Origin of the sequence: Fibrobacter sp. UWS1 (assembly GCF_002300445.1) — a bacterium.
Lineage (GTDB): Bacteria > Fibrobacterota > Fibrobacteria > Fibrobacterales > Fibrobacteraceae > Hallerella > Hallerella intestinalis.
This window is the reverse complement of the sequence record NZ_NSGW01000001.1, coordinates 749731-807401: the sequence shown is the minus strand read 5'-3', so window position 1 is coordinate 807401 and position 57671 is coordinate 749731. Positions and strand designations below refer to the sequence as shown.

Annotated in this window: 51 protein-coding genes, 2 tRNA genes and 1 pseudogene (2 of these 54 only partly in view); 31 read left to right on the top strand and 23 right to left on the bottom strand. The window is 50.6% G+C overall.

From position 1 onward, the window contains the following. A protein-coding gene (locus BGX14_RS03405) for a TonB family protein (RefSeq protein WP_095879058.1) crosses the window boundary here: on the top strand, positions 1 to 96 show its 3' portion. It extends 1521 nt beyond the left edge of the window; only the last 96 of its 1617 coding nucleotides appear in the window; its start codon lies off the left edge, out of view; its stop codon occupies positions 94 to 96. A gap of 161 nt (positions 97 to 257) precedes the next feature. Next, positions 258 to 1298 (top strand): IS30 family transposase, encoded by a 1041-nt coding sequence (locus BGX14_RS03400; RefSeq protein WP_095879057.1) that lies wholly within the window; start codon positions 258 to 260, stop codon positions 1296 to 1298. Here the strand turns inward: BGX14_RS03400 and BGX14_RS15965 are convergent. The 5 genes and pseudogenes from BGX14_RS15965 to xseA all read right to left on the bottom strand — a co-directional run bounded on the left by BGX14_RS15965 (position 1266) and on the right by xseA (position 5306). Further along, positions 1266 to 1868, bottom strand: a complete 603-nt coding sequence (locus BGX14_RS15965) for a hypothetical protein (protein WP_233126392.1) — start codon at positions 1866 to 1868, stop codon at positions 1266 to 1268. The two genes, BGX14_RS03400 and BGX14_RS15965, sit on opposite strands and share 33 nt — an antisense overlap. A gap of 151 nt (positions 1869 to 2019) precedes the next feature. Further along, positions 2020 to 2706: pseudogene (locus tag BGX14_RS16420) on the bottom strand (hypothetical protein); the annotation flags it as partial. A gap of 272 nt (positions 2707 to 2978) precedes the next feature. Beyond that, positions 2979 to 3470: a DNA-binding protein gene (locus BGX14_RS03390; protein ID WP_073303665.1), complete on the bottom strand. Its 492-nt coding sequence runs from the start codon at positions 3468 to 3470 to the stop codon at positions 2979 to 2981. A 2-nt stretch (positions 3471 to 3472) separates the two neighbouring features. Continuing rightward, positions 3473 to 3745 (bottom strand): UPF0175 family protein, encoded by a 273-nt coding sequence (locus BGX14_RS03385; protein WP_073303663.1) that lies wholly within the window; start codon positions 3743 to 3745, stop codon positions 3473 to 3475. Between the two features lie 268 nt (positions 3746 to 4013). Beyond that, complete coding sequence (xseA, locus tag BGX14_RS03375) at positions 4014 to 5306, bottom strand: exodeoxyribonuclease VII large subunit (protein ID WP_095879056.1); 1293 nt, start codon at positions 5304 to 5306, stop codon at positions 4014 to 4016. Positions 5307 to 5481: 175 nt separating this feature from the next. Here xseA and BGX14_RS03370 point away from each other — a divergent pair, with 175 nt between their 5' ends. The 11 genes from BGX14_RS03370 to BGX14_RS03320 all read left to right on the top strand — a co-directional run bounded on the left by BGX14_RS03370 (position 5482) and on the right by BGX14_RS03320 (position 16133). Further along, positions 5482 to 6108 carry a fibrobacter succinogenes major paralogous domain-containing protein gene (locus BGX14_RS03370; protein WP_073303658.1) on the top strand — a complete coding sequence of 209 codons (627 nt, stop codon included), beginning with the start codon at positions 5482 to 5484 and terminating at the stop codon, positions 6106 to 6108. A 13-nt stretch (positions 6109 to 6121) separates the two neighbouring features. Further along, positions 6122 to 7204, top strand: a complete 1083-nt coding sequence (locus BGX14_RS03365) for a fibrobacter succinogenes major paralogous domain-containing protein (protein WP_233126388.1) — start codon at positions 6122 to 6124, stop codon at positions 7202 to 7204. Between the two features lie 1045 nt (positions 7205 to 8249). Continuing rightward, a complete protein-coding gene (locus BGX14_RS03360) occupies positions 8250 to 9323 on the top strand; it encodes a PD-(D/E)XK nuclease family transposase (protein ID WP_095879053.1) in 1074 nt (357 codons plus the stop codon). Positions 9324 to 9376: 53 nt separating this feature from the next. Beyond that, positions 9377 to 9781, top strand: a complete 405-nt coding sequence (locus BGX14_RS03355; protein ID WP_095879052.1) for a hypothetical protein — start codon at positions 9377 to 9379, stop codon at positions 9779 to 9781. Between the two features lie 53 nt (positions 9782 to 9834). Next, the gene (locus BGX14_RS03350) at positions 9835 to 10263 is read left to right on the top strand and encodes a hypothetical protein (RefSeq protein WP_095879051.1); all 429 of its coding nucleotides are present in this window, start codon (positions 9835 to 9837) and stop codon (positions 10261 to 10263) included. A gap of 282 nt (positions 10264 to 10545) precedes the next feature. Further along, the gene (locus BGX14_RS15200) at positions 10546 to 10935 is read left to right on the top strand and encodes a hypothetical protein (RefSeq protein ID WP_143394109.1); all 390 of its coding nucleotides are present in this window, start codon (positions 10546 to 10548) and stop codon (positions 10933 to 10935) included. Beyond that, positions 10932 to 11924: an OmpA family protein gene (locus BGX14_RS03340; protein ID WP_233126387.1), complete on the top strand. Its 993-nt coding sequence runs from the start codon at positions 10932 to 10934 to the stop codon at positions 11922 to 11924. The genes BGX14_RS15200 and BGX14_RS03340 overlap by 4 nt, the downstream gene beginning before the upstream one ends. Then, positions 11921 to 12121, top strand: coding sequence for a type II toxin-antitoxin system Phd/YefM family antitoxin (locus BGX14_RS03335; RefSeq protein WP_233126386.1), 201 nt, complete (start codon positions 11921 to 11923; stop codon positions 12119 to 12121). Before BGX14_RS03340 ends, BGX14_RS03335 begins: the two co-directional genes overlap by 4 nt. Positions 12122 to 12205: 84 nt before the next feature. Further along, complete coding sequence (locus BGX14_RS03330) at positions 12206 to 14833, top strand: Ig-like domain-containing protein (protein ID WP_095879049.1); 2628 nt, start codon at positions 12206 to 12208, stop codon at positions 14831 to 14833. Between the two features lie 83 nt (positions 14834 to 14916). After that, positions 14917 to 15153: a hypothetical protein gene (locus tag BGX14_RS15465; protein WP_158223215.1), complete on the top strand. Its 237-nt coding sequence runs from the start codon at positions 14917 to 14919 to the stop codon at positions 15151 to 15153. Between the two features lie 167 nt (positions 15154 to 15320). Next, positions 15321 to 16133 carry a hypothetical protein gene (locus BGX14_RS03320; protein WP_143394108.1) on the top strand — a complete coding sequence of 271 codons (813 nt, stop codon included), beginning with the start codon at positions 15321 to 15323 and terminating at the stop codon, positions 16131 to 16133. 109 nt (positions 16134 to 16242) lie between these two features. Here BGX14_RS03320 and BGX14_RS03315 read toward each other — a convergent pair whose 3' ends face one another. Then, entirely contained in the window at positions 16243 to 17904 is a 1662-nt protein-coding gene (locus BGX14_RS03315) for a diphosphate--fructose-6-phosphate 1-phosphotransferase (protein ID WP_078776162.1), read from the bottom strand. Positions 17905 to 18165: 261 nt separating this feature from the next. Here BGX14_RS03315 and BGX14_RS15195 point away from each other — a divergent pair, with 261 nt between their 5' ends. From BGX14_RS15195 to BGX14_RS03295, 5 genes are all read left to right on the top strand, one after another. After that, the gene (locus BGX14_RS15195; RefSeq protein ID WP_143394107.1) at positions 18166 to 18447 is read left to right on the top strand and encodes a hypothetical protein; all 282 of its coding nucleotides are present in this window, start codon (positions 18166 to 18168) and stop codon (positions 18445 to 18447) included. Continuing rightward, positions 18444 to 18872 (top strand): FISUMP domain-containing protein, encoded by a 429-nt coding sequence (locus BGX14_RS03310; protein ID WP_073303640.1) that lies wholly within the window; start codon positions 18444 to 18446, stop codon positions 18870 to 18872. The genes BGX14_RS15195 and BGX14_RS03310 overlap by 4 nt, the downstream gene beginning before the upstream one ends. A gap of 38 nt (positions 18873 to 18910) precedes the next feature. Continuing rightward, the gene (locus tag BGX14_RS03305; RefSeq protein ID WP_073303638.1) at positions 18911 to 19513 is read left to right on the top strand and encodes a hypothetical protein; all 603 of its coding nucleotides are present in this window, start codon (positions 18911 to 18913) and stop codon (positions 19511 to 19513) included. A gap of 470 nt (positions 19514 to 19983) precedes the next feature. Beyond that, a complete protein-coding gene (locus BGX14_RS03300) occupies positions 19984 to 20694 on the top strand; it encodes a DUF1573 domain-containing protein (protein ID WP_095879046.1) in 711 nt (236 codons plus the stop codon). Between the two features lie 77 nt (positions 20695 to 20771). Continuing rightward, positions 20772 to 20845: transfer RNA gene (locus BGX14_RS03295), tRNA-Pro, on the top strand. 217 nt (positions 20846 to 21062) lie between these two features. On the opposite strand, the gene BGX14_RS03290 is transcribed toward BGX14_RS03295, so the two are convergent. The 6 genes from BGX14_RS03290 to BGX14_RS03265 all read right to left on the bottom strand — a co-directional run bounded on the left by BGX14_RS03290 (position 21063) and on the right by BGX14_RS03265 (position 28513). Beyond that, a complete protein-coding gene (locus BGX14_RS03290) occupies positions 21063 to 21464 on the bottom strand; it encodes a (deoxy)nucleoside triphosphate pyrophosphohydrolase (RefSeq protein WP_095879045.1) in 402 nt (133 codons plus the stop codon). 413 nt (positions 21465 to 21877) lie between these two features. After that, the gene (gene argC / locus BGX14_RS03285) at positions 21878 to 22843 is read right to left on the bottom strand and encodes an N-acetyl-gamma-glutamyl-phosphate reductase (protein WP_095879044.1); all 966 of its coding nucleotides are present in this window, start codon (positions 22841 to 22843) and stop codon (positions 21878 to 21880) included. Between the two features lies 1 nt (position 22844). Further along, positions 22845 to 23345 carry a YchJ family protein gene (locus BGX14_RS03280; RefSeq protein ID WP_073303734.1) on the bottom strand — a complete coding sequence of 167 codons (501 nt, stop codon included), beginning with the start codon at positions 23343 to 23345 and terminating at the stop codon, positions 22845 to 22847. A 70-nt stretch (positions 23346 to 23415) separates the two neighbouring features. Then, positions 23416 to 24039, bottom strand: coding sequence for a methyltransferase (locus BGX14_RS03275; RefSeq protein WP_078776180.1), 624 nt, complete (start codon positions 24037 to 24039; stop codon positions 23416 to 23418). Further along, entirely contained in the window at positions 24017 to 25114 is a 1098-nt protein-coding gene (gene rlmN, locus BGX14_RS03270; RefSeq protein ID WP_073303629.1) for a 23S rRNA (adenine(2503)-C(2))-methyltransferase RlmN, read from the bottom strand. The genes BGX14_RS03275 and rlmN overlap by 23 nt, the downstream gene beginning before the upstream one ends. Positions 25115 to 26203: 1089 nt before the next feature. Beyond that, on the bottom strand, positions 26204 to 28513 hold the full coding sequence (locus tag BGX14_RS03265; RefSeq protein WP_073303627.1) for a penicillin-binding protein 1A: 2310 nt from the start codon (positions 28511 to 28513) through the stop codon (positions 26204 to 26206). A gap of 88 nt (positions 28514 to 28601) precedes the next feature. Between BGX14_RS03265 and BGX14_RS03260 the strand changes: the two genes are divergently transcribed. From BGX14_RS03260 to BGX14_RS03240, 5 genes are all read left to right on the top strand, one after another. Then, complete coding sequence (locus BGX14_RS03260) at positions 28602 to 29504, top strand: hypothetical protein (RefSeq protein ID WP_073303625.1); 903 nt, start codon at positions 28602 to 28604, stop codon at positions 29502 to 29504. 68 nt (positions 29505 to 29572) lie between these two features. After that, positions 29573 to 29646 (top strand) — tRNA-Arg (locus BGX14_RS03255). A 145-nt stretch (positions 29647 to 29791) separates the two neighbouring features. Next, positions 29792 to 31093, top strand: a complete 1302-nt coding sequence (locus BGX14_RS03250) for a PD40 domain-containing protein (protein WP_095879043.1) — start codon at positions 29792 to 29794, stop codon at positions 31091 to 31093. 4 nt (positions 31094 to 31097) lie between these two features. Beyond that, positions 31098 to 31685 carry an OmpA family protein gene (locus BGX14_RS03245; RefSeq protein ID WP_073303621.1) on the top strand — a complete coding sequence of 196 codons (588 nt, stop codon included), beginning with the start codon at positions 31098 to 31100 and terminating at the stop codon, positions 31683 to 31685. A 33-nt stretch (positions 31686 to 31718) separates the two neighbouring features. Beyond that, positions 31719 to 32669: a tol-pal system YbgF family protein gene (locus tag BGX14_RS03240; protein ID WP_143394106.1), complete on the top strand. Its 951-nt coding sequence runs from the start codon at positions 31719 to 31721 to the stop codon at positions 32667 to 32669. Positions 32670 to 32971: 302 nt separating this feature from the next. On the opposite strand, the gene argF is transcribed toward BGX14_RS03240, so the two are convergent. The 5 genes from argF to BGX14_RS03215 all read right to left on the bottom strand — a co-directional run bounded on the left by argF (position 32972) and on the right by BGX14_RS03215 (position 38036). Then, positions 32972 to 33928 carry an ornithine carbamoyltransferase gene (gene argF / locus BGX14_RS03235; RefSeq protein ID WP_095879041.1) on the bottom strand — a complete coding sequence of 319 codons (957 nt, stop codon included), beginning with the start codon at positions 33926 to 33928 and terminating at the stop codon, positions 32972 to 32974. Positions 33929 to 34291: 363 nt separating this feature from the next. Next, complete coding sequence (locus BGX14_RS03230) at positions 34292 to 35095, bottom strand: HAD-IIA family hydrolase (protein ID WP_158223214.1); 804 nt, start codon at positions 35093 to 35095, stop codon at positions 34292 to 34294. 172 nt (positions 35096 to 35267) lie between these two features. Next, positions 35268 to 36542: a hypothetical protein gene (locus BGX14_RS03225; RefSeq protein WP_073303613.1), complete on the bottom strand. Its 1275-nt coding sequence runs from the start codon at positions 36540 to 36542 to the stop codon at positions 35268 to 35270. After that, positions 36523 to 37143: a hypothetical protein gene (locus BGX14_RS03220; RefSeq protein WP_095879767.1), complete on the bottom strand. Its 621-nt coding sequence runs from the start codon at positions 37141 to 37143 to the stop codon at positions 36523 to 36525. The genes BGX14_RS03225 and BGX14_RS03220 overlap by 20 nt, the downstream gene beginning before the upstream one ends. Next, complete coding sequence (locus tag BGX14_RS03215; protein WP_078776187.1) at positions 37143 to 38036, bottom strand: aspartoacylase; 894 nt, start codon at positions 38034 to 38036, stop codon at positions 37143 to 37145. Before BGX14_RS03215 ends, BGX14_RS03220 begins: the two co-directional genes overlap by 1 nt. Before the next feature lie 74 nt (positions 38037 to 38110). Between BGX14_RS03215 and dusA the strand changes: the two genes are divergently transcribed. Next, the gene (gene dusA / locus BGX14_RS03210; RefSeq protein WP_233126385.1) at positions 38111 to 39196 is read left to right on the top strand and encodes a tRNA dihydrouridine(20/20a) synthase DusA; all 1086 of its coding nucleotides are present in this window, start codon (positions 38111 to 38113) and stop codon (positions 39194 to 39196) included. A gap of 687 nt (positions 39197 to 39883) precedes the next feature. Here dusA and BGX14_RS03205 read toward each other — a convergent pair. The 3 genes from BGX14_RS03205 to BGX14_RS03195 are packed head-to-tail and all read right to left on the bottom strand — an operon-like array spanning position 39884 to position 41370. After that, positions 39884 to 40501 (bottom strand): Spy/CpxP family protein refolding chaperone, encoded by a 618-nt coding sequence (locus tag BGX14_RS03205; RefSeq protein ID WP_095879039.1) that lies wholly within the window; start codon positions 40499 to 40501, stop codon positions 39884 to 39886. Between the two features lie 4 nt (positions 40502 to 40505). Continuing rightward, positions 40506 to 40832, bottom strand: coding sequence for a hypothetical protein (locus BGX14_RS03200; protein ID WP_073303606.1), 327 nt, complete (start codon positions 40830 to 40832; stop codon positions 40506 to 40508). After that, on the bottom strand, positions 40825 to 41370 hold the full coding sequence (locus tag BGX14_RS03195) for an RNA polymerase sigma factor (RefSeq protein ID WP_073303731.1): 546 nt from the start codon (positions 41368 to 41370) through the stop codon (positions 40825 to 40827). The genes BGX14_RS03200 and BGX14_RS03195 overlap by 8 nt, the downstream gene beginning before the upstream one ends. A gap of 202 nt (positions 41371 to 41572) precedes the next feature. Here BGX14_RS03195 and metH point away from each other — a divergent pair, with 202 nt between their 5' ends. Then, the gene (metH, locus tag BGX14_RS03190; RefSeq protein ID WP_158223213.1) at positions 41573 to 44356 is read left to right on the top strand and encodes a methionine synthase; all 2784 of its coding nucleotides are present in this window, start codon (positions 41573 to 41575) and stop codon (positions 44354 to 44356) included. Between the two features lie 23 nt (positions 44357 to 44379). Next, a complete protein-coding gene (tgt, locus tag BGX14_RS03185) occupies positions 44380 to 45522 on the top strand; it encodes a tRNA guanosine(34) transglycosylase Tgt (protein WP_095879037.1) in 1143 nt (380 codons plus the stop codon). 268 nt (positions 45523 to 45790) lie between these two features. Here the strand turns inward: tgt and rsmG are convergent, their stop codons facing one another. Beyond that, positions 45791 to 46495 (bottom strand): 16S rRNA (guanine(527)-N(7))-methyltransferase RsmG, encoded by a 705-nt coding sequence (gene rsmG / locus BGX14_RS03180; RefSeq protein ID WP_083545736.1) that lies wholly within the window; start codon positions 46493 to 46495, stop codon positions 45791 to 45793. Between the two features lie 92 nt (positions 46496 to 46587). Between rsmG and BGX14_RS03175 the strand changes: the two genes are divergently transcribed. The 3 genes from BGX14_RS03175 (at position 46588) to BGX14_RS16260 (ending at position 51031) form a co-directional block, all read left to right on the top strand. After that, entirely contained in the window at positions 46588 to 47946 is a 1359-nt protein-coding gene (locus tag BGX14_RS03175; RefSeq protein WP_143394105.1) for a hypothetical protein, read from the top strand. Positions 47947 to 48164: 218 nt separating this feature from the next. After that, on the top strand, positions 48165 to 50744 hold the full coding sequence (locus BGX14_RS03170; RefSeq protein ID WP_158223212.1) for an Rpn family recombination-promoting nuclease/putative transposase: 2580 nt from the start codon (positions 48165 to 48167) through the stop codon (positions 50742 to 50744). Positions 50745 to 50908: 164 nt separating this feature from the next. Beyond that, positions 50909 to 51031: a hypothetical protein gene (locus BGX14_RS16260; RefSeq protein WP_255404473.1), complete on the top strand. Its 123-nt coding sequence runs from the start codon at positions 50909 to 50911 to the stop codon at positions 51029 to 51031. Positions 51032 to 51445: 414 nt separating this feature from the next. Here BGX14_RS16260 and BGX14_RS03160 read toward each other — a convergent pair whose 3' ends face one another. Then, positions 51446 to 53383, bottom strand: a complete 1938-nt coding sequence (locus BGX14_RS03160; protein WP_095879033.1) for a glycosyl hydrolase — start codon at positions 53381 to 53383, stop codon at positions 51446 to 51448. Between the two features lie 1487 nt (positions 53384 to 54870). Then, positions 54871 to 56544, bottom strand: coding sequence for a glutamine--tRNA ligase/YqeY domain fusion protein (locus tag BGX14_RS03150; protein ID WP_095879031.1), 1674 nt, complete (start codon positions 56542 to 56544; stop codon positions 54871 to 54873). A gap of 69 nt (positions 56545 to 56613) precedes the next feature. Between BGX14_RS03150 and nrdR the strand changes: the two genes are divergently transcribed. Continuing rightward, positions 56614 to 57063: a transcriptional regulator NrdR gene (nrdR, locus tag BGX14_RS03145; protein WP_073306330.1), complete on the top strand. Its 450-nt coding sequence runs from the start codon at positions 56614 to 56616 to the stop codon at positions 57061 to 57063. A gap of 10 nt (positions 57064 to 57073) precedes the next feature. Continuing rightward, positions 57074 to 57671 carry the 5' portion of a class I SAM-dependent rRNA methyltransferase gene (locus BGX14_RS03140; RefSeq protein WP_233126384.1) on the top strand. 377 nt of this gene lie beyond the right edge of the window, so only the first 598 of its 975 coding nucleotides appear in the window; it begins with the start codon at positions 57074 to 57076; its stop codon lies beyond the right edge, outside the window.

Genomic DNA, 57671 nt, shown 5'->3' with positions numbered 1-57671 from the left:
AAAGTTGTAAGCCGTTGGACGTTTAAGAAGGTTGATTCGGGTAGCACGACTGTGACAATACCGTTTACTTTCTCTGAGAATTCCTCGGTTGAATGAATGCAAAAGGACGCTTATAAAAGCGTCCTTTTATAACGCGAATTTTCACCGTCAATGCGACTGATATAGGTTGAATCGGGAAGAAAAAAAGTTCCCTAGGGCTAGCCCCTGGGGAACCTGGCCGAAACTTTTCTACCTTGCCGATTCTACCAAAAAAGGACATGGCGGTGAGTCTCAACCAAGCACAAAGATACGAAATACGAGCGCTCAATGCGGCAAAGATCCCCCCGAAAAACATAGCCTTGCAGCTGAAGGTCCACAAATCCACAATCTACAGGGAACTAAACAGGGGCGGCGGCCGCCAGCATTACGACCCGGTCAAGTCGCAGGAACGGGCAGACCTCCTTGCCGCGACAAGTCACCTGCATTACGACTACGACGAGGACGACTGGAAAATCGTGGACGGGAAAATCAAGGAAGACTACTCTCCCGAACAGGTGAACGGACGCGCGAAACTCGATGGGATGGGTGTCCCTAGCGTCGCCACGATATACAGGCATGTGAACAAGGACGAGGACCTGAAGAAGCACTTGCGGCACGGCAAGAAACCATACCGTAAGCGCGGGGAGAAGAAGGACAAGAGAGGCCAGATTGTAGGCCGCGTGCCCATCGAGGAACGTCCGGCAATCGTGGACGAGAAATCACGCGTAGGCGACATCGAGATAGACCTGATAAACAGCGCGGACCATGACGCGAACCTGCTCACGATCAACGACAGGATGACGAATTACAGCCTGATAAGGTATCTTCCGACGAAGAACGCGAAAGACCTGAAGAGAACGCTTGTGAGGGCGCTGAAGGACTTTGAGAAAACGTTCGAAGTCAAGATTCTCACAATCACTTCGGACAACGGGAAGGAGTTCGCCTGTCACGCAGAAATAGCGAAAGCTATGAAGGCGGATTACTACTTTGCGAACCCGTACCACTCCTGGGAGCGCGGTGCCAACGAGAACATGAACGGTCTAATACGCCAATATCTTCCCAAGAAGGAGTCGTTCAAGGGAATCTCTCCCCGGAAAGTTCGCTGGATACAGGATAAACTGAACAACAGGCCTCGAAAAAGGCTTGACTTTATGACCCCTTTAGAGTATATTTATACGCAAGTTATAACTACAAACCTAAGTCGCGTTAGCGACGAAAATCCGCCTAATAATAAGGCTAGAGATTGCTTACTTCTTCACGTGTCTATGGTACTCCTGTAAACTACAAACCTCGAATCTTCCGAAGTCGTGCTTGTCCCTTGTGAGCGAAGGCAAGGAAGCCTTGGCTGAATTGCCGTGCGAGAGGCTGGCCTTTGGGGTCTTGTAACATCCTGAATTAAAGGCCAGCCGGTCTTCCAAGCCTTCCACGGTAGAGGTGAGGGCGGCGATGGTCGTGGTGATAGGAATGCCGGACACCACAGCCTTCGAGCGCATCTGGATTTCATCGACCATGGCTTCGGCGCCGTTTTCGGTGGTGTTCACGATCCACTGGACTTCCTTGTCGTGGATGAGGTCCAGCAGGTTCGGGCGGCCACGGGAGATGCGGAACACGGCGCGGGTCTTGATGCCTTCGTTGTAGAGCATGGTGGAGGTGCCGCGGGTGGCGTACAGTTCGTATCCGAGATTCACGAGCTGGCGGATGAGCGGGACGGCCTTCTGCTTGTCTTCGTCCTTGAGCGAGACGAAGATGTTGCCCAGGCTCGGGACCTTGTTGCCCGATGCCAGCTGGCTCTTGAGGTAGGCAAGGCCGCGGTCGCGATCGATACTCATGACTTCGCCGGTGGATTTCATTTCCGGAGAAAGCGTGATGACCACACCCGGGAACTTGACGAATGGGAATACGGCTTCCTTGACGCTCAGGGATAATGACCGTTCGGCTTATGCCTCACTCTCGCCAACACGACTCGTTAATACGAGTCGCTTATGGCTCACAGGGAACGTGGACTTCTTCGGTAAAGCCGATTTGTTCGAGAGTTTCGCCGAGCATGCAGCGGCTGGCGTAACTGGCGAGCGGAACACCGATAGACTTTGGACACAAACGGCACGGTGCGGGAGGCACGCGGGTTCACTTCGATCATGTAGAGTGGTACGCTGCGCGTACAATCTCCTCGCTCGTCAAATGAAAATGCAAGCATTTTCGCTTGACTCGCTTCCTCGTTTTCGCCATCCTTGACAGCGAGCTGCATGTTCATGAGACCCACGACATGGAGTTCCTTAGCGAATTCCTTGGCGAATTCACGGACCTTGTCCTGAATTTGACGCCTTTGGCGTCCGCGGCTGCACTCGGTCATAGAAAAATGCGAGCATTTTTCTGCGACACTCGTTTTGCACGCTTTTCCTTGGAAGGGTCATCGGCGGGATGACGCTCGCGGAGTCGCCGGAGTGGATGCCTGCGGGTTCCACGTGTTCCATGATGGCGCCGATAACGGTGTGCTTGCCATCGCTGATGCAATCCACGTCGAGTTCGGTGGCGTCTTCGAGGAAGCGGTCGATAAGGATCGGCTTGCCTTCGCCAATGGCGGCGGCTTCTTCCACAAACTTGCGGAGGTACTTTTCCTTATAGACGTTTCCCCATGCCGCGGCCGCCGAGAACGAAGCTCGGGCGCACGAGAACGGGGTAGCCGATCTTTTCGACGATGGCGAGGGCTTCGTCCACGTTATGGGCGAAGCTTCTTCTTTTGGGCGTTCCCGCACATATATGTGCGGTCGGGCTATATTCTGGGGGCAATCGGCTGCGCTTACGCTTGCCGCTCACCTCCCAGAACCAAGCCTCGCTACGCGAGTCTTGTCCCTTATATGACCGTTCCGCTATCGCTCCACTTTCGCCAACACGACTCGTCAATACGAGTCGCTTTTGGCTCACAGGGTCACTATCCCTAACGTGGATGCTGGGGGAAAATGCTACTTCAGGTTTTCAATGAAAGAATTCAGAAGAGTTTCGCTGATATGCCTTTTGGAGATCCGAAGAATTTCGGCGCAAGCTAAGGCTTCCTCTTTATTCAGCAAACCGTTCTCGTTAGCGGCAATCAAAATGCCAATCGTGCCGGTAATACGCAGTTTCATCGTCGTGGCTACGTGCCTTGCACGAACTTCGTCAACAATCAAAAGATCACTCTTGTTTTCGTCGGAATAGACGATGGCTTCGCTTTCGCCAAGATCCAAGCCCGTTATACGCATCAGCATGCCGACGGCGTTGTTGTTGCTGACCGAAACCTTTTTGAAAAATTCACAGGATTTCACCTGTTCGGCTTCATCCTGAAAATCCTGGTTTGAAGTCAATTCTTCGTAAACGGCCTCAGGAAGCAGGACCTCGCCAAACAGTTTTCCAAGAATGTCAAGACGGTTGATTTTAAGGAAAGAGATTATCGGAGTTGCATCAGATACGACAATCATTCTTACCTCTTGGAAAGGAGTTCCATGACGTTGGCGGCGTCCTGCTCGGCTTCATCCCAGCTCTGGTCGATATAGGGAATGCCCTCGCTTCCGTAAAGTTCGATGAGTTCCCATTTGGAAATACCCAGAATTTCCGCGGCACGCCCATGGGAAATGGTTTCGTTCTTGATAAACGGATACAACAGCAACGCATTGCGGCGGAGTTCGTCGCTCTTGTTATCGCACACCATAAGGTCTGCAATATCTTCAGGAATGTCCATTGTTACTGTCGGCATAGGAAACCTCCTATTCCCAATATACATTTTTTAGGGCTAAATCGCAAGTTTCCATCTCGTCCTGTCTTGAAATGGGCCTTTTTGAATGGAGCCAAAGGGGGATCTATGGGCGTTCCCGCTTTGTGGTTGGAAGTTTTGGTTTTGTGGGATAGAGCGAGGAGTGTTGTATTGAGAGGGGGCTTTTTCACAAGGCGAACTTGGTGAGCAGTTCTCAGCTCCAACTCCCAACTCATAACTTCCAACTGATTACTAATCACGAACTAAAATTTCATTTGGCGACAACAGAAACGTTTCCGTCGGCAAAGTGCATCAGAATCTCGTCGCCCGATTGGACTTCGGATTTGCTTTTCACAAGGCCCTTTCCGGCAGCCGTCGCATAGGCAAAACCGCGGGCGAGAATCCGTTTCGGGTCGTGGGATTTCACTTTGGTTTCGACGATTTCGAATTTGGCTTTTTGCAGGGCGATGATTTTTTGCGCACCGATTTGCAGGCCTTCCAAATTCCGCTGGATTTTTTCCCGTTCGCGAAAGAAAATCCGTTCGGGTGCTCGCACAAGGGTTTGCGCCAAGGAAAACTGTTTTTGTTTTTCTCCGGCGATCCGCCTTTCAAATAAAACGGAAATGCTCGTTTCCATCTTGGAGAGCCGATTGGTGGAGCGGGAAAGTTTTTGTTGCGCGGCACTGGCGATTTGCAAAATTTTTTCGCGAAGCCGGCGAGAGGCGTCTTCTGCCCTGGCCACTAGGAATTTGGCGCAGTCCGTCGGGGTGATGCAACTGCGATAGGCGACTTTATCGACAAGGCTTTCGTCAATCTGGTGCCCGATTCCCGTGAAAACGGGGACAGGAAAAATGGCGATGGCGCGACAGAGCGCTTCGCTGTCGAAGTAGTTCAGGTCCGTTTTGGAACCGCCGCCGCGGACAATGCAGACCGCATCGAGTTCGGGCATCTGCCGCAATTTGCCGAGGGCTTCGAGAACGGTTGTTTCGGTTTCGTTTCCCTGCATTTTGGCGTAAACCGGAATGATGTCAAAGGCGTAGCCGGAAGAGGCGAGAGTGGTCGTGAAGTCTTTGAACGCTGCCGTTTTTTCGCCGGTAATCAATCCGATTTTATAAGGCAACGCCGCCAGCGGCAGGGATTTGTTTTTGTCCAGCAGGTTTTCTTTTTGCAGACGCTGTAAAATGGCCTGGCGGGTCAGGGTGAGTTCGCCGACGGTAAAGTTCGGGTCGATGTTGGTGACGTGGCATTGGAATTTTCCGGAACCGATGTAAAAGTCCGCTTCGACAAGGAGACTGACTTTCAGTCCTTCCGAAAACTTAAAGGGGATGGGCAGAGCCGAAGTCCGCGCCCGCATCTGGGCAAATTCCCCTGCATACATGTAGAGATCCACTTTGGCAATGGGCTTTACGTCGCCTTCGACAAATTCGGCAAGGCTCAAATAGACCATCCGGCCGCGTTCCGTGACTTGGGTGAGGACGCCGTTTACCCAGACGGGAGGGATTTGGGTCGTCACCAGTTTTTTGACGGCGGAGAGGTATTTGCTGACGGCGAAAGATTTTTCCATGGATTTGTGAAAATAGAAATCTTTCGTTTGGGGGCGGAATGGGCGGAAATGAATCGGTGGCTTTGGCGAAACAGGCGAATGGGGAAGCGGAGAGTGGATGCGGCATTATGGTGAGACAGAGTTTACTATCTTTTGAGCGAAAATGGATAGGAATCGTGGCAAATCAGGAGGCCTGATGAAATGGTATTCTTTTCTTGTTGTCTTCTTGGCGACGGCTCTTGCGTTCGCTGGTTCGGTCAAAAAAGGTTCGTTCACCGACCCTCGCGACGGGAAAACGTACAAGACGGTGAAAATCGGGAAGCAGGTTTGGATGGCGGAGAATTTGAACTACGCCTACTTGCAACCGACAAGTACAGAAGATTCTTCCAGTTTCTGCTACCATAACGAACTGGATTCCTGCGACAAATACGGGCGGCTCTACCTATGGAGCGCTGTGATAGATAGTGCCGGAGTTTTTAGCGATGGCGGCAAGGGCTGCGGTTATGGCGAGACTTGTGTGGAATTGGGAACAGTCCAGGGAGTCTGTCCTATAGGCTGGCATTTGCCTAGCCGTGACGAGTGGAATACGTTGGAGAAGGCTGTTATAGACAAAAAGTTTGCCGGAACAAAGCTCACGCTTGCCAGTGCCCAAAAGAAAGTCGGGAAAATGCTCAAGTCCAAGAGCGGCTGGTACAAGGATGGCAACGGCACGGACGAATTCGGCTTTTCCGTGTTGCCAGCGGGCAGCCGCGGTGGCGATGGCGGTTACAACTACGCCGGCAAGGCCGCCCCCGAATTTCGCCAACCATTTTCAACTTATTAAAGGATATAAAACCATGAAAAAATTAACCATCATTTTTGCGATTGCTGCCGTCGCATTTTTCCTCGCCGCCTGTGGCGACGACAGCAGCTCTTCTGCCAGCGGGAACGATGCCCCTGGAGAAGATTACTTCTTTGCTGTGAAAACTCTCGACGACCTTCCCGCCTGCATGGACAGTCACGAGGGTGACTCGGTTCTGGTCTCCTCGCTGAATGCGATCTATCTCTGCAATGACGGCAAGTGGGAAAATTTAGACATTGACAACTCGCAGGAATCCAGCAGCTCCGCAGCATTATCGTCCTCTTCGGACTCGTTGGAACAGCAGCCGTCTTCTAGCACTGCGGCAAAGGTCTCCTCATCGTCCAGCGTGAAGTTGCCTTCCAGCTCATCGGCAATCGTTTCTTCGTCCAGCGAAAAAGTTTCCAGCTCGTCTGTAACGGAAGTCCAGGAAAAGCCGAACTGGAAATATCTGAATCCAGACATCTCCTACGGGATATTTCAGGACGCTCGCGACGGTCAGTTCTACAAAACTGTGACGATTGGACCCCAAATATGGATGGCGGAAAATTTGAATTATGATTACAATGAAGGAACTGCTAAAAGTTTCTGCTACAACAACGAGCCGGATTCCTGCGCCAAATACGGCAGAATCTACCTGTGGAGCGCGGCGATGGATTCCGCGGGGGTGTTCTCTACAGCCGGCGAGGGCTGCGGTTACGACGTAACGTGCTCTGCAAAGGAACCGGTTCGCGGAATTTGCCCCGAAGGCTGGCATTTGCCCAGCGATGCGGAATGGGAAACTCTGTTCACGGCTGTCGGCGGTGTGGATCTTGCCGGAACAAAGCTCAAGTCCAAGAGCGGCTGGTACAGTGGTAACGGCACTGACGATTACGGCTTTTCCGTTTTGCCAGCGGGCTACCGCGATGGCGATGGCGATTACGGCTACGCCGGCAAGTACGCGAGCTTCTGGAGTTCTACGGAGGACAGCAGCCGCACTGCGTACTACTGGCGCTTCGACTACGGCTACGAGTGCGTGCTCTCGGATTACAGCCTCAAGAACGTCGGGTGTTCCGTACGTTGCCTCAGGGACTCGGACTAGGGGCGGGGTAGGGACCCCGCTCCTAGCTGCGGCCTAGCCGTAGGCAAGGCCGCCCCCGAAAATTAGGGGATATAATCTTTTTCTTAAAGTGAACTTCTTTTTTCAAGGTGAATTTTTCTCGCGGGTCGCGAAATGTTTCTTCTGCGTCCTATCCAGCCCCTGCGGCCTCGCTTTGTTCGGCGATGCGGGCGATAAAATATCATTTGATATCGACCGGAAAACGGCTGGGCGACAAGTTAGCGATTATAAAAAAACTTTTTTTCGCATTTTGGGGCTTCGACTAAATGAAAAAAGCCTGTTTCGATGCAATGTCTGCCTTCGTCAAATGGAGCGCAAGTCATCGTCAGCGGTCCGTCATTGCGAGCAAGGCCCCATGAGCCTTGGAAGCTCTGCTTCCTTTAGGCGAATTGTCCCTTTCAGGGATACTTCAACTATGGAATCGGAGATTCCAAGTTTCAGGGATGCAAAGCCCCATGAGTCTTGGGAACTTGTTCCCTTAGACGAATTGTCCCTTCCAGGGATACTTCAACTACGGAATCGGAGATTCCTAGTTTCAGGGATGCGCAGCCGAAGCAATCTGTGCTGGCACCTCGTCATTGCGAGGAACGTAGCGACGTGGCAATCTTGTCAGCGGGAAAGGATTGCTTCTACACTTCGAGTATAACTCCACTAAGGTAACAAAGTTACCAAGTGTCGTATATCCACATAGAGGATAACTCCACTAAGTCAATAAATTGACAAGTGTCGTATAACCCCTTCGGGGTTCGCAATGACGACTGTAGCCGTTTTCACGTGAAAATGAGCCAAAACCGGTTTGCTTCGGCAAGCTCGGTAACCGTTTGTCGAACTAATCGAAGGGCGGCCCCTGAGCCTGTCGAAGGGCACTCGCGCTAATCACTAATCGCTAACCGCTGCTTTTACAAATTGTTTACAAATTCACCCTTGACAAAGTCGAGGGCTTTCCTATAATCCCTCTCGCGCGCACGAAAGCTCCGCAAGTGGCATCCAAAAATCTGGATGTCTTTTCTTTTTCAAAAGGAGCATTATGTCTGCGCAAAATCCGCAATTCTCGCAATTCCTGCAAAATCCGTCCCTCGACAAAGGCCCCGAAGCCGGGGAAAGCCGCATCCCGCCCATCCTCCGGGGAAAAACCTACCTGGACCCGCTCTATGACCCCGCCTTCCGGGCCTTCTTCTCCGACGAGGCCGCCCTGAAGGACTTTCTCGACGCCCTGCTCCGTCTGCCGCCGGGACGCCGCATCGAACGCCTCACCTTCACCTTCGCCGACCCCGTGGAGTTCCGTATCCCCGGGCCGAAGACGGTGGTCTTCGACATCCACGCCTTCACCGAGGACGGCCGCTTCCTGGACATCGAGATGCAGCGGGCGAAGCACTCCTTCCTCGTGGACCGGATGCTGCTCTACAGCGCGTTCCTCGCCATCAAGGGCAAGCAGGCGATGGAGTCCTCGCCGGAAAGCCTCTCCCTGGAAAGGAGCGAGCGGGATTTCCGCCGCTACGAGATGCCCGAGGCGATTTCCGTCTGGCTCTGCAACTTCCACCCCGTGGAGGGCTTCGAGGGCTACCGGGACGAATGGAGCCTCTACAGCGGGAACGCTCTGGAGCGCGCCTTCTCGGCGGCCATCTCCCCGGACGGGAAAAAGCCCGTTCCCCGGCCCGTAAGCGAAAAATTAAGGTATATTGTAGTGGACCTGCCGAACTTCGTGAAGGAGCGCGGCGAGCTGTCCGGTCCCGAATCCCGGGAGGACCTTTGGCTCTACCTCCTCACCCACGCCGGCGAAAGGGACTGCGTCTGGGATTTTGGCGACCCCCTGGCCAGCGGCGCATTGGAACGTATCCGCGTGGGTTCGGCGCAGGACGAACTGTTGAAGGAGCAGGCGAAGGAAATGGTGACTCAGGACGAAATCGATGTGCGCATCGCCGACGGCGTTCTGCGGGGGCGCGAGGAAGGACGCGCTGAAGGCGTGGCTGAAGGCTCCCTGTCTGCAAAACGGGAAATCGCCACGGCGATGTTGCGGGAAAACTTGCTGACCGAAGCCGAGATTGCCAGACATTTCGGCCTATCCCTTGCGGAAATCGAAGCACTCAAGAGAACGCTCTAGTTTCGGATGGCGGGCTCTGAAGACTGCCAAGCGAAAAATTAAGGTATATTGTAGTGGACCTGCCGAACTTCGTGAAGGAGCGCGGCGAGCTGTCCGGTCCCGAATCCCGAGAGGACCTGTGGCTCTACCTCCTCACCCACGCCGGCGAAAGGGACTGCGTCTGGGATTTTGGCGACCCCCTGGCCAGCGGCGCATTGGAACGTATCCGCGTGGGTTCGGCGCAGGACGAACTGTTGAAGGAGCAGGCGAAGGAAATGGTGACTCAGGACGAAATCGATGTGCGCATCGCCGACGGCGTTCTGCGGGGACGCGAGGAAGGACGCGCTGAAGGCTCTCTGTCTGCAAAACGGGAAATCGCCACGGCGATGCTGCGGGAAAACTTGCTGACCGAAGCCGAGATTGCCAGACATTTCGGCCTATCCCTTGCGGAAATCGAAAGTCTTAAGAGAACGCTCTAGCTTCGGATGGCGGGCTCTGAAGACTGCCAAGCGAAAAATTAAGGTATATTGTAGTGGACCTGCCGAACTTCGTGAAGGAGCGCGGCGAGCTGTCCGGTCCCGAATCCCGGGAGGACCTTTGGCTCTACCTCCTCACCCACGCCGGCGAAAGGGGAAACGTCCGGGACTTCGGCGACCCCCTGGCCAGCGGCGCATTGGAACGTATCCGCGTGGGTTCGGCGCAGGACGAACTGTTGAAGGAGCAGGCGAAGGAAATGGTGACTCAGGACGAAATCGATGTGCGCATCGCCGACGGCGTTCTGCGGGGACGCGAGGAAGGACTTGCTACGGGGTTAGCGACTGGTCGCGCAGAAGGCTCCCTGTCTGCAAAACGGGAAATCGCCACGGCGATGCTGCGAGAAAACTTGCTGACCGAAGCCGAGATTGCCAGACATTTCGGCCTATCCCTTGCGGAAATCGAAAGTCTTAAGAGAACGCTCTAGCTTCGGACCGCGGGCTTTGAACTTGCGGACTTTGAAGAATTCCGGACGAAATTTTTGGGGCTTATGTACAAAATTCCTCTCGAGTTGCTCATAATCGCTCCTCGCAAGTTAGTGGTTAGTTGGAAAATTTGGAGAAATGGCATTCTTGCCGTTTTTTGCTTTTTCTTCCAAGCTACAGGGACGCCGCATCTCCTGCACCTTGCACTGAAGGAACTTGGAACGGAAACTTTTTCTGCGAGCTTTGGGGAATTTGTATTTTTCTATCCACAAAAGGAGTATGCTATGCGGAAAAAAATTTTATGGTGCGGGCTGGCGATGTGCTTCGTCGGCTGTGCGGGGAACAAGGATTTGCTCTCGGCTTCCATTTCGGAAGCGGAAGGAATGGGGCGCGCAGCCAAGACGGAAAAAATCCAGTCGGCGGCGGTGGTGCAGGGCGATAGCGAGTTGGCGATTGCCCGCCAGCTTGCGGAAGAAGGAAAAAGCGATGCCGCGTGGGATGCGGCGGAACGCAGCCGGTTGCATTATCGATTGGCGTTTGCCGAACAGGAAGCGAAGGAAACCGCTTTGGCGGATTCATCTGCGGCGCGGGAATTAAAGGGCGACGAGGAATTGCAAAAATGGTATCAGAGCGTGCTGGAAAATGAAACTCAGGGAAAGGAGGCCGCACAATGAAATGTTTATGGATGACTCTTCCTTTTTTGATCTTGGGGCTGGCGTTTGCGGCGGAGCCCGATTCCGTGCCTTCGCGTTCTTACTTGAAAAAACTGGATTCTTTGGAACGGACTCTCCCGGCGGGTTCCGGGGAAATTCGCTTGACGATTGCCGAAGCCCGTGCTTTGGCGGAATCTGCAGAATCTTTAAGGGCGAAGAATCCGAAAAGTCCGCGTCTTGCGTCAAAGGATTCCGCTTGCCAGCTGTATTGGCAAATCATCGAAAACCAGATGGCTTCGCAGAAAAATCGTTTGGCGATAGAAGAAAAACGGCAAAAGCAAGCGCAGGTGCGTGGCGATATCCGGCGCATCCAGGAAAAAATCGCGGAGGTTCGGGGCGGGCGCGCTCTGGGGCTGGAAGAGGATTTGCAGCGGGAACGCGTGAGGCTCGCCAAGACGAATTCCGCCATGGATTCTGCGATGACGGCTGCCGCAGCCCGGGAAGCGCTTCGGGCCGAAGAAGCCAAAGCTCGTGAAGATTCGCTGAACCGTCTTCTTTTGGAGGAACGCGCCAAGGCGGAAGCCCGACAGAACGAGGCGAAGAACAAGCTGAACGAACTGCAGTCCAAGCTCATCCAGGTCACGGAGGACGCGCGGGGGATTATCCTTTCGATGTCCGACATCCTGTTTGACGTGGATAAGGCGACCCTCAAATCCGATTTGAAGACGAGCCTCGCCCGGGTGGCGGGAATCCTCAGCGTTTATCAGGAACTGCACGTTTCCGTGGAAGGCCACACCGACAATACGGGTTCTGCGGAACACAACCGGAAACTTTCGGAGCAGCGGGCGAAGAACGTGCTCGATTTTTTGGTGGCGCAGGGAATCGACGGTTCCCGCCTGGTTTCCAAAGGTTACGGGATGAGCGTCCCGGTCGCGGATAATTCCACCAAGGAAGGCCGCCAGAAAAATCGCCGGGTGGATTTGGTGATAAAAGACAAGGTGCTGGAATGACGGCGAAAATCGTGTCGGCGATGGAAGCGCGCAAGGGATTTGGCGATTTGCTGAACCAGGTGGCACTGAAAGGCGAAGAAATCGTAATCGAACGGGCCGGAAAACCGCTCGCCAAGCTTTCGCCGGTGAAACCATCCTCTTTGCAAAAATTGGATTTTCGGGACATTTCCCGGTTGCCCGCCGACATTTGGGATTAAGCTGCGGACACATCTCGCCAATAAAACTTGCAAAAAACATCCGATTTGCTATCTTTTTCGGCAATGTTTTGAAAGGAGAAGTCAATGAAAAAAATAATCCTCAGTCTGGCTCTGGCTGTCGGCGCAGTTTTTGCGGCGACGGATGTCGTGTGGAACTCGGAGGGCGACGGCACGAAGGTCCCTGCCTATTGGTATGGCTATACGGATCCGAAGGATGGGTCGCTATCCTCGTGCAATTATTCGGCGGATGAAATTGTCAAGTCGGCGGAGCTTTCGGTTACGGCGGGTTCCAAATCCAATAGCGCGGGATTTGGTTTTGGCTGGCAGCAGAATGCGAGTTATCAGGACGTGGCGATTTCTTTGGCTTCCTACAAGGGCGTGTGCATGACCTATCGGGCGACTGCGCCGTTCCGAGTGGATTTTAAGCAGTCCACGATTACGGATTATAATTATTATGGAGCGGAACTTGTCGCGGCGAAGGGTTACAAAAAATCCTTTATCGCTTTTGCGGATTTGGCGCAAGGCTGGAAATCCAGCACTTCGGTAAGTTGGAATGCGGACAAGCAGCTGGGCGTGCAATTCGCCTATAAAGAGTCTCATGCAAAGGCCTCCGGCATGGGAAGCAACTCAATAGAAATTTCGGAATTTATCCTGGCGGATTCCTGCGTGACGAACCCGCCAGTCCTTTCGACTAAAGGGCTTGCTCTCAAAGATTCCACGCTGAATCTCGACGAGACCGATACGCTGGAACTGGTGCTTGCGGAACTTTTTGAAGACGAGGATGATGACGACCTGACTGTTTCTGTGAAAATTCTGACGGGCGGAGTGCTGACCCTCCTCGATTCCTCAAATGAATTCAGCTTGGCGGACACGCTCCGCTTTTTGCCGAAGGCGAATAGCGATGACTATACCATTCTCTACCTCTCGGCGACGGATGGCCAGTATTCCGTCTCGTTGTCGATGACCGTTCGTTTGCACGATGTCGATAACCCGCCGACAGCAGTGGATGACGTTTACAGCATGAAGGAAGACGAAGTTTTGACCGTTCCGCTGAAAGAAAGCATTTACTTGAACGACTTCAGCATTGACGGAGCGAACTTCGACTTGAATGCGCATACGGAGCCTGCGCACGGCACCCTTGTTTTGGAAGAATCCGGTGCATTCACTTATACTCCGGAAGCCAACTATTGCGGTGAAGATTCCTGGAAGTATTCGTTGAAAGACGCTCGTTCCTCGGTCGGTGTAAGTGCCGAAGCGACGGTGACGATTCAAATCGCTTGCATCAATGATCTTCCGACGATAACCATTCTGGACTCGTCCATTGTGGATCTCTTCAGCAATGCTAAAATCGATGAAGATGCGGAAGAAAAAACGATTTCTTTTGCAAAATCCGCTCTGGAGATTAAAGATGTCGATGGCGACAAGTTGGATGTGGGTGCTTACGGGGATTCCACGGTAGATGCCGAACTGCTTTCGCTGTCTTCCCAGTATGCGGTTTTAATCACTCCGCGTTCCAATCAGAATGGCGAAGCGACGGTGACGATTTATGCGACCGATAAAAAGGATACCGCCAAAATCCTCTTTACTTTGACGGTCAATCCGGTCGCCGATCCGCCGGTGGCTGTGAACGATACCATCTACGGTTATTCCGATTCCTCGCTGGTCGTTTTGGCGAAGAAGGGTGTGCTGGTGAACGATTTCAATCCGGATGGAGAAACGGTTCTTTCGGCTTATCTGAAAACGGATGCGCGGAATGGAACGGTTGAATTGGCGACGGACGGTTCGTTAATCTACACGCCTACGGACGTTTGGATGGCGGATTCTTTCTCGTATTACGTCGTGAATGCCGAAGGAGACACTTCGGAAGTCGCACAGGTCTATGTGAATTTGAATATGCCGAAAGTGCTGGTCGCCCTTGTCGATACGACCGCCCGTGAAGATTTCGCGTCGTCTTTGCGATTCTCCGCCGCTACAGTGAAGTCTTGGTTCAGCTCGGAAAAGAAGCTTTACTTCAGTGCCAAAAGCGATGACGGCAAACTGAATCCGACTTTTTCGGCTGCGGGAATTTTGAACATTTATTCGGTCAAGGATTCCTGTGGCGATGCTTATGTGACGGTTTTTGCTACCGACAGCATTTCGGGAATCGCCTCCATGAAAATTCACGTGGCCTTGGATTCGGTCAATGATAGGCCTCGCGCGGTTCGGGATACGATCGAAGTCCTGGAATTGTCGGGCTTTGTCGTGTCCATTGATTTGGACACCATTTTCTCGGACCCCGAAAACGACCCGCTTTCTTACGAGCTTTTCAAGGTGGGGAACAATGCGCTCTCGGCGGAACTCTCCGGATCGATTCTTACGGTAACGCCCTCAACGGATTCGACGGAACTTTCTCCGCGAGTCTATATCATTCAGGTAAAGGGCTGGGAAACCGACGGCGATTCGACAAAGATTACGGCTTACATCTATCTGGCCATCGGCGGAAAAACGGGAATCGCTCCGCAGATGGCGCAGCCGAAAATTTCTTGGCAGCGGGCGATTCTTTCCCATCGCGGAAAGGCGATGCTTTTCGATTTGAATGGGCATCTTCTGTGGCAGAGTCGGCTTCCTGTTTCGGAATCCGCTGTGCGTCAGGCGGCAACTCGCTCGGCGGGCAGAACGATTCTCCGGGTGAACAGCTCTCAATGGCTGCTTTCTTCGGAAAAGTTGAAATAAGAACCTTTACGGTTTAGCGGCGAGCGAAGGAAAAACCTGTCGTCTCGAATAAGCGGCACCCGTCCTCTTGGATAGAAGGATGGGTGCTTTTTTGTACGATTTTCAAATCGGCGTGCTGGGGGGGCGGACTTTTAGGACGAAACCATTTTCGCTTCTCCAAGCCTTTTGAAGTCTTTCCCAAGGAGCGAGGTAAGCAAGTTGGTGATCAGGGGTTGCAAGCCAAAATCCATTTCTCATGGGCAGGCGTGCATCTCGCGGCCTGCGAGAAAATTCATCTTGCGAAAGCAAATGCTCCATTTGAAAAGAAGTTCTCTCTTTGAAAAGAAAGTTCCCGCATTGAAAAAAATCAAATAGCGGATATTTAATGGAGGATTTATAGATTTCCTTTTCCCAAAAATGGAATTTCCTCTTGCTTCTTGTCGGTTTTTATTTTATATTATATGCAAACATTTGCATATATGCATAAACAAATAAAAAGGGAGGCTTTATGGCGCGTATAGTTTTTGATGATTCCAGATCCATAGCGGATATGTTGCATTCAAAGGAAAATCGGCGGACTTCTTTTGCCGTCTTTAACAAGATGATAGAAGAGGGCGCGTTTTGGGTAAGCGAAACCATAACACAAAACAAGAAAGATTTTCAGGAAATTCAAAAGCTCCAAGCCCAGATAAATAAACGGAAAGCGGATTTGCTCTATGAAAATTTGGATTTGATTTGGAGAAATCGGGAAAAGATAAAAAATACGCCCCGGTATGCGACTATCGATGTCTCCTATGCGGTGGATGGAGGGGGCGCTTATATAGGTCCGCTCCATAAATCGAGTTTGCGTTGGGTCAGCAGTTCCCGTCTGGAAATTTTTTTGAACTTGAAAATGCTTCTTGAAATTTGGGAAAACAACGATAATTTCCGAGAGCCCTGTACATGCGGAGGTTCAGCGTTTGTCCGCTGGATTTCTGGCTCGCCTCTTTCCGGCGTTTGCTATTGGAAGGCCGTTTGTCCGCAATGCCTCTCTACGATTTCGGGTAATGGCGGGAATTTTTTGGCCCGCTATACATGTGTTGTTGGCATCTTGAGTAAAAATTTCGAAGAATTTGCGGAAAAATTTCAGGAGAAATGGAAAAACGCTGAAGAAGAAAATCAACGGGAGCTGAAACAAGCAAATCCGTCTCCGTCGAACTATTTCTCGACAGGCGAAGCTCCTTGCGAAATGGAAACGATGATTCAGGAACTGCGGCAGATGGAAGCGGAAAAAAGAATCGGGGAAAGTCAAACTGCCGACAAAACTGAGAAAGAAAAATAACAGGCGGGGAATCCGTTTCCGTTTGCAGACTTGGCGATTTCGGATGTTGTCTATGCAGAAAAAATGGGACTCCCAAAGGAGTCCCATTTTCTTTCGTAACATCTGTAGATTACTTGATTTTTGCGCCGCGTTCCAGACGAATGGTGTAAGTCATCTGGTCGGCGACTTCGCTCGGACCCCAATACTGGATTGGACCCGGATAGCTGTAGCTTTCGGTCTTCGCCCAGACTTCGCGGTTCTTGGCGAGGAACTTGAACGGAGCGGCGTCGAGTTCGACGAGGGCCTTTTGAATCACCGGCTTGTCTTCGCCGTGACGACGTTCCATGTTCATCATCATGGTGATAGGAATGCCTCCGGCAACCCATTTGTCAGCACCCTTGGTCAGGTCGCGAACAGAGCTCATGTAACCGTTCATCTTGTTGTTGGCGAGAACCGCAGCGGTGTAGCCGAGGCTGTAGCAGTAGTCCGCATCGAAATTCGACGGGGCGGCGCAACGACCTTCATAGCCAAAGAAGTGATTGAGGGCGCTGAACTTGCCCTTGAAGCTCTTGCGGCTCTTGAGTTCCTTCTTCACCATTTCAATGATGAGCTTTTCGGTTTCAATCAAGGAAACCTGGACGTTGCCGTGGCTGTCGCGTTCGAGCATCAACTGCGCTTGCACAAATGCCGGAAGGCTGTTCAGAACTTCGGCAGAGGACTTGGAAACCCACTGGCTGAGTTTTTCCACCTTGGCTGCGGTATCGAGGCCTTCGACTTCGGCTTCGTGATGGGCGAGGGCTTCGGAAAGTTCGGAAATCAGCACGCCGACATCCGGAATAAATTCAAGAAGGCCTTCTGGAATCAAAGCGACACCAAAATTCTTGCCGTCGGCGGCGCGGGCGGCGACAATGTCGGCGACGTATTTGATGACCTGTTTCAGCTTCATCTTTTTCGCCTTCACTTCTTCGGAAATGAGGGTGATGTTCGGATGGGTCTGCAGGGCGGCTTCCAAAGCGATATGGGAAGCGGAACGTCCCATAAGCTTGATGAAGTGCCAGTATTTTTGCGCAGAGTTGGCGTCGCGCATGATGTTGCCGATCAGTTCGGAGTAGGTCTTGACAGCCGTATCGAAGCCGAAAGAGGTTTCGATGTATTCGTTTTTCAAGTCGCCGTCGATGGTTTTCGGGCAACCGCAAACGACGCACTTGGCATTCTGCGACTGGAAATATTCACCGAGAACGGCCGCATTCGTGTTGGAGTCGTCGCCGCCGATGATGACGATAGCGTCGAGCTTTTGCTCGTTGGCGACCTTCAGGCATTTTTGCCACTGTTCTTCGGTTTCCAGCTTGGTTCTTCCCGACTGGATGATATCGAATCCGCCGGTATTGCGGTAGGCGTCCATCACCTTGCCGTCAATAATGATGAACTTGCCGTTTTCGAGTCCGGAAGGTCCGCCGAGGAAACCGAAAAGCTTGCTGCTCTTGTGGATGCTCTTGATGCCGTCGAAAAGGCCCGCGATAACATTGTGTCCACCGGGAGCCTGACCGCCAGAAAGGACAACGCCGACATTGATAGGCTTGGCGTTTCCCGCCGCCTTGCCCGCCTTGAAGGAAACATACGGAGCACCGTAGGTGTTCGGGAAAAGGGCCTTGATTTTTTTCTGGTCGCGGACGGACTCGGTTGCCTTGCCCTTGTTGAGCTTGACGTTGAGAGCTCCTTCGCGAAGGGCTACTGGAAGTTTCGGCTGGTAAGCCTTGCGGGCTTTGCCGAGAACGGACAGATTGTCGGACATGATGTACCTCTGGGTTGATAACAAATTTGCCCCAAATATAGTAAATGGGCTGGCGGTTGCAAAAAGGGAAGCCGCATGGATGTGCAGAGAATCAAATGATTTGCCGTAAAAAGGGAAAAGCTTTGTTGAACAAAATTTCAACGTGGCGTCAAAAGCTAAATTCTTGAAGAGGCTACACAATGACCGAATCGAATGATGGAGAAACTTTGAAATAAAAGCAGAAGTGATAAAAATCCAACTCGATTATTTGCAGGGTCCCATTTGATTTCTGATGTTCAAACAGGAAAACCAATGACAGGGATTGATGTCATTGATAATGATTCTATACTTGTCCCATGGAATCTTGAGTGCAGCGACCTTTTTTCTTCTTGCTATGAGTTTAACACTCATAATATGGCGTGCTGGTTTGATAAGGAATTGGAAAAAAAGAATAGTGCAAGGATGCTTTCTTTGATTGAACAAATTAAAAATCGACTTAATGAAATTAACGATGGCAGTTTTGTTGTAGAAAATTTGAAAACGGAACGGCTAAAAAATCTTTGATTTGCACTTCCGATGCGGGGAATAAATGGGATGCAGAAGCGACAGGGAAATGGAAAATGAATAAGCCCGCGGGATGGCATTTGCCGAAACTTGAAGAATTTGATAAAATGATTAATCTTGTTGGTGGATGGGATAATAGAAAAGAAATTATCTCACTGTTGAGGTCTGACTCTTTATGGGAGAAGGGGTTGCGGAGCTCGGATGAATGTGGATTTTCCATTAAACCTGCGGGGCGATATAGTGGAAAACCTGCTGAGGAGGAATCTTATGGCAAAAGTCTATTTGAAGGAATGAATTTTTATTCATATTTTTGGACGCAAACATTAATGAATCCTTTGGATGTAGAAACAGTAGTGTTTGCTTATAGAGGTCCCGGAATTATTGATCACTACAATAGCATGTCCATCCGCTGCATAAAGGATTAAAGATGAGACGAATAGCCACTCTTCTTCTTTTTGCCGTTGTGATTTCCAATGCATTGACATTGGAACAGGTCAAGGCGGATTTGAAAAAGATCCCCCTTGCGAGCGATTCCGTTGAAATGAATATCAAAACAACGATTTCAACGACTTTGACGCAACCGCAGAGCATCACAATTTACATGGTTCGTAAGGGTCCCTCAAAAATATATTCAGAAATCAAGATGCCTTTAATGAGCCAGCGTAGTGTTGTCAACGGAAATCGCATGAAGGTTGTCGATTTAAATACAGGAAAAAGCCAGGTTCTTCCATACAATGGAGAAGTTTTGGATGCGATGCAGTATACCAATTTCAACCCACTGGATTCTGGATCTTGGCAGACCCCAAAAAGATTCGAAGGAAATATCTATACCATTAAGGGAACTTCAGGAACTTTGTACTACGATGCAAAGAAGAAACGTATTGAAAAGGTTTTTGCGGAGAATGATGGCAAACCGGTAGAAACCCTCTTTACCTACAATGCAGATAATTCTCTCAAATCGATGAAGGTTGTGGTCAGTGCCGATGGTGTAGAGGCTGTTGTACTGACTGAAGTTTTTAGGTTGCGCAACTCTACAAATTTCCCTGATAAACTGTTTGAATTTTAAGTTGCCGTAAAAATTTTCTTGGCGAAGTGTCCCGAGACGAAAAGGGTTTACAGTACCTATGCGCACTTTGACTAATGATACGGCTCTTATACTACGCCAAAAAGCGGGAAACTTATGAAAATGGCAATGATTTCTGGAAATCCTCATAAAAAATTTAGCCTTTGCCATGGCCGACGAATGCAAAAGGTGTTTGGAATCTGGGCACGAAACGTTCCGCTTTGATACGGCTTTCAAGAAGGCGCATACGTGTAGGCTTGTAAATGCAGCCACAATACGGAAGATGGCTGCTTGTTCAAAGACGATATGCGGGGCTTGAATCCGAAGTGTCAGAGGCAAATTTAATTGCCTTTGTAACATCTATTTGCAGTGCTCATGGAAAAGGAAGCGAACTGGATTTTTGAAAGCCGCTCAGTTGCGGGCGCGCTTTTTTCGGACGATTTTTCTACATTCGCTAAAAAACGAGGAAAGCGATGAAAAAGATATTTGCGATTTTGTGTGCCATGGCGGCATTCGTTCTGGCGGACGATGTGCTCCGATTTGTCCCGGACCCTTACGAATTGGGCGAAATTCCGCAAGGGGAATCCCGCCATATAAAGTTCAGCGGTGCCAATGTTTCCGGAAAGACGGTGAATATCGAAACCGTGCTTTGCCAGGGGATCGGCTGCAAAAATTTTAGGTTTCCCAAGTCGGTAAAGCCCCGCGAGCCGGTGAATATCGAGCTGGACTTCTCGACAAAAAATCTGGAAGGCCGATTTGCCAATACCGTCGTCGTCGTGGATGCCGAGGGAAATCCGCATCCGACTGCCTTTCAGGGAACCGCTGTGGCACCTTTCCTGTTCAGCGAGAAAATGTTTGATGCCGGGTATTATTCCGCTGGCGAAAAGCGGGAATGGACTTTTTATGTGTGGTGCACGGATTTGAAAACCCTGCCGGATCTGTCGCTTTCCTCGGAGGCTTCGGAGTTTTCGGCTAAAATCCAGAAAGTGTCCCTGGACGTGTCGAATTTTGATTCCATTCAGGAAAAAGGCAACGTTCCCGGATTGAAAATTACCCTTTCCACTCGCGGGCTTGTCCGGGATCCGAAATCGAAGCAGAAAAGCCTGTCAAAAATCGTGTCGTTTTCCAGCCGGAAGTTTCCTGCGGCAACGCCGGAAGTGCTGATTATCGGCTATTGGAAGTAGATAATTGCGCCCGATTTATAGTTTCCCCTTGCAAAAAAAGCGAAGCGAATGTAAATTTGTCTCGCTTGCAAATGTTGCGGGCTGTAGCTCAGTCTGGTAGAGCGCTTGAATGGGGTTCAAGAGGTCGTTGGTTCGAATCCAATCAGCCCGATAAATTTTCAAATATCGCGACGGGGAATTTGTGCTTGCATCTTTGGTGCAAACGGGATTGCTGTTCAAAAAAATAATGAGGGCGTGCCCCGGCAAAATCAAAAACGAAAAATAATGCCGGGTCGGCGAGCTACGGGCTACCTTCCAGTCGGTGCTTCGCACTGGCGCAAGCGCCACCCTTCGCATGCCTCACGCAAAAAGTTTGAAATGAATGCAAATTAACGATTTGAAGTGGAAAATTGTTTTTCGAGAATGTCGATAACGGAAAGATCTGCCGGAAGCCATTCGACGGAACGGAAGTCTTGAAAGCCCAACCACTTTGCGGATTCATGTTCTAGCAAAGTCGGTTTTCCGCCGATGATTTTACAGAAAAAGCAGTGCATCAACAAATGGAAATTCGGATAATCGTGGTTTACGGAACAAAGGTAATCGCCGACCGAAACGTCAATGGTCAATTCTTCCTTTAGTTCTCGGGCCAGCGCTTGTTCACGGGATTCGCCGGGTTCGATTTTCCCTCCAGGGAATTCCCATGCCCCTTTGAATTCCCCGTAACCACGTTGCGTAGCGAATATCTTGTGGTTGTCTTCGATAATGCCTGCGACGACTTCGATGGATTTCATGAAAACCTTTTGATGAGGTATAGGTATGAGCGCCAAAAATGATAGAAATTTTTGGGAATTATATATGATCTTCCGCCAAATACTCTCAATTAAAAATTTTTTCAAAGTATGGATTTCTTTTTCACAAGGGAAACTCAGTTATCAGTTGTCAGTTTTCACTTCCAATTCCCAACTCCCAACTCCCAACTCCCAACTAATCACTGATCACTAGTCGCTAACCCCTAATCCCTAATCCCTAATCCCTAATCCCTAACCATGGTTCGACAACCGGTTGCTGAGCCTGTCGAAGCACACCAACCAAGCAAATCGGGTGGAGTTTTGTATATAAGTCCCAAAAATCGAGTTTTGACGAAAAAATAAAAACTACCGAGATTTTCTCGGCAGCTTTTGAAAGTTTCACTTGTTGTGCGATTTTAAACGAGTCCGGAGCTTTCGTCGATTCCAAGAGCGATGTTCATATTCTGAATGGCTGCTCCGGATGCACCCTTGCCGAGGTTGTCCAGGATGACGGAAACCTGAATGGACTTTCCTTTGCCGAACACATAGACGTGGGCTTCGTTTGTTTCATTGCATTCCGTCGGGTCAAGCGAACCGGCATCGAGAACGGGCTCTTCTTCGTAGGGAAGGACTTTGACAAATCGGGATCCGTCATAATGCTCGGCGAGAACGTCTTGAATATCCGTTGCTGTGGCACTCTTTGTCAGCGCATTTTGGAAAATCGCCGTGGAAACCGCCATGCCTTTGTAATACGGTCCGACAATCGGATTGAAAAGGGGCGCATTTTCCAATCCGCAAATTTTTTGCATTTCGGGCAGGTGCTTGTGGTGATGCCCCAGAGCATAAGGGCGCGGTGCAAAAAGTCGTGGGGATTCCCCGGGGTGCGATTGCTGTGCACCGTCCGCCTCGTAGGAAGCGATCATTTTTTTGCCGCCGCCGGAATAGCCGGTCAGGCTGTAAGTCGCGAGATCGGCGCTTTTTTGGAGCAAACCCGCAGCGATGAGAGGATACACGCCGAGAATGAATCCCGTTGCATGGCATCCCGGATTCGCAATGCGTGTTCCGCTTTCGATTTGTTTTCGGAAATCCGAGGAAAGTTCCGGAAGGCCGTACGCCCAATCCGGGTTTGTCCGGTGGGCGGTGGAGGCGTCGATGATTTTCGTTTTCGGGTTGGTACAGAGTGCCGCGCTTTCCACGGCGGCAGCATCGGGCAGGCAGAGAAAGGTCACGTCCGAAGAATTGATAAGGCGCGCCCGTTCCGCAGGATCTTTTCGCAATTCCGGCTGGATGCGGAGAATTTCCACGTCTTGGCGTTTGGCTAGGCGTTCGTAAATCTGCAGCCCTGTTGTGCCGGCTTCGCCGTCAACGAAAATTTTGAACATTTTATTTGTCCTTGCCGCAGCACTTTTTGTACTTGAGTCCCGAGCCGCAGGGGCACGGATCGTTTCTGCCGACGTCGGGAGTGGTCTTGTGAATGGTCGAGGGCTTTACCGCGCGTCCATCGTAGAAAAGCCATGCGCCCTTTACTTTGTGGAATTCGGAAAGTTCGTGATGTTCCCGGGCGAGGTTTCCCTGCTTGTATTTGCAGATAAATTCCACCCAGCCGATATTTTTTTCTTCTTCGGTTTTGGTTTGCAGAATCTGGATGCCGAGCCATTGGGAACGCTTGCTCCATTCTTCAACGCTCTTTTCGTCGTAGTCGGTTTGCTGGGAGGGTTCCAGGGAATCTTTGAGCCAGCGGACTTCATGCTTGGCGTATGCGGTGTAGCGGGAGCGCATCAGGGCTTCCGGCGTCGGAGCGAGGATGGTGCCTTTGATTATCGGTTCGCAGCATTCGGAGTATTTTTTTCCGGAACCGCAAGGACAAAGATCTTCTTCTGCCATATTCAAATCCTTCTTGTTTAAAACACAATAAGCCACCCCAGTGCGGGGTGACTTAAAAAATAGAATTATTTTATTCCGCGGCTTTCTTCAGAATCCAAATTTCTTCTTTGCCTTTGCGCGCGGGGATGCTGTCGTTTACCGCAACCCTTTCCACGACATCGAAAATGCCGCCGAGGCGCGCCATCAGTTCGCCTTCGGAAGTCGGATGCGGGGGGCCTTGCAGGGTGTTCCCGTTCAGGAACGGATAGAAGAAAGCGATGACGACGCCGTCGTCCTTGAGCATTTTTTGCCAGACTTCAAAGCATTCGTCGCGACGCCCCGGATGGATGCCCGTGAATGTGCAGTAATCATAGACAATGTCGAATTGCTGCCCGCCTTTTTTGGGATTTTTGGGATTCAGTTCAAAAAGGTCCAGATCCAGCGATTTGAAATTTTCGAGTCTGCGCGAAATGCGGTCGAGTTCATCGACTGCAGTGGGGGCAAAATCTACAGCGAGCACCTCGTGTCCGCGTTTCGCCCAGGCTTCCGCATCGTAACCGAAACCGGCGCCGGGAACAAGAACGCTGCCTGTTTGCGGGCAAAGCGGGTTATTGAAAAAGTCGAGCAGGGCGGGGGTGGCTTTTCCCAAATTCCAGTAATCTTTATGTTCGATGTAAAGATTTTCCCAGAATTCAGGCAGATTCTGTGTCAACATTAGCTACCTTCTGTTGTTTTTTGTATGCGAGCTGTCCGCAGGCGGCGAGGATGTCGCGTCCACGCGGATTTCGTATGGTGATTTGAATTTGGGCGGCACGTACTTTTTCCAGGAAGCGGTCCACTTCTTCTTGCGTCGGCGCTTCTAGATTGGGATCGTCCATCTGGTTGAGGACTATCGCATTGACCTTGCAGCGGCGCGGTGCGCAAATTTTAATCAGTTCTTTGGCGGCTTCGTCTGTGCAGGTGACGCCTTTCATCAAAACAAATTCAAAAGTGACGTAGTTGTCCGTGCGGCGGGTGTATTCGTCGGTCGCTTCCAAAAGCTTTTCAATCGGCCAGACTTTATTTACCGGCATCACGGAACTTCTGCGTTCGTTGTTCGTGCTGTTGAGGCTGACGGCCAGGCAGCAGGGCGTGTTTCTGTCCACGAGTTCCTTGATTTTGGGAACGACTCCGCTGGTGCTGATGGTCATCTTTTTTCGCCCCAGGTTGAAGAGCTTCTGGTTGTGCAGGGTGCAGCACGTCCGGTGCACGTTTTCCAAATTGTTGAGCGGTTCGCCCATTCCCATGAAAATGATATTCGTCACTTGGGCGGGTTTCCCGTCGGCGTCGATTTCCCCGGTCTCTTTCAGGTATTCGTTTACGCGGATGATTTCTTCTAAAATTTCTCCTGCTTCCAGATTCCGGATGAAGCCCATCTTGGCGGTTCTGCAGAATGCGCAGTTTTGGGCGCAGCCTATCTGCGTGGATACGCATACGGAGTAGCGTCCGTTTGTCGGAATGAGGACGGTTTCAATGAATTTTTCGTCGGGGGTTTGGAAGAGCCACTTGACCGTTCCATCGACAGAGATGAGGTGCTGAACTTCGGTCAGGGAGCGGATGGCGAAGGACTGGGCGAGCTTGTCGCGGGTCTGCTGCGGAATGTTTTTCATCTGGTCGTAGCTTGAAACCTGCTGGCAAAAGAGCCAGTTCTCGATTTGATCCGCCCGATAGGCTTTTTCGCAATGAGCGGAAAGCCATTCTTTGAGTTCATCCGCTGTTAAGGATTTGATGTCTTTATACGCGTTCTTCACCGGAATGCAAAGATAGCAAATTTTTGGGGCTTATATACAAAATTCCATCTCGATTTGCCCACATTAGGGATTAGCAACTAGTGATCAGTGATTAGTTGGAAGTTGGAAGTCGGGAGTTGGGAGTTGAGGGTTGAAACTGACAACTGAAAACTAATAACTGATAACCGAGTTCCTCCTTCTCGCTATGGCGCAATACCCAATTCCACCCCACAAAACCAAAACTTCCAACCACAAAGCGTGGCGGGGGATAGGGTGAAGGGAAAAGGGACTGCCCATGAGTCTTAAGAGTTTTACTCTTTTAGACGAATTGTCCCTGGAAGGGAGCCTTTGCAAAAGCGTGCAAGGCGAATGTTGCGCCGCAAGCTTGCTTGCAGGCATTACTGAGCCGCCGCGGACGCAACGCGTCAACTTGGAAGCCCCCTTATCCCTTCCGCCCGCTGCGGCGCTGCATCCCTGAAACTCGGAATCTCCGATTCCGTAGTTGAAGTATCCCTGCAAGGGACAATTCGCCTAAAGGAAGCAGAGCTTCCAAGGCTCATGGGGCTTTGCACAATTCGTCTAGGGAAGCAAGCTTCCAAGACTCATGGGGCGCTGCATCCCTGAAACTCGGAATCTCTGATTCCGTAGTTGAAGTATCCCTGGAAGGGACAATTCGTCTAAGGGAAGCAGAGCTTCCAAGGCTCATGGGGCGCTGCATCCCTGAAACTGGGAATCTCCGATTCCATAGTTGAAGTATCCCTGCAAGGGACAATTCGTCTAGGGAAGCAAGCTTCCAAGACTCATGGGAAAGCGAGCACCTCGCAGTCTGCGAGAAGAAATTCCCCTTGTGAAAAAGAAATCCATGCTTTGAAAAAAATTATTTGAGGGAATTTGGAGGAAGATTGTATATAATTCCCAAATTTTTGGTCGCCTCTAAAAATTCATTTTCAAAAAATCGGCTGCACGAGAGGCTTGTTGTTAGTTGTCAGTTATAGTTATTAGTTATCAGTTGCGAGTTCGTGCGCGGATTTGCCTTCTCCCCCCAATGGGGAGTGGCTGTGCTCCAGAAAGGGAAATAAGGGATGCCCGGTAAAATTTCCCGGGCGAAAATCAGAACATCTGCCGGGTTTTCTTTTTGGGCGGAGGCGCGTCCTTTTCTTTTTTCGATTTGGCTTTCATGGAGCCTTCGGCAGAGGTTTTGCTGGAGAAAAGCGTTGCGTCGTCCGCGGATTTTTTGCCGGAAATATGGGTGCCATCGCAGGATTCCGTTGGAACGTGTCCCGCGGAATAGAGGCAATAGGATGTGGTTCCGCAAAATTCTCCGGCGATTTTTCCCGTGAAGTTGCACATTTTTTTGCTGACGACTCCCGGCTGCATTTTGAAATTCTGAATGGGGAGATCTTTGTGGAGTTCTTTCATGACTTCAATCCATGCAGGGAGAGGATCTTCGGAGCCGGTATGCCCGGGCCCCATAGGAGCGGGGGAGTCGGTTCCCACCCAGATGCCGAGGGTGTAGTAATGCGTAAATCCGATGTACCAGGCGTCGGTGTAATTGTTTGTCGTGCCCGTCTTGCCGCCGCTCGGGTGGCGGAATCCGCTGGCGCCGACACGTGCCGCCGTGCCGTGGATATTGACATCCTTGAGCATATCGACCATAATGTAGGCACTGGCGGGTTTTAGTACTGATTTCTCTTCGCTCTTGTGCTTTTCGACGATGTTCCCGGCTTTATCGACGATGGAATCGATCATGTAGGGCTCTATCCGCACGCCGCCATTGGGGAAGACCGTATAGGCGGAAGTCATTTCCATTAGAGTGCTGCCGATGGAACCCAGAGCAAGACTGGGAACGGGTTGCAGCGGAGCTTTGCGGATGCCGAACTTGCGGGCGTAGTTTACCACGTTGGGAAGTCCGTATTTGATGCCGGTCAGCACCGCGGGAAGGTTCATGGAGCGGTAGAGCGCACGGCGTAAGGTCATCATTCCTTCAAATTCTTTGTCAAAATTGGCGGGGCGCCACGTTTTGGACGGATCCTTTTCGTCTTCGATGGTGACGGGCTGATCGTTGATGGAATCGCAGGGGGAAGCTCCCGATTCAACTGCCGTCGCATAAACGATGGGTTTGAAAGAAGAACCCGGTTGGCGAAGGGATTGCACCGCCCGGTTCCAGCGGGATTCGTTAAAGTCGTTTCCGCCGACCATCGCCCGAATGGCTCCGGTTCCGTTTTCAATAAGAATCATGGCCATCTGCGGGGCGTGGTAACGCGAAGAATCCGGATAGCGCCATTTGGAAACATCCGAAGCGGTGTCCTTGGCGAGGTAGTCTTTTTTGAAGAGCGCGTAAATGCTGTCGAAATGGGCGACGACGGAGTCCGCGGGAAGGTTGTATTTGGAAGAAAGTCCGAGTTTCCAGACGGCTCGCGCTTGAAGACGCTTGCGGACGCGTTCGATATGTTTCTTTTCGACTTGTTCGGCAAAGGCCTGGATTTGCGGATCGATGGTGCTGTAGATATTCACGCCGTCGGCATAGAGGGATTTCTGCCCGTATTTGTTTTCCATGAATTTACGGATTTCTTCATAGAAGTAGAGCCCGGATCCGTTTCCGACCTGGTGCTTTACCGTTTTGACGGGTTCCTGGATGTAACGCTTATAGTCGTCTTTGGAAATGTAGCCTGCGCTGTACATGGCAAAAAGAACCGTATTGCGGCGTTCCGTGGCGACTTCGGGGTGGCGGTCGGGACGGTAGCCTTCGGGACGTTGGAGCATTCCGGCGAGAATGGCGTATTGCGGAATCGTCAAGCTGTCGAGAGGCTTGCCAAAGTAAAAATCGCTCGCCGCTTGAAACCCGTAGTTGCCGCCGCCGAGATAGACTTCGTTCATGTAGAATTCCAGAATTTCCCGCTTGGTGTATGTCTGCTCAATGCGAACCGCGGTCATCGCTTCCTTGATCTTTCGGGAAATTTTGCGCTCCGGCGTCAGGAAGAGGAGCTTGGAAAGCTGCTGTGTCAGGGTGGAAGCTCCGCGGATTTTGTCGCCTTTGGACACCGACTGCAAAACGGCTTTGGGAATGGCGAGAATGTTCAGCCCCCAGTGGCTGTAAAAATCGCGGTCTTCGGTTGCCATCACGGCGTTCATCGCCATGGGCGGAATGGAATCGATGGGCGTCCAGATTCTGCGCTCGACAAAAAATTCATGGACGGGGACGCTGTCCTTGTCATAGACCGTGGTGACGAGTTTCGGTTCGATGTCTTCGAGCTGCTCCAACGAAGGCAGCGTGGGAACCAGACTGGAAAAATACAGGTAGATGGCGATGAAAATGGCAATGCAGGGAATCAGGAAAATGCCCAACCAGAAAAAAACTTTTTTTCCGGGAGCGGGGAAAAAGCGGGAAAACAGCGAAGCAATCTTTTGAAATAGGTTCATTTTATCAAACAGTCAAGGATGGGGGTGGTAAAAAATTTGAATAAAATGTAATTTTATGCGGAAGAAAATTCAGATGGAGTTTTAGAAAATGCGTTCTTTTAAGCGTTGGATTCCGGTTGCGCTGGTATGTTCCCTTTTCGGTTTGTCTGCATGCGGGTCGGTGGATCACGACCCTCCTAAACTGGAAAGCGTTTTCGGTTCGGTTTCCCCCATGGACACGCTGGTCGCCGTCTTTGACAAGAGCATCGACGATTTTGATGAAGATCAGGTCTCTTCCAACGTGAAAATCTCCGTGGTCAAGCAAAAAGGGAAGAAAATTTTCATCGTCGGCGCCGAAGACACGGTGGCGGGCATTCCCAGGCTGCTTCCTGCCAGCGATTACGACACCCTCCGGTTTGAAAATCTGAAGGACGACGACGGCAACAAGAGCAAATTGCAGACGGTGACTTTTTCGACATACCCATTCCTCGACGGCGATGAATATGAAGGCTCCGACTGCTATTCCAACTCGAAGCCCAAGGATGCCGAAGTGCTGATGGATTCCTCGCTCCGATTCTACGACGGTTCTAAATTGACGAAGGGCATTACGGTGACGGGAATTCTCGGCGGACAGTACAGCAAGAATTGCGCAGATGGCGAGGATCTTTTCAAAATATATTTGAAAAAACGCGACACGGTTTCTGTCCGGCTTTCGGGACGGACTGCCTCCATACCGCTGGAACTGGCCGTTCTCGGTCCAGCCAAAATGAAGGACGCTCCCGCAGAATGTCAATTTGACAACGATGAATTTCTTACAGTCGATTTGGCAAATTTGAAAAAGAAAACGGCAATCGACACGACTTTCGGCATCGGGGATATCCACGAATGCGGAACGAATACGGTGACGGACTATCTGGCCTATTATATTGTGGTTCGCTATTCGGAGTCGATTTCGACAAAAGACCAGCTGCCGCAGCCCTATACCTTGACCGTGAGCATCGACCAGAAATAAAAATGCAAAAAAAGGATGAGAACCCCTTGACAAAAATCGCAGGAATTTTATATTTGGGTCGTTCCTTTGCGAATGTGGCGTAACTGGATAGCGCAACTGGCTACGAACCAGTAGGTTGCAGGTTCGAGTCCTGCCACTCGCACGAAAGCCTCGAGTTTTTCTCGGGGCTTTTCTTGTATTCTTTTGTTCTAGAATTACTGAAGAAGAATGCGAAAATTCGGCTTTGACGCTCGAGAGAACGGAAATTCCACTGTCGGGAAAATTCAAATTTTGTATTTTTGGAAAAGATGAAAAAACTAAAATTAGGGTTCGTCTTTTTGCTGGTCGCTCTGTCGGGCGCATTCGCCGCCATCGATACGATTTCTGTGGATGTCGGCGTTTCTTTGGAAAATACCATGCCGATTGGGCTGATTCCCTTTGAACAAAACGGACAATTTGAAGCGCTTTCTGCAAAGCCCGAAGAGATTTTAAAAAATGATTTTCATTTGTCGGGTCGTTTTGCCGTTGTGGAAAGCGAAAAATTCAAAATGGTCACTTTTGTCCGCGCCGGAGCCAAATTCTACGTTACCGGAAAAATCGAACAGATCGACGGTTCCAAAGTACGACTCTCGTGCTACCTTTATGCGACCCAGACCAAGGATTTGATTTTGGGCGAAGCCTATTCGGTTTCACAAAAGCAGGTTCGCGAAGCCCTGCACGACTTTACGGACAAAATGGTAAAACAGCTCTGGGGCGAATACGGAGTCGCTTCGACCTCTCTTGCCTGGGTTTCTAAAATTGACGGTGTGAAGCAGATAGTGGTCGCCGACTATGACGGTTACAATCGCCGCCAAATCACCCGCGACACGACAATCAGCATGATGCCGACTTGGACAAAGGACAACGGAGGAATTGTATTTGTCAGCTTTAGAAACGGCAAGGCGCAACTTTTTGAGCGTCGCTTGAATTCCTCTGCCGAGCGTCGTCTTTTTGCCGACAAGTCGCAGACTTTCAGCCCGGCAGTCAATCCGAAAACAGGCGAACTTCTGTTCGCTTCCATCAGCGGAAACAAGACGACTCTTTATTTGGGCGACCCGGAAACGGGAAAGAGCCGCAAGCTGCTGTATGGCCGATTTTCACAGGTGAGTCCTTCGTGGAGTCCGTTCGGAACAGAAATTTTATACACGAGCGATCGGGGCGGCAGACCGCAGATTTTTGCGATGGGCAAGGATGGAAGCGATGTGCGCCGCGTGACCTTTATGGGAAATTATAATGAACGGGCTTCCTGGAGTCCTTCGGGCGACCGCATTGTTTACACGTCGATGGACGGCGGAAAAATGAATATTTACACCTGCGCTTTGGATGGCTCCGACATTGTCCAGCTGACCAGCAACGCCGGCAACAATGAACACCCGACCTGGTCTCCCGACGGAATGCTCATCGCTTTTTCGAGCGACCGTTCCGGTTCTTACCAGATTTACGTGATGCGTAAAGATGGAACGAACGTAACCCGGATTACGAATGGCGGAGAAAACACTTCTCCAACGTGGTCGTGGTATTCCCCGGAAAAACAAAAACAGATTTCACAACAAAACGAAGAAGGATGGTAGAACAATGAAACAGTTTATGATGCTTGCGCTTTCGGCTGCTGCGGTTTTTGCGGTCGTTGCCTGCTCCAAAAACAAGCCGCCCGTAAATCCGGTCGTCAAGGAAGAACCGGCTGCTGTTGCGGCATCCCCGAATGCGGATTCGCTCGCGAAAGCAAAGGCGGATTCGATTGAAAAAGCGCGTTTGGAATCGGAGCGTCTGGAGGCAGAACGCCTAGAAGCGGAACGTGCTCGCGTGGAAAAACTTTTTAATGAATTGATGTCCGAAGACGTTTATTTCGATTTCGACAAGTCTGAACTTACAGAAAAGGCGAAGGAAATTTTGACGCAGGTCGGCGACATCCTGTTGAAGGAATCCCGTTTTGTCATTGTCGTTGAAGGGCACACGGACGCGCGCGGAACGGAAGATTACAACATGACACTCGGCAGCAAGCGCGCCATGAAAGTCAAAGAATTTTTGAGTGCCTATGGCGTGGGCGACGATCGCATGGAAACCGTGAGCTATGGCAAGGAAAAGCCGAAGGTTGCCGGTCAGACCGAAGAAGCTTTTGCCCAGAATCGCCGTGCCAATTTTAAAGTCAATATCAAAAAGTAATTGCGTCGTCATTTTGGCGAATTAGAGGGTTTTATGAAACGTCTGATTTTTGGTTCCTTGTTTTGCGCATTCGCTCTTACAGCGTGTTCCAGCGTGACTCTTCTCCGAACCAAGGAGATGCAAGCGGTTGGCGATGACGTGAAAAAGGATGTCAGGCAGGAAGTGGCGGCATCTGTCGAAGCGAATAACGCTCGGATGGATTCGTTGCAGCGCATCATAGATTCCTTGAACCTTGTGCAAAAAAGGATGAAAGTCGAACTTGCGATGCTTTCTTCCAAGATTGCGGACATCAGCGATAAGAATGACAGTCATCATGAAGAACTGCTTTATCGGCTGGATATGCTTCTTGGCAAGTCGGACAAAATTCTTTCCAAGAAGGTTGTTGTTGGCGGGCAGACCGAAACGGTTCAGGCGGACAGTGCTGTCATTTCTGCAGAAAAAATGCAGGCTCTCGATTCGCTTTTCACCACGGCGCGCGCAGACTATCATAAAGGCGAAATCAAACTGGCGTATTCGGGTTTCAAACAGATTTACGAAGAATCGAAAACGGGAACCATTGCCAGCGAAGCTCTTTACTGGATGGGCGTCTGCCTTTCGGATGCCGGACAAACGGATAAGGCGAAAATCGTTTTTGCTCGGGAAATCAAGCAATTCCCGGAGGCTTCCAAAAGTTGTGCCGCTTTGATTAAATTGGCGAATATCGCTGGAGCGGAAGGCGACCAGAAATTGCAAAAGCAGTATCTGCAAAAAATTTTGGGAACCAAGGGCTGTTCGGATTCGAATGAATTCTTGCAGGCCGCAGAAATGCTGGAAACGATTTTGAATGGCGATACGGTTGAAGAGCCGCATCCTGTTGCGGATTCTTCGGCAAAGGCGCAAACGCAAATCCTCGATACAGATTCAACGGGTGCCGTTCCGGCTGCGGATACGCTTCCGAAAGTCCCGGTCTCGGATTCCTTCGCGACGGATTCTACTGCTTCGTAAAAATTCGTTTTTTTGAAAAAGGATGAAAGTCAAGTTTTCTTGGCTTTCATTTTTATTTGAAAGCGAAAATATTACAGAAAATAAAAACGGCGGCGTTTTTTTAATGGATTTTTCTTCGGCGAAAATCGGGGATGGCATGTTGTGAACGATAATCGGCGAACTCGTTCGCGATAATGCTTGCGTATAAATGTCGGCTATGGAATGAAATTGTTTTGTGAGCAATTCCTGAATGCTACCCGAAACTTTTGAATAAAAAAAACGTCTTCGCAAAGCGAAGGCGTTTTCCCGATAAAGATTTTGGATTAGGCTTTTCCCAAATCCGCTGTTGGCGTCATCAGTTGCCAAAGGACCGCTTTGTGCGCATGCAGACGGTTTTCGGCCTCTTCAAATGCCATATTGATTTTTGGATTGTCCATCACGGAATCCGTGATTTCTTCGCCGCGGTGCGCGGGAAGGCAGTGGCTAACCTTGCAATGCGATGGGGCAAACCGCAAAAGTTCGTCGTTAATCTGGAATGGGAGAAAGTGGCTTTGCTTGGCGGCTTTCTCGCCTTCCTGTCCCATGCTGACCCAAACATCGCTGTAAAGAATGTCGGCGTCCTTGACGGCTTCTTTCGGGTCGTGGAAAACGCGATATTGCCGTCCGCGTTTTTTCAAAAGCGGTTCCATTTCGCGGATGACGGCTTCGGGCTGCTCGTATCCTTGAGGGCAGGCGAGTGTGAAATTCATGCCCAGTTTTGCGCAAAGGACAAGGAACGAATTGGCGACATTGTTTCCGTCACCGATAAAAGCGACTGTCTTTCCGCTGAAGTCGCCGAGTTGTTCCCGAATGGTTTGGGCAAAGGCAAATGCTTGACAAGGATGCGAATCATCTGTGAGGGCGTTGATGATAGGAATGGATCCGTATTCGGCGAGCTTTTCGACAAGTTCCTGCTTGAAACAGCGCACGACCAGCGCATTTACCCAGCGGGAAAGGCAGGTGGCGACATCGTGGATGCTTTCGCGTTTGCCAAGTCCGATGGAATCGGGGGCAAGGAGAACGGCCGAACCACCGAGCTGGTGAATGCCGACTTGAAAGGTGGTAATCGTTCGCAAAGAGGGCTTTTCAAAGAACATTCCGATATTCTGCCCGTGAAAACGATCTGAAAATTGTCCATTGTGGACTTCTTTTTTGAGGCGAATAGCGATTTCGACCGTGTCGAGGATGCGTTCCTCGCTCCAGTCGGCGAGACGTAAAAGATGTTTATTTTTGTCGGTCATGTTCATCATCCTTTTCCGGCGTGCCGAAAAACAAAAAGAGCTGCCCAAAACCATTTGGACGGCATTGTTTCCCGGTGATGCGGGAGAGAAAGATACAATTTAATATATTTTTCTTGAACAAGAGTACTTTTGCTTTGTAAAATATGAAAATATAAGTGAGAAAAAGGTGGAATGGGAAATTTTTATATACAAAATTCTACCCGATTTATTTGCCTTTCGATTAGTTCGACAAACGGCTGCTGAGCTTGTCGAAGCACACTAACCGGCGGTCCCTGAGTTTATCGAAGGGCAGGGACCGGTTGCCGCACTTTCCCCTTGTCTCTGATCCCTAACCCCTTGTCCCTTTGCTGGAAAATTGTTCATCTAAGTCAAGTTCAAATAATATGTCGGTCGCAGATTCAAAAATTTTTCGTCGGCTTCCAGTTCGTCTGCGGGCTGATTTCTACCGATCAATAGAGCGGAATCGATTCCCGCATTCATCGCTCCTCCGCAATCCGTCGCCAGAGTGTCGCCAATCATCACGGTGCGCATAGGCTGGGGAAGAGTCGCAAGCGCTTTTTCGTAAATGCCTTTGAACGGCTTTCCTAAATAATAGGTTTGCGGCTTGGCTTCCAGATAAAGTTTGTGTGCAAAATAGCCAGAAACGCCTTCCCGGTTGTGTCCAATGCGTGGAGCCCAGGCGTCAGGATTCAGGACAATGAGTTTTGCATTCGGGCGTTTTAAAATTTCCAGAGCCCTGTCGAATACGGCGGGATCTTTGCTTTGCGAAGAGACGATGACCGTATTTTCCGAAGGGAATTCCGTCGCTCGGACGCCACCAGCGGTTAAATGTTCTAGGCCATCTTTTTTTCCGACGTAAAACGCTTCGTGTATGCCAATCTGTTGGGCGAAATCCGGAAAGAGAGTCCCCGACGAAATGATTTCCGATGGCGCAAAAGGAATGTTCATTTGATCCAGTTGGATCATCATTTTAGAAATGGACGAGGAGGCTGCATTGGTGACCAAGCGCATGGGCTTTCCGGAGCGTCGCACTTTTTCGTACATTTCCACAGCACCCGGATAGACGTAATTATCCCGACAATAGAAAGTGCCAAATGCGTCGAAGAAAAAAGCGTCATAATGCTCAACAAGAAAATCCAGATGGACTTGCTCAGTTTTGTTTGGCATGGGAACAAAACCGCCGACTTGGAAATAATGCCTGTATATTTCTCGTTCAAAAATTTCCATTAAGCAACCTCTAAAAATGGCTTGAGCAAAGAAAAATCGAGTGCGCTTTGACAGGTTCCGCAACTATGCGATATGGACTCTATTTTTGAAAGAGCGTTTTTTGAAGAGGCCATTATTGGGATTTCCTTTTAATTCCCCAGACCGCGGAAGAATTTTTTCCGTTATCGCTGCGCCAAAGGATTTTATCTTGATGTCGGATGGAAGAGGAATACTTGATGAGGTAAGCTCCTGTGGCGGCTTTTCGGCGGTTGCTGGCCAGTAGGTTCCACTTCAAAAAAAGGATCTGCTGCTTTTGTAGGCAATCTCCTCCTAGAAAACGCGTGTCGTTGCAACGGGTTTCGGAATGAACTCCCGTCACATATTCGCCTTGGGTTGTGTAGATTTGCAGGAAAATGGAGATCGCGATGTTTTCTGCGAAAACGGAATCGAGCAGGACGGACTCCTGAATAAAATGCCGAAATTCGTTTCCACCGAGTTTCAAGGCAACGCCTAGCTCTTGCGCATTGGGATGGATTTCGGTGGTGTCCGAAAAAATCCGTTCAAAAATCGGAACATTGCGCAGAGCTTCGCTTTCTTCAGGAATCGAAAGTGAATTTGTGTATAATTGAATGCTCGACAAACCGGAAATAACTGCAAAGGGAGAGGTTTCGGGAACGCTGTTTTGTAAAGAATCCCGCAAAGCTCCTGGGCGAATGCGCAAAGAGTCGCCGGCGCGGGGAAAATCTCCATTCGGGATTTCATTCCAGAGGACGAGGGTTCGGTTGTTTAACCATTTGGCAGTAGCAGGCAGGGCTTGAATTGCATCGGCACGCTTGAATTGCAGAATTTCCTTGTGACTGTCGTTTTCAAAAACGTCTTCCGTAAAGCGGACGAGCAGGGAGTCCTTTCCGTGGGCATGGCTTCGCAAGGTCGCTTGAAAAATATGAGGCGGCAGCGATTCGCGCATCAGCGCTTTCACACGGGTGGAATCGGTGTAGAGAATTTCTGCGTATCGGGATTTAGCGTCCAAATCGGTGCGTTCCAAAAGGATTCCCGTTTTTTGGGAAAAGTCCAGAAGAATCGAGTTGGCGTTTTCGGAGTCTTGAACGATTTCTTTTGGGGAAAAGAGGAACGCTTGGCTATTTCCTGCGGAATCCGGCCAGTAAAGGGTGACGCTTTGCAGGGCGGAGTCGATATATTCTGGGGAAAGGTTTCCGAGAAACGCGATTTTCGCATAATCCATTTTACCGTCGAAATTTCGGTCTTCAAAATAGTTCTGGGATGCGGACGGGGGAATCGGTTCTTGGATAAATGCCGCAAAAGACGATACGCTAAAGAATGCGCACCAAAGCAGTGCGAAATGGAAACGGCGAAAACCTTTACGGATGTCAGCTGTGGAGAATACCATAGTCCCGACCTTCGGTTGGAATAATCAGGCGCATCTCGGAAAGAATGCCAATCTTTTGGGCGAGAACGGTCTGGAAGTCTTCGCCGAGTTCCTCTTCTTCGTCCTGCTCCAGATTGTAGGCGTAGTAGCTGCCATCTCCAAAGAGAGTGAAACAGCAGTCCCAGTCGATTTTGGAGTTTTCATCGTCCATGCTTTCGAGCATCAAAATCGGCTGCGGGGCGGGAATAGGAGCTGCGTGTCCGTTTTCATAGAGAAAGTAGTTTTGCGAAATGAGCAGATGCTCCAAGGCCATGCTCGGTTTGGTATCGGCGAATTCGTTACGAAGTCGCCGGATGTTGCCCAAATCGTCTTCAAAGGGATCCTGAAAATCCGCCGGTAAAACGATTTGCCAATAATCGAATTTTTTTCCCGAAGCGTCAAAGCGGTCTTGCCATTCTTTGGGCGGCTCGGGCCGCATCATCAGAAAGTCTTCAAAACTGTCCAGAATTTCGTTGAATCGGGATTTGTAAGGCGATTTCTGTTGTGCTTCGATCAGGGCTTTCACCGACTGAATTTTTTCTTCGGTGGTCAAGATGCGCAGTTCTTCGTTTTGCTCTTCCATTACCATTCCTCGTTCGTTTTGGTGGTGAGGCTCATCGCTAATTTTTTTTCGTAGTAGGCGCTTTCGTGAATGAATATCGGAAAGACGGAAAATTCGCCCCTATAGGGAACATCCTCGCCGGAGAAGGTTTGGAAAAGCGGGTCGCCGGGCTTGACTTCCCGATAATCTCCGTTCAAAAGATTCGGATGCACCATGGCGGTGATTTCCCCGAATTTGTCGCGGGGGTAATCGATGTCTTGATATTGGGTATAGATGTCGATTTTTTTCTTGGGCTTCTGCTGCAAAATTCCCCGATTCCATTCTTCGGCGAGTTCCAAGTAGCGCAAAACAATTTTTTCGGTTTCAAAAAAGAGATGGGCGTTCAAGGAACCGTGAGGCTGGGGGCCGACTTCCAGACAAATGTCCGCTTTGGCAATCGTTCCAAAATAAGGCGATTCGCCCCGTTCTTCGGGTTGGTAATACAGAAACGCATGGGGGAATTCTTTCACGAGTTCGGCGCTTGCCCGCATGGTAAAAGGATCGCGTGCCGAAAGAATCAGGCAGATTCCCATATTTGACGTTGTATTGTGAACGTCAATAATCAAATCTGTTTTTGTATTGGGACCTTTGGGTCCGAAGCGTCCATTGAGTTCTTGCGCCCGGCGTATTTCGTAGCTATTGGGATTTTGCAAGGCGAGAAGTTTATTTGAAAAACTGCGATTGAGGTCTCTGTCGATGTAGCGGCGGCATACGGCGGAAGCTTCGATATTGGTATGCACAAGTTCGATATTTGCGGATGGGCATTTGCTTCGGTAAAAATTTTTGTCGGCAAGCCATTTCTGATAAATCTTGATGCCGGTCAGTTCGTTGCCGTGAGTTCCGCCGGCGATAACGATGTTCTTTATTTTGTCCATATCCTAAATATACTTGTTTTTGAAAAATCCGCCTTTTGCTTCTTGGCTTTTGAACGGAAAAAGGAAAATGGAAAATGGCGAATGGAAATGTCGAAAAAGGGAAAATCGGCGGGGACTTGTTTTTGTTGCAGGAAGCAAAAATGTTTTGCTTGTCGATTTGTAAATTTGGTCGCATGAAATTTTCGGATTTGCATTTCCACAGACGCTTGTCCATTGCTCCCATGCTGGACTTTACCGACAGGCATGAACGTTATTTTTTGCGTCTTCTTTCCAAGCAAGTTCTTTTTTACACCGAAATGATTGTTGCCAATGCGCTTTTGCATGCCAAACCGAAATTTTTAAAACATTCCCCCGAAGAAAATCCCGTGGCTGTGCAACTCGGAGGGAGCGATCCGAAAATGCTCGCGGAATGTGCGAAAATGGTGGAAGATGCCGGCTTTGATGAAGTGAATCTGAATTGCGGCTGTCCATCGGAACGGGTTCAGTGCGGTTCTTTCGGAGCGGTTCTGATGAAGCAAAAGGACAAGGTTGCCGAGTGTGTGCAGGCGATGCGGGCAAAGGTGAAAATACCGGTCACGGTCAAGACCCGGTTGGGAGTGGATGAATTTACGGATTATGCGTTTTTCAAGGATTTTGTGGAAACGGTGCATTCCGCGGGTTGCGATGCGTTTATTATTCATGCGAGAACGGCAAAACTGCGGGGATATTCTCCCAAAGAAAATCGGGAAAAACCGACGATTTGTTATGAATCGGTTTATCGTTTGAAAACGGAACATCCCGATTGGAATGTCAGTGTGAATGGCGATGTGAAAACTCTGGATCAGGTGAAATCGCATTTGCAGCATGTTGATGGTGTGATGATGGGGCGAGCGGTCTATGCGAATCCGTGGATTCTTCGCTCGGCGGATTCGGAAATTTTTGGCAAAGATGATGCGGCGCCTGCAACGCGCAAAGAGCTTTTGGAACAATTCTTGCCTTATATGGAAAAAGAGCTTGCGGAAGGTTGCCCGCTGACGATTCTTGTCAAACATCTTTTTGGCCTTTTTGCGGGAATTCCTGGAGGAAAAAAATTCCGGCAGATTCTTTCGGAAGGAGCGTCAAATTCGGGTGCTGGCATAGAGCTTGTGAAAAAAGCGATGGCGGAAGTTTCGGAAGTGTAGATTTTGTCGCTATGTTGCCGTCTTGGCAAGCGTTTTTTTCTTCGGTATTGAAAGATGTTTTTCTTTATGGCGAAACCATTGTTTTAGCGAAGAATAGAATGTTTTTTCCTGCTGGGCTTCTGTTCACAAGGCGACTTTTCTTTCGCAGAATGAATGTTTTTACAAAGGAAATTTTTTTCTTGTAAAGCAAAAGGGAATTGCCTCTCCATGAGTCTTAATAGCTTTGCTGTCTTGGACGAAATGAGATGTTTAGGGAAATGATTTTTTCCATCATAGCGATTGCTTCGTCAGAGAGGAATATTTCTTTCTCAAGGTGAATTCCTCTTTCACAATGAGGATTTCTCTCGCTGGCTGCGAGATGCTTCGCTTGCCCTGCTATTCTTTAGTGTAGAATAGCGGAAAGAATTTCTCTTGTTTGAAAAGCGATGCAGCGAGAATTGCTTGACATTCAAAATGGCTTGCCTTTTTCAGAAATTCGTACAAATGAATGATAGGCACTTTGAATTTCATTGCAGCTTTGAATACCATTTAAAATAGCGCAGACCTCCGAAGAGGTCTGCGCTATTGGGGTATGGAGGAAATCAATTATGTCTCTAATATAACAATTATCGAAAGGTTTGTAAACCAAAACTGCTGCATATTTTCCTGTTAAAGAACTTTTGTTTTACTAACAGGTGATGAAAGTCACTAAAATCCATTTTGTGGCTTTCTCGCTTCGCCGTGATTTCCGGGGCCTTTATGATGGAGAACATGCGGAGGCATTTCATCTTTTTTATTGCACTGCTCGGGAAAATGTGGCGTTGGCCACTTTCCTTGAAATTCTTTTTGCAAGTCTTTGAAGTGCGTTATTTGTTCCGAAGTTAGCACGCTTTTGAAAAAATGAATGTATTTAATTCTTTCGTCAAGGCGTTTTTCATTTAACAGCAACAATTCCGCTCGTACCGATTGCAGCTCCGCTTCGTCCATCACGGTGGACTTTAGAATGTCGTGCAGCCGTATTTCGGCGGCGTGGATTTTTTCTCGCATATCCCGGCGCAAAAATCTGTTGCTTTGATTGAAAGAATCCAGTTTGGCGATTTGTTTGGGGGAAAGGCCCAGAGCCGAGTCTATCGCCCGTTTAAAACGGTCGTTTTTAAAGTTTTTGGCGGAATAATTTTGAGACTCTTCGGGTCGGTTGTCGATTTCTTCTGGTGCCGTCGCCAGTTTTAGGGGATTCTTGCAAAAGACGGTTGTTCCGGCAAAGAAGCCGATAGCGAAGGCGAGAATCAGACCGCAGATGAGAATGGAAATGTAACTTTTAGACATGGATTTATTCTCCTGTCGAGTAGTAGGTGTCAAAGGCTGTTGCAAAAGTGCTTACGGATTCCCCGGAACCCAGCGAAGAATACCAGGCCGCCGAATTGAGTACGGTGTCTGTATAATCGCTTTCCGATGAAGCCAGAGAATGGTTCACACCGAAGAAGCAGGCTCCGGCGACAAGCAGGGCGCTTGCAGCCAAAGCGGCGGAAGAAAACCAGCGAAATCGGATGAAGCGTTCCTTTTCTTTTTTTTCCTGTATTCGGGCGACTACTTTTTCCCAGGAATCTTTTCTGGGTTGAAGAAGAACCGCTTTTGAAAAATCGATTTGTTCATGCATAGGATTTCTCCTTTTTCAAAAAGTCGCGGACTTGGGTGCGGCTTCTGGATAGGCGGGCTTTGAGGGTGCCCTCCGGAGCTTGGAAAATTTGCGAAAGGGTCTTGAGGTCAAAACCTTCGGCGTCTTTGAGCCAGAGCAGGCTGCGTTGTTCCTGCGTTAAAACGGAAAGGCCGTAAAAAAGGGAATCTTTAGCTAGGCGGGAGCTTTCGGAAGCGGATTCTCCAAAGGAAGATTCGTGAATTTCGTTCCGCTGCGTTTTTTCGATGCGCAGATGTACTTTTTCTTTGCGGATTTTCATGAGGCAGGCGTTTTTGGTCAGCGCATAAATCCATGTAGAAAGCGAGGATTCGCCTCGAAAGTTTTGGATCGCGTCGGGAATCTGGACGAAAATGTCCATCAGAATGTCTTCTGCCAGGTCTCTGTCCAGCAGCATGCGGAACGAGAGATTCAGAACATGGGAACTGTAGTTTTCCCAGAGCTCTTTCAGGGCGTCTAAATTTCCTTTTTGGAGTTTTTTGACAATCTCTTTTTCGTTCATTTCTCTGCTTGGATGTTCGGCGGTTGCCTTTGGTTGCAAATTATTAAAGCTGGCTCCTAAAAATAGCTTTGATGAATGCTTCGACAACCGGTCCCTGAGTTTATCGAAGGGCAGCAACCAAATCTTGCCAATCGGTGAAAAAAGGAAAACATTGCTATCTTTTATGCGGATATTTGAAAATACGCATAAAAAAGAGGTCGAAATGTCCCTGCCGTTTTCTGAATCTTACAAGGAATTGCTCGCTGCGTCTGAAAATCGCATTTTGATTTTGGACGGAGGCTTTGGTACGATGCTTCAGCGGCTCAAGCTTTCCGAAGCGGATTTCCGGGGTGCGCGCTTTTTAGATGCGGATAAGGAACTGAAGGGAAATAACGACGTTCTTTCGCTTACTTGCCCGGATAAAGTGGAATGGGTGCATCATGAATATCTGAAAGCGGGCGCGGATATTATCGAAACCAATTCGTTTGGAGCGTCGCCGATAGGACAGCGCGAATATGGCTTGGGAAATGTGGCTTATGAAATGGCGAAAACGGCTGCGGAAGTGGCATGCCGGGCCGTTGCTTTAAAAAAACAAGAAGAACTGGATGCGGGCGAGACGCCGAAACGTCGTTTTGTCGCGGGTTCCTTGGGACCGACTTCCAAGACGGCAAGCATGAGTCCGGATGTAGCGGATCCTGCGGCGCGGGCGGTGACTTTCCGGGAACTTTCGGACTCCTATCGGGTGGCGGTGAACGGTCTTTTGGACGGTGGCGCCGACATTTTGCTGGTGGAAACCGTTTTTGATACGCTGAACGCCAAAGCGGCTTTGTATGCCATTCAGCAAGTGTGCGATGAACGGGGGAAACTTTTCCCCATTATGGTTTCGGGAACAATTACCGACGCTTCGGGGCGGATTCTCTCTGGCCAGACGGCTAAGGCTTTTTGGCATTCGCTTTCGGGCTATCCGATTTTCAGCATCGGTTTCAATTGCGCTTTGGGAGCGAAGGACATGATTCCTCATTTGCGCGACATTCGGAATGCGCCGTTCCGTGTTTCCGTGCATCCGAATGCGGGACTTCCTAACCAGTTCGGCGGTTACGATGACTCGCCGGAGATGATGGGGGAGTGGATTTGCCGTTATGCGGAAGAGGGACTGGTCAATATCGTCGGCGGCTGCTGTGGAACGACGCCTGAACACATTCGGCATTTTGCGAAAATCCTCGATGGTCGCCGTCCTCGGCAAGTGCCCCCAAAATCCGGACATATACTGCTTTCGGGCTTGGACAGCTTGGAAGTGGCTCCGGACAGCCGCTTTGTGAATGTCGGCGAACGCTTGAATATCGCGGGATCGCGGAAATTTGCGAATTTGATTCGGGAAGGAAATTTTGCGGAAGCGGTAAACATCGGCGTGATGCAGGCGGAAAACGGTGCGCAGATTATCGACGTGAATTTGGACGACGGCATGATCGATTCCGAAAAGACAATGGTTCATTTTTTGAATCTTTTGATGTCGGAGCCGAATGTGGCGCGCTGCCCCATAATGATAGACAGTTCCCGTTGGAATGTCTTGCAGGCTGGCATGGAATGCGTTCAGGGCAAAGGCATTGTCAATTCGATAAGCTTGAAAGAAGGCGAGGAAAAATTCTTATATCGAGCAGAGCAGATTCGGCGGCGCGGCTTTGCCGTGGTCTGTATGGCGTTCGACGAAAATGGCCAGGCGACGACCTTTGAAAGGAAGCGGGATGTTTGCACGCGAATGTATCGTCTGCTGCGTGACAAGTTGGATTTTCCGCCCGAGGACATCCTTTTTGACCCGAATATTTTGACGATTGGAACCGGCATGGCGGAGCACGCGAATTATGCGAAGGATTATATTGAAACCTGCCGCTATATCAAGCAAAATCTGCCGTTTGCACACGTCGTCGGCGGTGTCAGCAATTTGAGCTTTGCGTTTAAGGGAAATAATTCCATCCGCGAAAGCATGCACTCCTGTTTCCTTTACCATGCGGGAAAAGCGGGAATGGATTTCGGCATTGTCAATGCGGGCGTTCTTCCTGTTTACGAAGATATTCCCGAAGAGGAACGGACGCTCATCGAAGACCTGATTTTTAACCGCCGGGAAGATGCGACGGATCGGCTTTTGGCTTATGCGGAAACGGTCAAAAATCGGAAGCTGTCGGGGAATGAAAATGCAGACGTTCTCGCTTGGAGAAAGGAACCGGTGGAAAGCCGTATTCGCCATGCGATGGTGAAAGGAATCGAAGAATTTATTGAAGCCGACGTGGAAGAATTGCGCCAGCAGATAGCGGAACCGGTTCAGGTGATTGAAGGCCCGCTGATGGACGGCATGAATGAAGTCGGAAAACTTTTTGGCGAAGGAAAAATGTTTTTGCCGCAGGTGGTGAAAAGCGCTCGCGTGATGAAGCGCGCCGTCGCTGTGCTGATGCCGTATATTCAGGCGGGGAAAAAATCCGGCGAAAGTTCTTGTGCGGGGAAAATTGTGATGGCGACCGTCAAAGGCGATGTGCATGATATTGGAAAAAATATCGTGAGCGTTGTACTCGCTTGTAATAATTATGAAATCATCGATTTGGGCGTGATGGTCCCTTGTGAAAAAATTGTGGAGGCCGTCAAAAAATACAAGCCGGATATGGTGGGACTTTCGGGATTGATTACGCCGAGTCTGGATGAAATGGTCAATGTCGCTAGAACGTTTAAAGCGGAAGGTTTGCAAACGCCGATTATGGTTGGCGGTGCTGCTGCTTCGGCGATTCATACGGCGGTTAAAATCGCTCCGGAATCCGATGCGCCGGTGATTTATTCGCGAGATGCGGGATCGAGTGCAAGCCTGATGGAGCGTTGGATAAATCTGAAAAAACGCCCCGATTTTTTGAAAGAGCTTTACACTTCGCAGGAAAACTTGCGCAAGGACAACAGCCGTTCTGAGAAATCGGTGAAGACGGTTTCGCTGGAAGAAGCCCGCGCGAATGCCCCGAGTCTTTTTTAATTCCAGCATGGAATTTATTTGCAATGAATCCTCCGTTTTTTGAATTGCTGCAGGTTTCCGAAAACTCCAAGGCCCGTCTGGGAAAAATTCGGACGGCGCATGGCGACGTGAGCACTCCCGTTTTCATGCCTGTGGGAACGAATGCGACAGTCAAAGGGCTTGCCGTTCGGGATTTGCGGGAAATGCAAGCCGAAATCATTTTGGCGAATACCTATCACCTGTATTTGCGACCGGGGACGCAGACGATTTGTGCAGCGGGCGGTGTTCAGCGTTTTATGGGATGGAATGCGCCAATGCTTACGGACAGCGGAGGATTTCAGGTTTGGAGTCTTAAGTGCTTTCGGAAAATTCATCCGGAAGGTGTCGCGTTTCGAAGCTATTTAGACGGTTCGTCCCATTTTTTTTCACCGGAAAGCGTGATGCTTGCGGAGCGTGAAATCGGTGCCGACATCATCATGGCTTTTGACGAATGTACGCCGTATCCCTGCTCGCAGGAAGAGGCGGAAAAATCGCTGGCCTATACGACGGACTGGACCCAAAAAGCCAAAGCCTGGCTGGATTTGCACCCGCCGCTTTTCGGCTATCCGCAGTATTTTTTTGGAATCGTTCAGGGCGGGATGTTTTTGGATTTGAGAAAAAAGGCAATAGAGGATTTGGTGAAAATCGATCCCGATGGTTATGCGATGGGTGGACTTTCTGTCGGGGAGCCTGCGGAAATGATGTATCGGGTCGCGGACTTTTGCACGGATTATTTGCCCAAGGATAAGCCACGCTATGTGATGGGAGTCGGGACGCCCTGGAATTTGTTGGAACTGATCCGGCGCGGAGTCGATATGTTCGATTGCATTTTGCCCGCCAAGCATGCTCAAGATGGTCTGGTCTATACGAGCCGCGGCATCTTGCGTTACAAAAGCGCGCGTTATGCAAAATCTTTTGATGCTCCGCTGGATCCGGAATGCGATTGCGCCTGTTGCCGCCATTATAGCAGAGGCTATCTTCGACATCTTTTTAAAACGAAAGAACCGCTGGGCTGGACGCTTTCTGCGATTCACAATCTGCATTTTTATGTTCGCCTGATGCAGCAAGCTCGTGCGCATATTTCCGCAAAGACTTTTGAAGAATGGTCTAGGGACGAATGCCAAAAATTGCAGCAGATTTGTTTGTGATGGCGCGGGTAGGCGTTTGAAAATGTGGAGCGGAAAAAAAGTTGCTAAACCCGCCGAAACATCCTCATTTTGAGGTTTATTTTTTCAAAATATTCAGGGAGTTCGCGGGTGAATGGAAAAACGTTCAAAATCTCGAGGCTGCTCGCCATTTACTCTTTTTTCAAAACATGAACTTCTTTTCTCAAGGAAAACTTTTTTCAAAGCCTGAATTTTTTTTCACAATAAGAATTTCTTCTCGCTGACAGCGAGATGCTTCGCCTGCCGCTTTCTACTCTTTTTCGAGAACGATCAGCGCCCTGTCCTGCGTACTTTGGGGAATCCGGTAAAAATACTTCCCGGCCAGTTTGAATCCAAAATCTTCGGGGTGGAGAGTCGCGAGTTCTTCTTGGACGGCGGGACCTTTCATAAAATAGGCCTTGCCTCCCGGAACCAGCGCTTTTTGGATGCGCGGAAGGGTCAGTTCGATTTTTTCAAATGCCCGGCTGATGACACCTTCGACGGGAAAAGTCAGGCTGCGACTGGTAACCTTGTGTCCGAAAACGTCGATTCCTTGGAGTCCGAGTTCTCGGATAACCAGATTTAAAAATTCGATGCGATTGGGGCGCGGTTCGCAAAGGGTCAGGCGGATTTCGGGATTGACCAATTTCAAGGGAATGCCCGGGAATCCGGCACCGCTGCCGACATCAATCATGCGCTTGGGCCACTTGGGAACGTAGGCGTTGATGAGAGTGCAATCCGCGTAGTGCCTTTCGACAATGGTTTCAAAGGCGTTCAGGCGAGTCAAATCCTGGTCTTTGTTGTGTTCCCGCAAAAGCTGGTGATAAGCCCAAAGCTGTTCGAGAGTTTCTTGCTGCAAAACGACGCCGTGGTATTCTAGAAGCTGTTTGAGCCCTTTGACGGACGGGGTCGCCCGTCTTCCTTGGAAAAGCGGAAAGTGGATGAGGGAGGGGCGTTTGGAAAATTTTTGCGGCATGGCGAAAAGGTAGAAAATTTGGGAATTTTTCCTGATTTCTTGTCCTTGTGCGTCTTTTTATGCGTGTTGGAATTTCAAAGAGGAGAAACGGGTTGATTCGAAGTCGGCAAAAACGGGCGTTCTTTTGGATTTTGGTCTTCTTGGCGGCTTGCGCTTGGGGGCGGGCTCGCGAAAATGTGACGGTAGAAGAAGCTTTTTGGGCTTATGACGACGGTCGAATCGGCTTGGACGAGTTGGAAGAGCTTCTGTTCTATGTGGAAAACGGTGATGTGCACGGCGCTTGCGAAGAATGGGAAGCACTCGGCGGGGATCCTTGCCGCAAAACGCTGGCGGAAAAAATGGAAGACTGGAAATGGCGGGGGAATCTTTCTTACGGGCTGTCGCTGGATTCGACGGGTTCTGTCCGAAATTCGCATTCCCGGATAGCCATCGGGCTTTTGCGATTCTCTTTGGAGATGCGTTTCAAATCGGAAAGCGGCGGGGATGTCCATCTGGAGCAATTTCGCCTTTTATATAAAGACCGCCGTTCTTTCAGCGTATTTGGGCATATCGTTGCGAGCGATGTGCGAAGCGCTGTCCCGTTGGAATCCCGCGTGGGGAATGTGTGGAGCGTGGGAACAAGGGATGCAGAAGCCGGAACGATTTTGCTGACGGATACGAGTGCGGGAATTCGTGCGGCGGTGGGAAGGGCGGAACGGTTGCAGTTTTTGGCGATGGGGCTTTTTTCGGCGCAGGGATTTCGCGATGCTTTCTTTCGGGTGAAGATGGATGCGGCGGATGTGCAGCTTTCCTATTCGTCGGGCTGGAGAACGCCTTTGCTTTATGCGTCGGCGCGAACTCCCCGAAATGCGCCGCTGCGATTTCGTTTTCGGGCGTACTTTCATCAAAATCCCGATTGGAGCGGCGTCTTTCGGATTCCCCAGATGGTCAAAAAAAATCGATTCTTTATTTATCTGGCCGGAGAGTATCCGTTGGCGTCTTGGGCGTTGCGTTTTTCGGAAAAAACGTCGGCACCGTTGGATTCTGGATTTGCCCGAAATGTTTTTGAAGTTTCGGCGCGGCGTTCAAACAAGGCGGCGGGTTTGGAAGCGGGCATGAAGTGGACCGTCGCCGGGGATTCGGCGGTGCCTGTGGTGTTTTTGCGCAGCGGTATTCGCCTTTTTGAAGCGGAAAGTCTTTTTTGCGAATGGCGGGAAACTCTTAAAATGCCGATTCGGGAAAGGCGTTATGAAATTCGACCGGGAATCCGGGTGGATGTGGGTGAAAATGTTTCGGCGATAGCTCGGCTGATTATTCGGGGACCTCGTTCTTTGCCTGTGGTTTTGCGGGAAGAAACCCAGATGCAAATTTTGCCAAAATTTTATGTGAAAAGCTTGATGGAATTGCGGGCGATGCGCTTGCGCCAATTGCATCTATGGCGACTTGGAGTGGAAGCGCATTGGAGTTTTTAGAGGTGGCCTAGAAGAATTTTTTGTTTTTCGCCCAGCCCCGCCGAAAAGCCCCGGCAATGAGCCCGTCCGGGCCGAATGCCGACCGAAAATGCCCCGATTTTGCCAGAGTTCACTTGCTTACAAAAAAAAACAACACTATTGATATGTTTTTCATAAGTAAACTGTTTTTAAAGGGAAAGTTGTACAAACTTCTGAGGAGGTCCCATGCTCGTTCAAAAATGCTTCGCCTGCCGTCCGCGATTCTGGCGGCAGCCGCTTTTGCCCTGCTTTCCCTCGCATTTTCCGCCTACGGCGACGATTCGTCCTGCTCTGGAAACGACGAAAAGGAGGAGGGCACTGTCGAAATCGTGGACGACCTGGGCAAGAGCCTTTCCGCCTTCGAAGGCGACACCTATTTCGTCAAGGAGAAGGATGGCTCCTACGTGTGCGAGTCCAGTCGCTGGGTTCCCATCCCGGGAGTGGGCGAGTGTACGGACTCGTTGGCGGCGGGCACGGTCCGCAAGGAGATCCACAAGGCGCTGGCCAATTACGGCGAGTCGCTGGTCTGCGCGGACAGTGCGTGGCGACCGGCCACCGACGTGGAAATCGCGCTGAAGAACGCCTGCGTGGAAAGTCTGGACGGCAAGTTCCGGAACGACTCCACGGACAAGAAGAAGGTCAAGCATTACGTTTGCGCCGGGAACCTCTGGCGTGAGGCGACGGATGTGGAACGGGCGGCCAACGCCCTTTGCACCAAAGGCAACGAGGCGTCCTTTGCCACGGACTCCAGCGACAAAAAGAATTTGAAGGTCTATGTGTGCAAGGAATCCCTCTGGCTGGAGGCTTCCGCCATTGAGCAGGCTGCGGGGAAGGTCTGCAACAAGAACGCCTACGGGCTTTTCGTGGCGGACTCGGCGGACAAGAAGCTCCCCCTCTTCGTGTGCAACGGCGAGATGTTCCTGCCGGCCACCGAAGCGGAACAGGTGACGCGTCTGATCTGCGACTCCACCTCCCGTGGGGACACGTTGAACTTCTGGGCCTGCGACGGCAGCGAATGGCAGAAGGACACCACTTCGACGCTCGGCGAGTGCACCGACAAGAATGAAGGCGACATCGAAGTCGAAAAGAACCCCTTCCGCATTTTCGGGCTTCACGCCACGGCGGGCGACTCCAGCTACGTGTGCGACGGCAGCCAGAAGAAGTGGCGGACGGCCACCCCGGGCGAGGCGGCGACGGGCAAGCTCTGCACGGAGAAGGTGGACGGCGACAATCTGAACTGGTTCGTGTGCCATGCGACGGAAAACGACTGGATGGCGGTCCTGACCAGCGGCCTCGGCAAATGCGACGCGGACTCCCTGGACTCCATCCGGACGGAACCCAACCCCAACCTGAAAAAGAAGGACAGCCTTTTCGTGTGCGTAAGCGACGGTGGCAGCTACGGCTGGAAGATTTTGGAAAAATCCCTGCTGGGTGAATGCGACTCCAAATTGCAGGACAGCGTGCGTGTGGAGACCACCCCGAACCTGAAGACCTTTGAAATTGAATTTGTATGTGATGCGTCCAAGTGGGAGAAGGCTTCCGGATACGAATTTGCCGACGGCATCCCCTGCACGGGCAACCTGAATGCGAAAGTGGTGGGGGATAAGCTCTGTCAGGACGGCAAGTGGCGAGACTCCACGGATTCCGAAATTGAAATGGGCGCCACCTGTAATTTCTTTTTGTTCTTTCTCATTGCAAAAATATTTTATGGAAAAAATTTTCCTAAAATCGCACGTTCGAGCGTTGTACATCATGGGCTTTCATTTGGGAAAGTCCACATTTCAACGAGGAAATCCATGAAAGAAAACAACGCTAACGCCCGCGCTGGACACGACTCCTATTTCCGCTCCGTCTTCAAGGCTCCCGACCGGGCTGCGGAACTTTTGCGCCTTGTCGCCCGCAACAACAGGAGCCTTTCCGAATTCCTAAAGACCGTGGACCTCTCGACCCTCACCGAAATCTCCGAATCCTTCAGCGACACGGAAAGCTTCGGCTACGCGGATCTGGCGTTCACCGTCAAGATCGCCGGGGACGGAAGCGGCGACCTCAAAGACGACGAGAAAACGAAACGCTCCGCTGATCTCTTGGTCGGCATCCTCGAGGAACACAAGTCCTCGAAAGACCCGAATGTCGTGGCGCAGCTCGTCAAGTACTGGTACCACATCATGGTCAAGAATCAAAGGAACATCCCCACCGTCGCCATCGTATTCTACAACGGCAAGGAACATTGGGAGCTGGACGTGCGAACCATGTTCCCGGACTACCCGGAATACTACCACCGCATCGGCCTGCCGTTCGTGCTTGAACTTGTGGACATCGGCGACAGTTTCAGCACAAACGAAATCCGGGACATCTCCCCGAAAATCGCGCTGGCACTCGTCGCGATGAAATACGTGTTCCACGGTGAAAAGATGCAGAGGCACCTGCGCACCGCCGTCAAGATGCTGAAGGAACTGCCCCGGGACGAAGCGGAGAATTTCCTCACGGAGACTTTTCTATATTTGAAGAAACTGCTCCCGAAAGAAGAGAAAGAGGAATTCAAAATGGACTTCATCAAGACATCCGAAGCCTACGGCTACGAGACCATCGCCGACGCCGAAGAGAAGGCCCTCGCCGCAAAATACGAGGAAGGCATCGGGATCGGCTTGGAAAGGGGACGGGAAGAGGGCGATTTAAATGCCCGCAGGGAAATGGCGAAAGCTCTTAAAAACAATGGCGCTTCTCTAGACCTTATCGCGAATGTTTCCTGCCTTTCTGAAGATGAAATCCAAAACTTGTAATTCCTATTTCCAACTTAGGCCTCGCTTTCTGCGGGGCTTTTCTCATAGGCACTCAGCTCTCTATTAAGCCGAAACTGCCCCGGGACGAAGCGGAGAATTTCCTCACGGAGACTTTTCTATATTTAAAGAAGCTGCTCCCGAAAGAAGAGAAAGAGGAATTCAAAATGGACTTCATCAAGACATCCGAAGCCTACGGCTACGAGACCATCGCTGACGCCGAAGAGAAGGCCCTCGCCGCAAAATACGAGGAAGGCCTCGGGATCGGCTTGGAAAGAGGACGTTCCTAGGGGAGCTTTGATGGCTAACAGAACGCCTCTACCCGGATTGCCCGCAAAATGCTGAATCGGGGAATTCCTTTGAATCTAGTTGTCTATTTGATAAAGAGATTTGTGCGTTGTAATCTATCTGCGATTTGAATGGTGCCGGGATTTGGAAAAGCGGATGGTGTTTGCTTGGATTTTTTATTTGCGTTCTTAATTGCTGATTGCCAGCTATGGACTTGAATCTACTTTTTCGGATTGCGTTAGCGACCGACGCCCGGATGGGTTCGGACAAATTTCTGGAAATTTGGCTGAACGGACGACGGGCTTTTGTCCGGCGATAACGCTAGGGAGCGGCACGGCGCTTGCGGCGGGCAACGCCCAAACCTGCACAACAAAAAAAGCCTCCGGCGGGGAGGCTTTGCGATTTTCGTTTGCGTTCTAGTGAATGCGGATTTGCCGAGCGGATACGCCGAATGCGCCTTTGGCTCGGAGAATGTAGTTGCCGTGGCGAATGCCTTCGAGCGAAGTGGTGTGAATGCCTGCGCTCAGGTTTCCGCGGTGGAGCGTTTTGACGAGATTGCCGTTCAGGTCGAAGAGGTCGATGCTTGCCATTCCGGGGATGGGGAGGGCGACGGAAAGATTTTTTCCGTGGAGTTCCATGCGGAATGCGCTGGCGGTATGCTGCTGGATGGCGGCGGATTTTCCTTTGCCGATGATTTCCGCAACGACGAGGTTGTGCGCCTCCTCGTTGGAAATTTTCTGTGCGGTATTTTCAAAGTCGTTGATGGTCGTCGAACCCGCTTTGACGTTGTCGAAGAATATCTGGCCGGAGTAGCCGACCTGGAAAATTTCGATATACACTTTGGAAATGTTTTTCATGAAGGTGGTGTAGTCGTTGCCGGTGAGGACTTGCGTCCCCTTTGCGGTCGTTGCCAAGTTGATTTCGCAGACGGTGGAGTCCCCCGGATTGATCCAGCAGCCGTCCGGCTGTGCCCAGGCCCAGTCCGTGCTTTCGTTGCCGAGGAAGGCGATGGTGAACCAGATGCCGGACTGCGCGTTCGTGTTGTAGGCAGTCAGGGTGATTTGTGATTCGGAAGAGAGGTCGATTGCGCCCTGCTTGATGACGACGTTGCCGTTGGCGGTGTCTTCAAGTCCGGCGTTGAATTTGACCCGCAGCCAGCCGTTGGTCGCGGTGTCGCCCGGGAAGATGTCGGCGGCGACGGGGCGCGCGGTGTCGAGATCGGCCAGCTTGTAGCCGACTTCACAGGCGGCGACGGTGGATTGCGAAATGCTGTAGCTGTTCCAGCCGGGCATGTCTTCCAAAGTGATGGTGCAGGGGCTTTCCACGTTCGCTTTCCAGACGGGATCGACGGTCTGATCCAGGAAGTTGCCATCCCAAGTCTGGTACCACGGCATCCACCAGGACCACTTGATGTTGTTTTCCGCCATGACGGACATATCGGGAATCGGGCCGTTTTCGGAGATGGCCAAAATTTTGTCCGGGAAATTTTGGGAGAGCGTCTGGTATGCCGAAATGTATTTGGTCGAATAGTTCCAGGCTTCGTAGATGTCGAGGCTCACGATGTCGTATTTTGCCGTTCCCGGATTCCAGTCGGTGTCTGTCGCATATTCCGGGTTCCAGACCCAGACGAGGTTCTTCACGCCTTTGACATTGACCATTTCATCGTAAATCAGGTTGTAAAGTGCCTGGAATGCGGCTCCGCCTTTGTCTCCCCACCAGAACCAGGTTCCGCTCGCTTCGTGTACGGGACGGAATACGGCGGCTGCGCCGGCGTTTTGCAATTGCAAAAAGTAGTCGGCGATTTCATCGATGTCGGAAACGAGCTGCTGATAAGTTGTCGAAGTCGTGTTCCAGCTGCAATTTGAAGTGCAGCTCGGATCGGTGAATCCTTGGGTGAAGTCGAATTCGGTGTATTCGTTCGCGTTGCCGGATTTTGTGTAGAAGGCGTCTATCTGGTCGCTCGGGTCTTTCCAGTGCCAGGTAAAAGCGGGAATGCCGCCCAAGCTCCAGAGTTCTTTTGCCGCTTCGATGATGTTTTCCGTGTAAGTCTGATACCACCCGTCCGAGGCTTTGACTCCGGTGGCGAACAGAAAATCGAAGCCGACCAGGGCGGGGTATTTTCCTGTCCGGGTATAGAAGGCGTCCACGTCGAGGAGAGTTTGGACGGATGACGTATTGACGTCGCCGGTCATCATGCCCGATACGGTTTTGACGCCGTAGTTCGTCGCCAAAAAGTTATAGAGCTTTTGGGCGGATTCCGTCGCTCCCGAAGTTACTGGGGAAAAACTGACTTGCGCTTGGGCGAATGCCAAGGAAATTCCTGCAAGGAAGCAGGCTTTGGATAAAAGTTTCATTCAACACTCCTTTTAAAGTAGTTCAAAAATAGATTTTTCTGGTTTTGAATTGGGTTGGGGAATGCGGGGATTTTCGTTTTCAAATAAAGGCGGCCCTTTAAGATTCTGTTTCCAAAAATCGGCGGCGATGTATTTGTGCGGGCAGGAATAAGGGCGTTCCCTTGCCGTAGGCAAGGTCGGGCTATATTTTAACGCGTCCCGTGCGGCTCCCAAAGAAGCGCGCCGGACGCTGTTAAAACGGAGCGGCGTAAAACGCCTCTCCGCCCTGCGGGTCACTATCCCTAACGCGAAATTCGGCAATGACGGACGAAATCCCGCCGTAAGAATTGCCCATAAAGCCCGACACTTTCGAGAAGAATTTCAAGGATAGGGGGGATTCCCTGCTGCGGCGGACTCAGCAATAAGAAAAAACACGATTCTGCGGAAAATGCGATCCCCTCCTTGCGGCAAGAAGCGAGGCATCCCCTTCAAGGAGTGAACGCCGGCTTTGTCATTGCGGGGAGCGAAGCGGCGAAGCAATTTTTGTGTGCATGAGTATTGCCGTTCACATGGGCGATTCTCAACTAGAGCAATAAATCGCCGAGTTCCGCAAGCACCTCTGTCTGCCGACAGGCAGGCCGCTCAAATGGCTGCTGCCGCCGGCGAAAAGTTTAAAATTCCATTTCACGGTTTTATGAAACGTTGCCTGTAGGCGTAAAAAATTCATTTCCCGAAGAAAAACGCCATTCCCGCCTAGGATTACAGCACCCCTCTTGGGACAATAGACTATTCTTGCGGAACATTGCATATAAGTCCCAAACGAAGCATCCTTTTAAAAATTTCGAAATTCCTTCTTCAACGAAAAGAAGCTTTCCTAGTCAGTAGAAAGTCCTCTTCCGGCGAAAGCGGCATTTCTAGTCAGTAGAAATCCTTCCTTCAACGAAAAGAAGCTTTCCTAGTCAGTAGAAAATCCCCCTCCGGCGAAAGCGGCTTTTCATAACCGCCAAATCGGTTTCCCGAACGGATTCGGCAGCCTTTCGGCCGCTCGGACACCCGAAGTGGGCGTTTTGAAAGGATTTATATCTAAGAGTTCTGCAGGGGATAGGGTGAATTGGGCTGGCCTTTACCTCTTTGAAGCCTCTATCCCTTCTAATCGCCTCGTCACCCCGATAAGTGGACAGTCGATTCGTCATTGCTTCTTTGTTTCTCTCCTCGGGGTGACGGACTCTATGTCCATTTCCCGCAATAACAAATCCTGCGCCCGTTTTTAGTAAGGATGCCGCCTGTTGCCTGTTTTTACCCCCGCTGCGTTGGGGCGGAGTGGCGACTGCCTTTTGTTGAAAATCCGCCGGGGCACGCCCTTGCGTATAAAAAAGCCTATAAAAAACGTCCTCGAGGAAAGGAGACCTCGGAGGACGTAAGGGGGAGTGTTTGGTTGTTCATAATTTATCTAAATCGGGGATGTTTAGATAAATGATGGACGGATTATCGTTTACCCTTGTAAACGCCTACTTTTGCGCTTTGCCCCAGGAATCCTTGAGTCCCACGGTGCGGTTGAACACCAGATGGTCGGGCTTGGAGTCTTGGCTGTCCAAGCAGAAGTATCCCTGCCGCATGAATTGAAAGCGGTCGTCCAAAGTGGCGTTGGCGAGCGTCGGTTCGAGTTTCGCCTGTTTGATGACCAGGGAATCCGGGTTGATGAAGTCCAGCGGGTCTTTGCCTTCGGGGACGTTGCCCGGATTTTCCAGCGTGAAGAGGTTGTCGTAAAGGCGGACTTCGGCATTGACGGCGGCGGGCGCATAGACCCAGTGGATGGTGCCTTTGACTTTTCTGCCGTCGGGGGAGTCGCCGCCCTTTGTCGCCGGGTCGTAGGTGCAGTGGATGCGGGTGACATTGCCGCTTTCGTCCTTTTCCACGCTTTCGCATTTGATGAAATAGGCACCCTTGAGGCGAACTTCGCCGTCCGGTTTCAAGCGGAAATACTTTTTGGGCGGATTTTCCATGAAGTCGTCCCGCTCGATGAAGAGCTCCTTGCCAAAGAGGACTTTGCGGGTTCCGGCGTTCGGGTCTTCCGGGTTGTTTTCCACTTCGACTTCTTCGGTCCTGCCGTCTTCCCAGTTGTCGATGACGACGGAAATCGGGTCCAGAACCGCCATGGCGCGCTTGGCGGATTTGTTCAGCTCTTCGCGGATGCAGAAATAGAGCAGGTTGATATCGACCATGCTGTCCGCTTTGGATATGCCTATCCGGTCGCAGAACTCACGGATGGAAGCAGCCGAGTAGCCACGGCGGCGCAGTCCGCATACGGTCGGCATCCGGGGGTCGTCCCAGCCCATGACACGCCCGCTTTTGACGAGTTCCAGCAGTTTGCGCTTGCTCATCACCGTGTAAGAAAGATTCAGGCGGGCAAATTCGATCTGTTGCGGGAGATTGGAAAGCCCGAGGGATTCCAGGAACCAGTTGTAAAGGGGACGGTGCGCTTCAAATTCCAACGTGCAGATGGAATGGGTGATGCCCTCCATCCAGTCCGAAAGCGGGTGCGCATAGTCGTACATCGGGTAGATGCACCAGTCGTCTCCAGTGCGGTGGTGTGTGGCGTGCTTGATGCGGTAAATCGCCGGGTCGCGCATATTCATGTTGGGGCTGGAGAGGTCGATTTTGGCGCGGAGCGTCTTTTCGCCGTCGGCAAATTCCCCGGCTTTCATCCGGCGGAAAAGATCCAGATTTTCTTCGACGCTCCTGTCCCGGTAGGGCGAGGGCTTGGAAGGCTTGCCCGCATCGTTTCCGCGGTAGTCCTTCATTTCTTCCGGAGAGAGGTCATCGACGTAGGCTTTGCCCAGCATGATGAGCTTTTCGGCGAATTCGTAAAGTTTGCCGTAGTAGTCGCTCGCATAATGGACGGGCTCTTCCCAGTTGAAACCGAGCCAATGCACGTCGTTGTAAATCGCATCGACGTATTCCGTATCTTCTTTGGTCGGGTTCGTATCGTCAAAGCGGAGATTGGTCTTGCCGCCGAATTTTTTGGCGGTGCCGAAATTTAGGCAGATGCTTTTGGCGTGTCCGATATGGATGTAACCGTTCGGTTCGGGCGGGAATCGGGTGAGTACGTGGTCTCGCTTGCCAGTCTTCAAATCGCTGACGATGATGTCTTGGATAAAATTGGAAGATTCCGGGATGTCCATAGTGTTCTCCAGAAAAAATTTCAACCAAAAGTTAGCAAAGGTTTGGCGAAAAATCTATATTCCGAGCGTATGATTTGCCCTTATTGCCGTAGCGAACACGACAAAGTTGTAGATAGCCGTTCCAGCGGGCTTTCCATTCGCCGCCGCCGGGAATGCCTGGAGTGCGGAAAACGGTTTACCACTTACGAATATGTAGAAATGACGCCGCTGACCGTTGTAAAAAGAGACGGCTGTCGCGAGCCTTTTCAGAGGGAGAAACTTCTTGCGGGGCTTGAAGCCGCCTGCAAAAAAAGGCCGGTGAGCCGCCAGACGATTGAAGACATTGCGACGGATGTGGAAAATGCTCTTGTGCTCAGCGAAAGTCAGGAAGTGCGCTATGACGCTATCGGCAATTTAGTGATGGAAGCTTTGCGCAAAGTCGATGCTGTCGCCTATGTCCGTTTTGCTTCCGTATATCGCGAGTTCAAGGAAGTGGGCGAGTTTGTCGAGCAGGTCTTGCAGCTGGATTCAAAGAAGTAGCGCTTTTGCGATGGCCGACGAAAATCATTCTATCGATTATTTTGTCCGTCTGCTGGAAAAGGCTTACGCCAAGCGGATTCCGCTGATGGATTTGACGGATGCTTTTCGCATAGTCAATGGCGCGGACGACGGTTTTCCAGGTGTCGCCGTGGACAAATATGCCGAGCATTTTCAAATCCAGTATTTCGGCCCGGATTTGCTTGGACAAAAGGAGGCGATTGCCGCCGCCGTCCGAAAATTTTTGGAACCGCAATTTCTGGTGTCCAAATTTCGGCTTTCCAGTTCGGGAGAGTCGCTGGAAAAACCGCAGATGCAAGTGGAGTCCGGCGAAACGGCGGATAGCGCGACTGTCGTTCGGGAGGGGAATTGCCTTTTCAAGGTGGATCTCTTGGACACGGTCAATCCGGGGCTTTTTTTGGATATGCGGGACGGGCGTTTGGATGTGGAAAAACGTTCCCGCGGGAAAAACATCCTGAATTTGTTCAGCTACACTTGCAGTTTCTCCGTGCATGCTCGAGTCGGCGGCGCGCTGCGGGCGGTAAATGCGGACATCAGCGGGAAAATTCTGGACAAGGGCCGGGAAAATTACCGGTTGAACGGCATCGACC

Excerpts from the sequence above, each read along its gene's own strand:
- BGX14_RS15200 (WP_143394109.1), top strand. The coding sequence starts at position 10,546 with ATGCGGAAAAAAATTTTATGGTGCGGGCTGGCGATGTGCTTCGTCGGC.
- BGX14_RS03320 (WP_143394108.1), top strand. The coding sequence starts at position 15,321 with ATGGCGCGTATAGTTTTTGATGATTCCAGATCCATAGCGGATATGTTG.
- BGX14_RS03245 (WP_073303621.1), top strand. The coding sequence starts at position 31,098 with ATGAAACAGTTTATGATGCTTGCGCTTTCGGCTGCTGCGGTTTTTGCG.
- BGX14_RS03275 (WP_078776180.1), bottom strand. The coding sequence starts at position 24,039 with ATGTTGACACAGAATCTGCCTGAATTCTGGGAAAATCTTTACATCGAA.
- BGX14_RS16260 (WP_255404473.1), top strand. The coding sequence starts at position 50,909 with ATGGACTTCATCAAGACATCCGAAGCCTACGGCTACGAGACCATCGCT.
- BGX14_RS03400 (WP_095879057.1), top strand. The coding sequence starts at position 258 with ATGGCGGTGAGTCTCAACCAAGCACAAAGATACGAAATACGAGCGCTC.
- BGX14_RS03300 (WP_095879046.1), top strand. The coding sequence starts at position 19,984 with ATGAAAAAGATATTTGCGATTTTGTGTGCCATGGCGGCATTCGTTCTG.
- BGX14_RS03215 (WP_078776187.1), bottom strand. The coding sequence starts at position 38,036 with ATGGACAAAATAAAGAACATCGTTATCGCCGGCGGAACTCACGGCAAC.
- BGX14_RS03290 (WP_095879045.1), bottom strand. The coding sequence starts at position 21,464 with ATGAAATCCATCGAAGTCGTCGCAGGCATTATCGAAGACAACCACAAG.
- BGX14_RS03330 (WP_095879049.1), top strand. The coding sequence starts at position 12,206 with ATGAAAAAAATAATCCTCAGTCTGGCTCTGGCTGTCGGCGCAGTTTTT.
- BGX14_RS03335 (WP_233126386.1), top strand. The coding sequence starts at position 11,921 with ATGACGGCGAAAATCGTGTCGGCGATGGAAGCGCGCAAGGGATTTGGC.
- BGX14_RS15965 (WP_233126392.1), bottom strand. The coding sequence starts at position 1,868 with ATGAAATCCACCGGCGAAGTCATGAGTATCGATCGCGACCGCGGCCTT.
- BGX14_RS03160 (WP_095879033.1), bottom strand. The coding sequence starts at position 53,383 with ATGAAACTTTTATCCAAAGCCTGCTTCCTTGCAGGAATTTCCTTGGCA.
- xseA (WP_095879056.1), bottom strand. The coding sequence starts at position 5,306 with ATGGAAAAATCTTTCGCCGTCAGCAAATACCTCTCCGCCGTCAAAAAA.
- BGX14_RS03250 (WP_095879043.1), top strand. The coding sequence starts at position 29,792 with ATGAAAAAACTAAAATTAGGGTTCGTCTTTTTGCTGGTCGCTCTGTCG.
- BGX14_RS03200 (WP_073303606.1), bottom strand. The coding sequence starts at position 40,832 with ATGCATGAACAAATCGATTTTTCAAAAGCGGTTCTTCTTCAACCCAGA.
- BGX14_RS03240 (WP_143394106.1), top strand. The coding sequence starts at position 31,719 with ATGAAACGTCTGATTTTTGGTTCCTTGTTTTGCGCATTCGCTCTTACA.
- argC (WP_095879044.1), bottom strand. The coding sequence starts at position 22,843 with ATGTTCAAAATTTTCGTTGACGGCGAAGCCGGCACAACAGGGCTGCAG.
- BGX14_RS03315 (WP_078776162.1), bottom strand. The coding sequence starts at position 17,904 with ATGTCCGACAATCTGTCCGTTCTCGGCAAAGCCCGCAAGGCTTACCAG.
- BGX14_RS03280 (WP_073303734.1), bottom strand. The coding sequence starts at position 23,345 with ATGGCAGAAGAAGATCTTTGTCCTTGCGGTTCCGGAAAAAAATACTCC.
- BGX14_RS03205 (WP_095879039.1), bottom strand. The coding sequence starts at position 40,501 with ATGTCTAAAAGTTACATTTCCATTCTCATCTGCGGTCTGATTCTCGCC.
- BGX14_RS03365 (WP_233126388.1), top strand. The coding sequence starts at position 6,122 with ATGAAAAAATTAACCATCATTTTTGCGATTGCTGCCGTCGCATTTTTC.
- BGX14_RS03265 (WP_073303627.1), bottom strand. The coding sequence starts at position 28,513 with ATGAACCTATTTCAAAAGATTGCTTCGCTGTTTTCCCGCTTTTTCCCC.
- BGX14_RS03170 (WP_158223212.1), top strand. The coding sequence starts at position 48,165 with ATGCTTCGCCTGCCGTCCGCGATTCTGGCGGCAGCCGCTTTTGCCCTG.
- BGX14_RS03220 (WP_095879767.1), bottom strand. The coding sequence starts at position 37,143 with ATGGAAGAGCAAAACGAAGAACTGCGCATCTTGACCACCGAAGAAAAA.
- BGX14_RS03260 (WP_073303625.1), top strand. The coding sequence starts at position 28,602 with ATGCGTTCTTTTAAGCGTTGGATTCCGGTTGCGCTGGTATGTTCCCTT.
- nrdR (WP_073306330.1), top strand. The coding sequence starts at position 56,614 with ATGATTTGCCCTTATTGCCGTAGCGAACACGACAAAGTTGTAGATAGC.
- BGX14_RS03225 (WP_073303613.1), bottom strand. The coding sequence starts at position 36,542 with ATGGTATTCTCCACAGCTGACATCCGTAAAGGTTTTCGCCGTTTCCAT.
- BGX14_RS03340 (WP_233126387.1), top strand. The coding sequence starts at position 10,932 with ATGAAATGTTTATGGATGACTCTTCCTTTTTTGATCTTGGGGCTGGCG.
- BGX14_RS03150 (WP_095879031.1), bottom strand. The coding sequence starts at position 56,544 with ATGGACATCCCGGAATCTTCCAATTTTATCCAAGACATCATCGTCAGC.
- argF (WP_095879041.1), bottom strand. The coding sequence starts at position 33,928 with ATGACCGACAAAAATAAACATCTTTTACGTCTCGCCGACTGGAGCGAG.
- rsmG (WP_083545736.1), bottom strand. The coding sequence starts at position 46,495 with ATGCCGCAAAAATTTTCCAAACGCCCCTCCCTCATCCACTTTCCGCTT.
- BGX14_RS03385 (WP_073303663.1), bottom strand. The coding sequence starts at position 3,745 with ATGCCGACAGTAACAATGGACATTCCTGAAGATATTGCAGACCTTATG.
- tgt (WP_095879037.1), top strand. The coding sequence starts at position 44,380 with ATGAATCCTCCGTTTTTTGAATTGCTGCAGGTTTCCGAAAACTCCAAG.
- BGX14_RS03390 (WP_073303665.1), bottom strand. The coding sequence starts at position 3,470 with ATGATTGTCGTATCTGATGCAACTCCGATAATCTCTTTCCTTAAAATC.
- BGX14_RS03230 (WP_158223214.1), bottom strand. The coding sequence starts at position 35,095 with ATGCCAAACAAAACTGAGCAAGTCCATCTGGATTTTCTTGTTGAGCAT.
- BGX14_RS03370 (WP_073303658.1), top strand. The coding sequence starts at position 5,482 with ATGAAATGGTATTCTTTTCTTGTTGTCTTCTTGGCGACGGCTCTTGCG.
- BGX14_RS03360 (WP_095879053.1), top strand. The coding sequence starts at position 8,250 with ATGTCTGCGCAAAATCCGCAATTCTCGCAATTCCTGCAAAATCCGTCC.
- metH (WP_158223213.1), top strand. The coding sequence starts at position 41,573 with ATGTCCCTGCCGTTTTCTGAATCTTACAAGGAATTGCTCGCTGCGTCT.
- dusA (WP_233126385.1), top strand. The coding sequence starts at position 38,111 with ATGGCGAATGGAAATGTCGAAAAAGGGAAAATCGGCGGGGACTTGTTT.
- BGX14_RS03195 (WP_073303731.1), bottom strand. The coding sequence starts at position 41,370 with ATGAACGAAAAAGAGATTGTCAAAAAACTCCAAAAAGGAAATTTAGAC.